Source organism: Nocardia sp. NPDC046763 (assembly GCF_040645495.1).
Classification (GTDB): Bacteria; Actinomycetota; Actinomycetes; order Mycobacteriales; family Mycobacteriaceae; genus Nocardia.
Window position 1 is genome coordinate 55,934 of the sequence record NZ_JBEYYI010000030.1, and the last position, 55,453, is coordinate 111,386.

Consider the following 55,453-nt stretch of genomic DNA (forward strand, 5'->3'; position numbering starts at 1 on the left):
CGCTGCGATGGGGCTTGCGGGGAGGCCGCTCGCAAGCCCCGCCGAACGCCGGGGGAAACCGTGTCAGGGGTCTTGCCGCGACCGAACGGCTGGTGGGATTTCCCGTGAGACCCGAGCTGAAGCTGCTCTCGACCTCAGGCGCCGTATCTGCGGTGGCGGTCGGCGTAGTTGCGTAGCGCGCGCAGGAAATCGATCTCGCGGAAGGCGGGCCAATATGCTTCGCAGAAGTACAGTTCCGCGTAAGCGGTTTGCCACAGCAGGAAGTTGGATAGGCGTTGTTCGCCGCTGGTGCGGATGACCAGGTCCGGATCGGGTTGATCAGCGGTGTAGAGGTGTGCGGCGAGGTCGTCGACGGTCAGGTTGTCGGCAATCTCGCCGGTCGTCTTGCCGTGGTTGACACCTTCGTAGAGCAGATCGCGGAACGCGTCGATGATTTCCTGACGGCCGCCGTAACCGATCGCGAGTGTGACGTGCGCGCCGGTGTCGCAGGCGCGGGTGATCTCGACCGCCTGTTTCAGCGCTGCGGCGGTGGTATCGGGCAGCAGGTCGAGCGATCCGGCAATGTGCAGTCGCCACTGGGAATCCGGACGTCCGAGCCGGTCGGTGACCAGGTCCTCGACCACACGCATGAGGAATTCGATCTCATCGTTGCGTCGGTTCTGCAGATTCTCGGTGGAGCACAGGAAGACGGTGACGTGGCGGATGTCGAGGCTTTCGCACCAGCGCAGCACGTTTTCGGCGTGCTCGGCGCCATAGCGGTGCCCCAGCCGGGTATCGGGCAGCCCTTGTTTGCGGGCCCAGCGGCGGTTGCCGTCCATGATCAGCCCGATGTGGCGCGGCAACGATGCGCCATCGAGTCGGCGGCGCAGCCGGCGGGTGTAGAGCGCATAGACGGGATCGGCGAGTCGCATCCTGAGCTTTCTGTTCGGTTGCGGGAAGCGGGATTTCGTGTGCGTCAGGGCTCTGGGTTAGTCGTCTGCGAGAGATGGGAGCTCGCAGAGCGCTGCGGTTCCCGCGCCCCCGAACACCAGCGTGAGTGCGCCGCAGATGGCTGCGAACGGATCGAATCGGGCACCGGAGAAAGAGAAGATCAGCAAGACCGCGCCGGTGATCACGGCGACCGCGGCCAGGACCACGCCGCCGGCACCGGCTCGCCGACGACTCGGCGCGATGACGGTGTCCGGGCCGAGGTTGGCCAGGACTCGCGAACCGGCGCCGACGGCCAGCAGCCAACCGATCCACCACAACGACACAACAGCCAGCCGGATCGGCACCGGCGGAATCCGGGGCAGCACACTGCCATGCACGGTGACCACCACGGTCGCGACCAGGACCACCGGAACAGCGAAATATCGCGTGGACCGCCGTACCACCGCAACCAGCGCGGTCCGGTTCGGGTGTGGCAACGGTGTCACCAGCCCGCACCCCACCAGCAGGGCCGCCGCGCAGCCCCGCAGCACCTGCCTGAGACCGGGGTCGGCATCCGCGTCCTCGGTAAGGAGATTCGCGATGAACCATCCGCAGCCCGCGACCGCGAGGACCATCGCGGACGCGCGGGCGGTGCGCTGCCCGCGGTGACGAGGCGGCCAGATCGCCGGTTGCAGCCAGATTGCGACCGCGCTCGCCACCAGATTCGGCCAGGATCGCCACCCTTCGGAACGCGCGGCGTCGTACAGGTCCTCACCCCACCGGTCGAGGTAGGGCCGCGGATACAGCAACCGCACAAGGATTTGCGTACAGCTGGTCACGCCGGGCTCACCCCCAGACGCCGCAATCCGGTCCTCGACACCTCGGCCATGGCACGCAGTTCCCGTTCCAGCAACGCGGCGCCCTGCGGGGTCAGGCGAACCGGGCGCTGCCGCCCGACACCATCCACCGCTTCGATCAACCCCTTGGCTTCGAGCCGTGCCAGCGCCCCGTACAGGCTGCCGGCCGCCAGCCGCTCACCGACCAACTGCTCGATCGCGGCATTGATCGCGTAGCCGTGCAACGGCCCCTCGGCAAGCGCGCACAACACCAGTACCTGTGCGTCGTTGGCGAGCATCAGGACCTCCTCGTTCGACTTCTTCCCGGCAGACTAGTACACATTACGTAGCTCGCGCCACGTAGTACGCAGTGCGTACTATGCACGGGGTTGATCAGCTTGGCCTGCAGGAAGGAGCGGTAGCGGTGGCGGATGAACAGGTGGTATCGGTCGGCAGACAGGTCCGGGGTGTCACGGGTGCGGCGCTGACAGCCTCGTTCGTGACGGGGGCCGGGTTCGTCGCCTTCGCATGGACCACGACGCAGGCCAAGACCGTGCGGGCGGCGAGCCCGTGGCAAGACGACCCGTACGACGTGGTGGTGTCGTTCACCGAATTCGTGGTACCAGCAGTGCTGTTGCTGATGGCACTGCGAATGCTGTTGTGGCGCAACGATCAACCACAACCAGCCTTCCGTGTCGCACAGCTTGTACGGACCGCCGCCGCGAGTACGGGGCTCGTGGCGGTGACTGCGGCGACGGACTGGGTCGCGGTCGCGGTCGAGGCCGATCGCACCGAGTGGATCGCGCCGACCACGCCGGTGCTGATCACCGCACTCACAGTCCTCACGGCCGTCACCGCTGCCGGGCTGATGCTGCAGCGAAAAGCGTTGCGGCTGTTAGCATCCGAGCGAGTGCATGATGGTGATTGGGTCGACGACATCGAACCTCTGGCCGCATTGCTCACCGGTGGCCGGGCCATTGTCCGTCCTTCCCACCACAGGTCGGTCACGGCGTTCACCCGCCGTCACGACATCGCCGTTCTAGCAGCGGCGGCCGTGTCCGCAGGGGCAGCGGTCACAGCCGCGCAAGCCATCGGCGAGAGGTGGACCGACCCGCTGCTGGTCGTCCTCGCAATGGTCATCGCCACCAGCGGATTCTTCGGGATGGCAATGCTCGGCAACCATGTCCTCGTTTTCATAGCCCCGGTCCCGCGGCCGAACCGGATACATCGCGCAGTCCGCGCCGCCGCCACGGCCGCCGCACTAGGAATACCGGCCACGGTGGCCCTGCGCGCCGCGATCTGGTCCCTGCTCGGCGCTGTCGCCGGACACTCGCCCCTGGGGCTGCTCCTCCTGGCGACCGGCGGCGCAATCATCGTCGGAAGCGTGACCTTCACCGTCGTCGTGACGCGCATCCACTCATATCTGCTTCTGCCCCGGCTACCAATGGCGTTACGGTCCAAGGACGTTCAGAGCAATGTGTCACGGACGCGCAGGGGCCGGTAGCCGGTCGGTCCGAGGTGGGCGAGTTCGGCGTCGATGTCGACTTCGATGGCGCCGAAGAAGTTGGTGTTCTCGCTGTGCGCCGGGCTGATGTGCGCCAGCACATCGTCGTCGATCCGGCGCCCGGCCCGGCGCAGCTGCTCGACGGTGTGCTGCCGCCCGGGACAGCTTGCCGACCGGACAGCACCGCCTCGAGCTCACCGACCGCCTCGTGCAGCTCGATTCTCGGCCAGTGCAACGGCGACCCCGCGAAGGGCCCCTGCTGTGATGCAGGGGCCCTTCGGGTTTCGGCAGAGCGGGCAATCAGGCCGGCCGGTCAGGGCAGCCGTACGAGCAGCCAGTCGCCCTCCTCCTCGTTGACCAGCGCGTTTTCCGAGGCCGGGCTGGATGCGTACAGGGCCTCGTCGAACTGGGAGCCGGCCTGATCGTCGCGGGGGCCGAGGCCTTCGACGTCGCGGGTCCCCGCGCTGGTGATCTTCTCCAGCCGCGGCATCTGGGGCATGGCTCCGACAGCGTTGAGCGCGTCCTGCTCAGCCGCGGTCGGTGTCGTGCTGTCGAGGCTGAAGAAGGCGGCCACCTGATGATTCATCCGCATGTTCTCGAGATGGGCCAGGGCGTAGCGGGTGAGCAGCGCGGCCCGTCCGGCACCGACGACGGCCATGGGCTTGCTGCCAGAGCGCACCGCCTGCGTGCGCAGCGCAGCCTCTTCGATCACCTGCTCGGCGGTGTCCCAGTCGCAATTATCGTTGTAGCCCACCAGGATCACGTCCTTGCCGTGTTGGCCCAGTTTCGTCCGCAGCGGGTAGTCAGGGCCGTCCACCCGGCTCGCGAACGCGTCGAGGTCGGTGGGTCCCTGACCGGGGTCGGCGACCACGATCACCGGATCGACGACCTGCGCCGCACCGTTGGCCGGGTATACCCAGGCGGTGCCTCCGCGGAGTTTCCACTGCTGTGACGGTTTGTTGTTGCCAGCCACGATCGAACTCCTCTCACGTCGGAAACGAAGAAGGAATCTGCATCACGCACCCCTGACGGTGTGCAACATCTACTGGTCACCGACCACTGAGCCGGCAGTCACCAGGTGATCTTGATTCTAGAAGGGGCCGCACCACCGCGAGACTCTTTGCCCGAGTCGACGGTGCGGCTACCGCTCCCGACGGCGGTCGGACCCGAGCTCAGGGCACTGAAGTCGGGGGCCACGATGTGGTCTGTGTCGCCGGGGCGACCGAGGCGCCAGCGGAGCCGAGGCGGCCATCCGCTGTAAGCGTTGGATGTATTCGCTGTCGGCTGGGCCGGGCCGTCCGCCGGGGATCTCGATCGGGCCGGGGTTGACGGCGTTGACGCGGATTCCGCGGGGTGCGAGTTCGGCAGCGACGCTGCGGGCCATAGCCGAAATTGGTTGCGCGGCTTGAACGATCGAACTTCATTGGATTTTCGGCGAGTCCTACCGGGACCCCTCGTCCCCGCTCGCGACCACGGCGGTGGCCGGCCAGGTCTCGGTGCCTACCTCGACCGTCCCGGCCGGGTTTGCCACTTCGTACAGTCCCTGACGCGCAACGTCGGTCATGGTCCGCATCAACTGCGTTGCCGCCGTGGGTATTCCGCTCCCGGCAGTGAATCCGCCTCAGTGCTGCAACCGCCATTCCGCATCCGGTTTCGGAAGCGGCCAGGTCCACCCGTTCTTCAAGCGCAGTTCCAATAGCTGCTGTCGGCGACCACACGACTGCTCGGTGTCACCGTCGCCCTCGACGCAGTTGCGGTGGATCCACATCATGGCTTCCACCGTGCCCGAGAGGCGCATGGCGTCATGCTCGGGCATACGATGATGCGTGAGCACCGACGGCGTGTCCGACATGGCCCAATCATCCCTCAGCCCGGCCGTGCTGTCGTGCAGTCCGCGCGTCTTCGCCTCTTATGGGAGGAGTTGGTCATGTGCCGCCTGTTCGGACTCTCGGCCGCGCCGCAGCGGGTGCGCGCCACCTTCTGGTTGCTGGAGGCGCCCGACAGCCTGTCCCGGCAAAGTCACCGCGAACCCGATGGCGTCGGCCTGGGCACCTTCACGGCCGCGGGCGCGCCGCTGGTGGAGAAGCAGCCGATCGCCGCCTACGAGGATCGGCTCTTCGCGCAGGAGGCCCGCGAATGCGAATCCGAAACCTTCGTCGCGCATGTCCGTTTCGCCTCCACGGGCGGGCTGAACATGCGCAATACCCATCCGTTCGAGCAGCACGGACGCCTGTTCGCGCACAACGGGGTGCTGGAGGGGCTCGACGAGCTGGAGCACGAACTCGGCGACTATCGCCGACTCGTGCACGGCGACACCGACTCCGAGCGCTTCTTCGCCCTGATCACGGCCCGGATCGACCATCATGCGGGCGATGTCACCGCGGGCATCACCGACGCGGTCGGCTGGATCGCCGACCGGCTGCCGCTCTACGCGCTCAACCTGATTCTCACCACCGCGACCGAACTGTGGGCCCTGCGCTATCCCGACACCCACGACCTGTATGTCCTCGAGCGTGCCGCCGGTGGCGCACAGGGCGATCAGCGGCTCGACCACGTGGGTCATAGGGGCATTCGCACCAGCAGTGGCGTGCTGACCGACTATCCCGCTGTCGTCATCGCCACCGAACGCATGGACAACGACCCCGGATGGCGGCTCCTCGCCTCCGGTGAACTGCTCCACGCCACCGGGGATCTGGACGTGCGGTCCAGCATTATTCGGGATTCCCCGCCCCGCCACCTGCTTTCGCTCGCCGACCTGAACGAGACCGCCGCCGCCTCCCAGACCGCACACTGACGATCACGCTGCGGCATGGTCCGGTCGGTCACTCCGGTCGCGAGGCCCGGGCCAGATCGACAGTGGCCGTACGCAAGTCGGCGATGCTGTCGATGGGCGTGAGATAGCCGATGCGGGTGACCGCGATGCCGCGCGGGGTGGTGACCCGCAGATCGAGGCCGAAGCGGTCGGCGCGTTCACAGACCGCGGCGGTCGCGTCCGGATAGCCGCCCCGGACGTGGGCCATGTCCAGCAACGCGTCCGCGTGATCGTCATTGAGGTGGGCGATGGCGCGGGCCGCGCCGGGGATGATCGGATCGGCCTGGGCGGCCGCGTATTCGTCGGCGGTCGCGGAATCCATGCGGCCGTACCCGCCGACCCAGCGGGCCCGCTGCACCCGCAGCACCCACACCGTGAAATCGCTGAAGTCGATGTAGGTCTTGGCGGCCGGGACCGCGGCCAGGTGGGCCGCGCGGGCCGCCACCGCCTCCTCGCCCTGTGGGCGTTCCGCGACACCGGCGAGCGTCAATCGGGTTCCCGCCAGCGGATCCTCCGGCAACTCCGGGGTCACGATGGACAGGCTGGCTCGCGGATCGGCGGCCAGATTGCGGCCGTGCTCAGCCATCCGGGACACGCACAGGACCGGTTGTCCCGCAAGCAATCCGTAAGTGACGAAACTGGCCCAGGGGCCGCCGTCGGCCGACAGGGTGGCCAGGGTGGCCGTATTCGTTGCCGCGGCAACGGTTCTGGCCTCATCCGCCGCGGACGGCCGGGTGGTGATCGCGATGGGGGTCAGCGGCGGGGGAGTCGAGGGCGCGTCGCCCGGGTCGCCGTGGTCGAGAGCCATGCGTCACAGGCTACCCGCGCGGCCGAACAGGACCGATCAGTCGGGAAGGATTGGCACCGAGAGCCCTTCGCCCTTCCGCAGCAGGGCCGCGCGCGTGACGGTGCCCGCGCCGAAGCGATCCCGCAGTGCGTCCAGGGTCGAATCGAGGGTGGATTCCGCTCGCGGCTCGAACGGCAGCGACAGCTGCATGGTGTCGGCGTCGTCCAGGTTGGTGAGGGACAGGCCGATGAGAGTGAGGCCGCCGCGCTCCCGGATCAGCGGCATGGTCGCGGCGAGCAGGGTGCATGCGGCCCGCAGGACGGCCTCGCCGCTGTCGGTCGCCTCGGCCAGCGTGTGCGAGCGGGTGGCGCGGGTGAAATCGTCGAAACGCATGCGCAGCACCACCGTTCGGCACACTCGCCGGGCTTTGCGCAGCCGGTGCCCGAGCCGGTCGGCCAGGCCGTGCAGGTAGGCCTCGAGCTCCTCGTCGCTGCGATGGCGGCGGCTCAGCGCCCGCTGTGCGCCGATGGAGCGCCGGCGCCGCCCGGTGTCCACCCGGCGCGGGTCCCGCGCCCACGACAGGGCGTGCAGATGCCTGCCCGTGGCCGGGCCGAGCACCGCCGCGAGCGGCCCCTCACCCAGGTCCGCGAGCTGGCCGACCTTGGTGATGCCGCGTTCACGCAGCTCCCGCGCGGTCACCTCACCCACGCCCCACAGGCGTTCCACCGGCAGTGGATGCAGGAATTCCAGCTCCCTGTCGGGTGGAACCTCCAGCAGCCCATCGGGTTTGGAGACCGCGCTGGCCACCTTGGCCAGGAATTTCGTGCGCGCCACCCCGACCGAGATGGGCAGCCCGACCTCCGCGCGTACCCGCGCCCGCAGCCCGCGCGCGATATCGACGGGGGTGCCGGCGATCCGCCACAGTCCGGCCACATCGAGAAACGCCTCGTCGATGGAGATGCCCTCCACCTCGGGCGTGGTGTCGCGGAAGATCTCGAAGACCGCCTTGCTGGCCTCCGAATACGCCGACATCCGCGGCGGCACCACGATCGCATCGGGGCACAGGCTCAGTGCCCGACGCACATTCATGGGCGTCCGCACCCCGAACGCCTTCGCCTCGTAACTGGCGGCCAGCACGACCCCGCCGCCGACGAGCACCGGCCGCCCGCGCAGCCGCGGACTGTCGCGCTGCTCCACCGACGCATAGAAGGAGTCCAGGTCGGCATGCAGAATCGCCGCCCGCTCGGGGCGCTCGCTCATCCTCGTCGGCGAACCGGACACGAACATATGTTCGCATACCCGTCGGTCTGTTGTCCCGCAGTCCCGTCCACCCGACCGATTCGGACCACACGGGTGAGGCGTAGCTTCAAGGCGCGGCAACACTTCGGGCAATACGGATCGAAGAATGGAGTCGACTTGTGCAGCCAGCCAAAACCTGCGACCCCGGGCACCGCTCGCGTGAATCGTGAAGCGGCCGCACGCTACGACCTGGCGAACGTGCAGGACTTCTCGGATGTGCGACGCGGCCTGATCGCCGAACTGCCGGGCAATGTCATCGCCGGTGACGGTTCGGTCATCTTCGACCCGCACGCCCTGGACTGGATCGAAGAGGGTGCGCCCGCGCCCGACACGGTCGATCCGAGCCTGTGGCGGCAGAGCCAGCTCATCAAACTGGGCGGCCTGTATCAGGTGTCCGATCGGATCTACCAGGTCCGCAACAACGACATGGCCAACCTGACCGTCATCGAGGGCGACGACGGATTGATCGTGGTCGACTGCATGTTCGGGGTGGAGTCGGCGCAGCAGGGCATGGACCTGATCCGCACGCACGTCTCCGACAAACCGGTCGCGGCCGTCATCTACACCCACACGCACATCGACCACTACGGCGGCGTGAAAGGCGTGGTCGATCCCGCGGACGTGGCGTCGGGGAAGGTTCCGATCATCGCCCCGGGCACGATCAAGTCGTTCGACAAGTTCGCCATCGGTGAGAACGTCATCACCGGAAATGCCATGGCGCGCCGCAGTTTCTACGCCTTCGGTGGTCTGCTGGACTTGAACGCCACCGGGCACATCACCTGTGGCATCGGCATCGTCTCCACCAAAGGCGCGACCGTCTCCTACATTTCGCCCACCGACTCGATCACCGAGACCGGCACGCGGCGCGAGATCGCCGGACTGGAATTCGAATTCCTCTACGCCCCCGACACCGAGGCGCCCGAGGAATTGCACATCTGGATTCCGGAGCTGAAGGCGCTGACCTGCGCGGAGAACGCGAACCATGCACTGCACAACATTCAGACCCTGCGCGGCGCACGCACCCGCGACGCCCGCAATTTCGCCCGCTACCTCGACGAGACGCTGGAACGGTGGGGCGACGAGGCCGAGGTGCACTACGGCCCGCACACCTGGCCGGTGTGGGGCAACGACCAGGTGAGCACGCTGCTGGAATCACAGCGCGACACCTACAAGTACATCCACGACCAAGCGCTGCGGCTGGCCAACAAGGGATCCACTCCGTTGGAGGCGGCCGAGATCATCGAACTGCCCGACGAATTGGGCCGCAACTGGGCCAATCGCGGCTACCACGGCACCGTCCATCACAATGTGCGTGCGGTGTTCACCAAGGAACTCGGCATGTGGGACGGCGATCCGGTGTCGCTGCACCCGCACACGCCGGTCGACTCGGCCACCCGCTTCGTCGAATTCGCCGGAGCCGACGCGATTCTCGCCGAGGGCCGGCGCGCTTTCGAGGCCGGCGACTATCGGTGGGCGACCGAGATTCTGCACAAACTGGTCTTCGCCGATCCGGGCAATACCGCGGCGCGGGAATTGCAGGCCGACGCCTACGAGCAGATGGGGTATCAGGCCGAGGGGCCGCAGTGGCGAGGCGTCTTCCTCAGCGCCGCAAAGGAATTGCGTGAGGGTGTGCAACCACCGCCCTATGTGACGGCCAGCCCGGACTCGATTCTGGCCATGCCGATCGACATCCTCTTCGACTTCGTCGCGGTCCACGTCATCGGCGAGAAGGCCAGCGGCGTGAACATCAGCATCAATCTCGATTTCACCGATTCGGGACAGCAGTGGACGATGTGGGTGCGCCGCGGTGTTCTCAACGCCCGCCAGGGGCGCGCCGACGGTGCCCGGGTGACGGTGTCGGGTCCGAAGGCGGCACTCGTCAAGGTGCTGCTGACCCCGGGCTGTGCCGGGGAACTCGCGGGCTCGGGCGCCATCACCCTCGACGGTGAGGTGACCGCACTCGGCGAACTCGCCGCGCTGCTGGACGACTTCGAGCCCACATTCCCGATCGTCACCCCCTGATCGGGCGGTTCTCGGCTACCGGCGATCCGGGCGGACCGTCCCCGCGAGGATGGCGGTGAGGCCGTCGGTGAATCTGCGGTCGCGTTCGCCGGTCATGATGGAGATGGTGGTGTCGCCGGCCGGGTTCGGGTGGGGGGCGTCGGCGGTGAGGGCCGAGACCAGCGGCTGCCATTCGCCGGAGCGCTCGAGTTCCAGGTAGGCCTGCTCTTCGATGACGAAACCGGTTGTGTAGGAACGCAGGACGGATTGCAGGTCGCCCGGTTCGAAGGGCGGTACGACGATGCCGTGCAGCAGTGTCATGAGGGTGCCCGACAGTTTCACCGTGGCCGCGAAGGGGGAGTAGGAGCCCGCGACGATGCGGCCGCCGTCGCGGAATCGGAGCATCGCCGCGCGCATGCGCTCGCAGCAGGCGATGACCTGGGCGAGTGTCGGGGCGTCGAGGTCGATATCGGTGAGGTCGATGGTGGCGTAGACGGCATCGGACATGGCGCGCTGGAGATCTCGGCGATCCTTCAGATGCTTGTACAGCGCGCCGGGAGTCACCTCGGCGGCCGCCGCCAGTCGCCGCATGGTGAGCGCGTCCAATCCGTTCGCCGACACGTACTCGTGGGCGATTTCTACCAGCCGATCCCGGCTCAATCCACGTTTGACCATCGGTCCAGAGCCTAGCGCCGGCCTTGGTAGCCGGGTTCGCGTGGTTGACGACACGGATCAGCTCCTTTAGCCTTCGTCTGGTGAACAATGTTTACCAGAACGATGTGGTCATCGCCGGAGCCGGACCGACCGGGCTGATGCTCGCCTGCGAATTGCGGCTCGCGGGAATCGAAGTGGTCCTGCTCGACGCCCTCACCGCGCGCACCGGACAGTCGCGAGCGGGCGGTATCAATGCCCGGACGATGGAGATCCTCGATCAGCGCGGGCTGATGGAGCGAGTGCTGCCGCACGGGTATGTGTTCCGGGGCCGCGGTCCGGGGCATTTCGCCGGGCTGCCCATCGAGTTCAGAGATCTGGCCACCCGGTATCCGACCGGACTGGTCATCACCCAGGCCGACATCGAGACCCAACTCGATCGGTACGCAACCGAATTGGGTGCACCCGTGCAGTGGGACTCACCGGTTGCAGACCTCGAGCAGGACTCCGATGGTGTCGAGATCCGGGTCGGTGGTGCGCACGGCCGCCGCATCCGGGCCGCATACCTCGTCGGCTGCGACGGAGGCCGCAGTACGGTCCGCAAACTGGCTGGGATCGAGTTCGCCGGGACCGACGCGACCATGGTCGGCACGATCGCCGATGCCGAACTGGCGGACCCGCCGCCCGGCTGGATCCTGACCGAACGTCGCGGACCGGGTGATTTCTCGGTACTTCCGTTGCAGCCCGGCTGGTTCCGGCTCATGGTCAACCGGCACGACCGCGTCATCGACCACGCGGCCCAACCCTCCTTCGAGGACTTCCGGGCATCCTTCCGCGAGGTGGCCGGCACCGACTACGGGATGCACAGCCCCCGCTGGGTCTCACAGTTCGGCGACGCGGCCCGCCTCGCCGAACGCTACCGTTCCAATCGCGTACTGCTGGCGGGCGACGCCGCGCACATCCACTTCCCCGCCGGCGGCCAGGGATTGAACACCGGCGTGCAGGATGCCGCCAATCTGGGCTGGAAGCTCGCCGCCGTTCTGCACGGCGGCGCGCCCGAAGCCTTGCTCGACACCTACGAATCCGAACGCCGCCCGGTCGCCGCGCGCGTCCTGCAGAACACCCGCGCCCAGACCGCGCTCATGCGCCCCGGCCCCCATACCGAGGCCCTGCGCGACACGCTCGCCGGACTCTTCGACATAGACGAGGTCCGAAACCGCCTCGGCGGCATGCTCTTCGCCCTCGACGTCCGCTACGACGTCGGCGACGGCCACCCGCTGTCCGGCTATCGCGTCCCCGACGTCGACCTCACAGTCCCCGCCGGCGGCACGCGCGTCCACGAACTGCTCCGCGGCGGCCGCCCGGTCCTGCTGTCCCTGAACGGAACCCGCCCGCGGATCGGCGACTGGCAGGGCCGCATCGACGTCGTCGAGGCGCGGTGCGACGCGAGCCGATGGTCCGTACCCGGCCTCGGCGACATTCCCGCGCCGTCAGCAGTCCTGGTCCGGCCGGACGGCCATGTGGCATGGGCCGCGGACGGACCCTGCGACACAGGTCTTCTCGAAGCGCTCAGCGCCTGGGTCGGTCCGAGTACTGCTGCGCACCGGGCCCGACAGTAGCGGCGCGAGTTCACGGGATTCTCCATAGCCGGCCCGGAAAAGACCTCGGCGGCGTCCCCGGATCGACGGGACTCGGTGGGCCGAGCCGGAATCCGGGGACGCCGCCGCAAGGGTCAGTGCGGCTGCACCGTCAGGTCGTAGACCGCCATGTAACCGAAGTGCTGGGTGGCCGTGTAGTGGGCGGTTACCCAGTCGAGGATCTCCTTGTTGCCCGTCGGACGCCAGATGCCTTGCTTCGCACCCGATTGCGCGGGCGCGGCGGTGTCACCGGGCTTCGGATCCACCCGCCAGGAGTCGGGCAGTGGGACCTCGGGGGACAGGTAGTAGGTGATCTCGTGGTTACGGACCATGTCCTCGAACTGCGGCAGCGTCGGCACCGGGTCGGCGGAGGTGAAGCCGCCGATGGCGAGGACCGAGGTGCGGCTGGCCAATTCGAGCCCGGACGCGGGCGACGAACGGTCGATGGCGGCCGACCATTTGGTATTGGTCTGCTGCAGCAGCGCGACCAGTTGCGGATCGGCCTGACCGCCGAACAGCGTCTCGAGCTGCTTGCGGAACTGATCGGCCGGTCCGGTCTTCTTGGGCTGGGCCGGGCCCACGGTCGGGCCGCCGCCGGTGTGCGACTGCGGCAGGGTCGCGGCCGCATACGCCGTGGAGCCGGTCAGGCCCGCGATCACACCGGCCACGAGCAGCAGCGTGGTCACGCGGCCGCGCAGCCGGTCCCAGCGGGCCGCGGGCGGCAGCGCCAGCACGAGCAATCCCAGCGCCGTGATCACCGTGACCGCCAGCACCGCCCAGCGCAGCCACGGCTGCCAGTCGGAATTGCGTTGCAGCAGCACGAAACCCCAGATCCCCGCCGAGAGGATCAGCGCGGCGCCACCCACGCGGCCGAACGCCTCGGCCCGTCGCCGCCACACCTCGTACGCGCCGATGGCGAAGCAGCCCGCGATCGCCGGGGCGACGGCGAGGGTGTAATAGGCGTGCATGCCCGATTTCATCGCCGAGAACAGCACCCCGTCGATGATCAGCCACAGACCGAACACCAGCGCCGCGCCGCGGATCAGATCGGTGCGCGGCCGGCGTCCCCGGGACACCAGCACCAGCACGAAGGCGAGCAGCGCCGCCGGCAGCAGCCACGAGATCTCGAAACCGATCTCGCCGGTGAACATCCGGTCGGGACCGTTGCCGAACCCGCCGCCGAATCCGCCGCCCTCGAGCGCCTTCGGAATCTGGTAGCCCTCGGGCAGTTCGAAGGGGTTCTTGGCGTTGCCGCCCATGTGGTTCTTGCCCAGGTAGCGTGCGAAACCGTTGTAGCCCAGCACCAGATCCATGAACGTGTTGTCCTTGGATCCCGCCAGGTACGGGCGCGAATCGGCGGGCCAGAGGATGGTGAGCAGCACGTACCAGCCGGAGGAGACGATCAGCGCGCCCAGCGCGGCCAGCGAGTGCAGCAGCCGGTTGCGCAGCGTGGTCGGGGCGACGATCGCATAGGCCAGCCCGAGCGCGGGCAGCACCATGAGACCCTCGAGCATCTTGGCCAGGAACGCGAATCCCAGTGCGACACCGGCCAGCACGATCCACTTCAGGCTCGCCCGCGGCAGTGCGCGCACAGTGCAGTAGGCCGCGGCGGTCATGAGCAGCACCATGGCGGCGTCCGGATTGTTGAACCGGAACATCAACGCCACCACGGGCGTCACCGCGAGCACCAGACCCGCCAGCAGCCCTGCGCCGCGACTGAGGGTGACCCGGGTGACCGCGCCATACATGAGCGCGACCGCGCCCACCGCCATGATCGCCTGCGGCGCCAGCATGCTCGCGCTGCTGAACCCGAACAGCTGCCCGGACAGGCCCATGACCCACTGCGAGACCGGCGGCTTGTCGACGGTGATGAAGTTGCCCGGATCCAGCGACCCGAACAGCAGCGCCTTCCAGTTCTGCGATCCGGACCAGGCGGCCGCCGCATAGAAGCCGTTGCCCATCTGGTTGACCGTGATGTTCCACAGGTATGCGACGGCGGTGCCGATGAGTAGCAGCGCCAGCGCCGGCCGCTCCCAGCGGCGGGCGGGGGAGAGGCCTTCCGATGACGTCTCGGTTGGCGGGGCGGTCGGTTCGGACGGGGCCAGCTCGGCAGTGGTCACGCTCACCGCGGGAGTGTGTCGCGCCAGCCGGTGAAGACCCTGACTCCTTGCTGGGAGCTTCCTGTGAACCGGCATCTCCCTATGCTGGTCGGATGAGCCCAGGTATAACAGCGCTGGTGCGGATCGACCCGGACCTCGACGCGGTGACCACCCTCGGACCCGAAGCCGACCCCGCCGACGCTGGACTCGCGCCCCGCGACATCGAGGCGATCTGGCGGTCCGTGCAGGACTGGTATCGCATGGGGACCACACCAGCTATCCAGGTGTGCCTGCGCCGCCACGGCCACATCGTGCTGAACCGGGCAATCGGCCACGGCTGGGGCAATGCGCCCAAGGATTCCCCCGACGCCGACAAGCGCCCGGTGACCCCCCACTCACCGTTCTGCGGATTCTCCACGGCCAAGGGCGTATCCGCCGCCCTGATGTTCATGCTCATCGAACAGGGCGCCTTCGCGCTGACCGACCCTGTGTGCGACTACATCCCCGAATTCGCCGGCCACGGCAAGGACCGCATCACCATCGGCGACGTCCTCTCGCATTCCGCGGGCGTCCCGTTCATCACCCCGCCCCACCGCGGCTCCGACCTGGTCCTCAACGAGGAGCTCGCCGTTCAGGGCCTGGCCGACCTGGTTCCGAGCTGGCCGCCCAACCGGTTCCGCGTGTATCACGCACTGACGGGCGGACTCATCCAGCGCCTCCTGGTTCAGCGCGCCACCGGCAAGGCCATGCGCGACCATCTGCGCGAACAGGTCCTCGAACCACTCGGCTTCCGCTGGACCAATTTCGGCGTCCGGCCCGAGGACGTCGACCAGGTGGTGCCCAGCGTCAAGGTCGGCCCCGGACCCTCCAAACTCTGGCGCCACGTGGCAGGCCGAGCCCTCGGTGGGGGCCTCTCCGGCCCGACCGATCCGGCCGCCGCCCGCGCCTTCCTCACCGCCGAACTCCCGTCCGGCAACCTGGTGACCACCGCGGCCGAACTCTCCCGCTTCTATGAAATCCTCACTCGCGGAGGGGAACTCGACGGCGTTCGCATCATGCGCCCCGAAACCCTCGCCGCCGCAATCCGTCCCGCCCCCTGGCTGCCCGGTATGGCGGGTCGCGTCTCCGTGGCGGGCTACGAACTGGGCGCCCGCCGCTCGAAGTTCGGCCGCGACACCCGATCCCACTTCGGCCGCAGCGGCCTCACCACCCAATATGGCTGGTCCGATCGTGCCCGCAACCTGTCCGGCGCAATCCTCACCAGCGGCAAGGCCCGGGCCGACGCCGACCGCCCCTGGCGGCTGGTCGCCCAGATATCCGCGGCCATGAATCCCCTCACCGATCGCGGATGACGGTTCGGCCACCGTGAGAAGACCGGACTTCGCAGGACGAGCGCCGGTGCGTGCTATCGCCCGTACGGCTCGAGCATGGGGACCAGGAATCGGCGGGCGATCGCGGCGAGTTGTTCGTCGTCGTCGAGGTCGACGACCTGGCTCGGAATGGCCAGGAACGAGGCGCAGATTCGGACCATCAACTCGGCGACCAGCTCGACCTGCAGGTCCGGGGAGATGGTGCCGGCCCGCTGTTCCTGGCGGAGTTGACGGGCGACGAATTCTCGGACCATGGCGACGGCCCGTCCGCCGTCGCCCACAAGAGAGCTGACGAAGTGGTCGGGTTCCGCGGTGATCAGCGCACCGATGAGCGGGTTGCCGCGCAGTGCGCGCAGGGAGCTCACGAATCCGAGGACGACACGGTCGCCGACATTCGTCGCCGCCGCGATATCGACGAGGAATGTGTCGAAGTACCGGCGGAATTCACGCAGGATGACGCGTTCGACCAATTCTTCTTTGGTGGCGAAGCGGCGGTAGACGGTGATCCGTGAGATCCCCGCGGTGCGCGCGACGTCCTCCATGGTGGAGCGCTGGATACCCCACCGCCGGAATTGTTCCTCGGCCGCGTCGAGGATGCGGGTGCGCATCGGGTCGGTGTCGTCGACCTGTTCGACGGCCTGCAGGTAGGCGCGTTCGAGCAAGGACTTCCCGGCGGGGAGCTCATTCGCGGGCGGCGCAGATTCCACGGTGTCCTCCTGAAACATCTTGTCCTGCGTCAGTTCTCGGGCTGCGCCGCGATCGCGCTGCGCCTGATGTTCGCGTTGCACACACTCCACATCGTTGTTGATACGCGGGTACGTTAGCTGTTTCATTGAATCCAGTGGGGTATCACGCGCCGGGCCGAGCGTCGTCCGTACCCGTGCGTCCCTGGACGGGAACGGCGAATCAGCGGTTGGTCAGCGGGATTTCGATGCTCAGGGGCATCCGCAGTTCGGCCACGTACCACAGGGCGAACTGGCGCAGGAACTCGTCGAACATCCAGTAGGGGGCGTCCACCACCGGCGCCACCGACAACACGCCTTCCCGAACGGCGACGAACGGGCCCCACGCCACCTCGAGCAGCGGGCTCCAGACCGGTTCTCGAGGAATGGTAAGCCAGTCAGCGACCTTGTCGCCCATGATGAATCGGGTGAACGCGCCCAGAATGCCGCGGCTGAGCAGCGTCAGGTCGAGATCGGCGCCGAGGTCGAGCAGCTGGTCGGCCAGGTCATTGCCCTCCGCGGTCGGTGCGAGGATCGGGTCGAGCTGCTGGCTCGCCTGCGCGTTGGCCTGCTCCCAAGTCGCGGGGATGTACTCCTCGCGAATGCCGAGCAGATGGGCGGCCAGCTGCCAACTGTGCAGGTAGCCATCGGATTCGGCGGCCGGGATGGGTACTTTCCACGCGGTGAGGGTCCGCATGATGGTGGTGGCCAGGCTGTGCCAGGTGACCATCATGTCGTCCTGGCTGATCGGCATGACGCCTGCGGGCCAGTGCGGCGACTGCGGCAGCAGATGCCGCACGGACGCGTGGATGATCCTGGTCTTCACACAGGTCACGATCATCTCGCCGCCGTCCCCGTAGGCATTGACCGTGCCGATGTCGTATCCGAATTTCGCGGTCTTGGCGATGCGTTCCTTCAGGTGCGACCCGCCGCGTGAGTAGTACACCGCGAGGGCCTCGTGCGGGATGACCGTGGACATCATGCCGCTGGCGAAGGCATACAGCACGCCGAGATACAGACCGCGCTTCTTGTTGAACTCGAAGGAACTGGCCAGCTTGCCCTGGTCGGTCCACGAGGGTAGCTGACGAGCGGATTCGATGAAGTCGGCCAAGCCTTTCGGCAGGCCGGCGGGCAAGGGCTGGTCGTTGTAGACCCAGGTCGCCAGCAGCCTGTTGACCTCGGGCACATCGGCATGGTCGATCACATCGGCCAGTACCGAGTCGGCGTCGGGGTCGTACACGGTCAGCGGGTCGGCGCCGCCACCGGCGCCGACCACCGAATCGGCGGGCGACCACCTCCACGGCTCCGCCCTCGCGGTGCGCGCGGTCAGTGCCATCGCACCGACGACGCCCAACAAACCGCCACCTGTCCTCAATGCGTCGCGCCTGCTGAGTCGGTGTGCATCCATGCCGATTTCCTGTTCGTGAGTCTGATACACAGACACATTGAATGTATCTGTGTATCTTGATGAGAGCACACCGTGACGGCTGTCACAACCAGTTGGCACGAATTTCCAGATGAAGGACCGGTCGATGAATCCGTATGTCGCAATCCAGATCCTCCTCAACCACCTGGACCTGGGGTCGGCCGGAAGCAGTGGCCCGGTCGCGCCGGTACCGCTCTCGGCAATCGCCAATTAGGTTCGGACACAACCGCTCTGAGTCGGGCTGTTCCGGTGGGATTCAGCGGTCGGCTGGGGTTCGATCGAAGATCCGGCGGAAGGCATCGTCGGCGTGGCTGGTGGCTTCCGGCGGGGCCGGCATGAAGGTGAAGGTACGGGTGCCGTCCGGGTGGTGGCCGGCACGGAGGAAGAGATCGGTCGGGTGGGTGAAGACGCCGTCGCGCACGTCGGCTTCGAATGTATCTGCGACAACGTACATTCCGGCCTGCATCATCAGGGGCGGTGACAACGCCCTATCGCGGTCCAGTGGGCCTGCCCCGGGTGCGCCAGGCTCTCGGGCTGCAGCCGTGGCGTTTCGTGAACCAGCGGGAGAAGTTGCTGGGGGAGGAGAACGCCAGCATGTCGGCTATCTCGGTCAGGGAGTGGCGGCGATTCGCGACCAGGTGCTGGGCCAGTTCGGCGCGGGTGGAATCCAGTAGGGCAGTGAAGGTTTCGCCCTCGGCGGCGAGATGTCGATGGATGGTGCGGCGGTCGACGCCGAGGCTGCGAGCGATCTGTTCGACCGAACAGCGGCCGGTGGGCAGCAGGAGTTCGATCAGTTCCCGGACGCGGTCGACCGTAGTGGCGGTGCGTGTGATGTCGGTGGAGTCGAGGAACTGCTTGGCGTAGGTGCGCAGCAGCGGGTCCGACATGGCGTTGCGCGCATCGAGATCGGTTGTGTAGATGATGATTCCGTTGAAGTCCTGCGCGAAGGTGACATTCGGCCCGAGCATGCGGTGATGGGTGCTGCGGTCGGTGGGTGCGGCGTGGGTGAATCGAGTCTCCACCGGCTGCCAGCCGCTGCCGAGGAATCCGCGCAGCAGGCCGTGTAGCACTCCGACAGCGAGTTCTATGGACTGGCGGGTTTCGCCGGACTGCCCGATATCGAGCCCGAGCCGGATAGTGGCGAGCCCGTTGCGTTCGGTGAGCCGGGTATGTAGCGCCTCGTTGTACATGTTCGCGTGCCGGGACATGACCCGCAGCGCGCTGCGCACATCCGGCTCCTCGCGGATGACCAGGCTCAATGGGCCGAGGTTCGCGAAGCGCCGCCGCTCGGCCAGGCGCAGCCCGAAGTCCTCGCAGTGCGCGGCGGCGGCGGAGCGTTCGAGCAGATCGGCGATGATGGCGGCCGGTACCCAGCGGTCCTGCAGGGTCAGGCTCGCTGGGTCGAGTCCGGATTCGCGCACCAGGCGGACCGGATCGAGGCCGACGGATCGGCCCAGCTCCACGTAGTTGCTCAACGCGGCATAGCGAGCGAGCGGCTTCACCGGGCATCCTCCCTTGTCCCGAAGTGAATGGATTCCTGTCCCGACAGGATAAGCAAACGAATGTGATCCGCCTTACTCTGGGTTCATCACAACGAGTTGACCAGCGGAAAGGCAGGACATCGCGGTCGGTGAGCGCACCCGGCCCGGATTCTGCGGCAGGCCTCTCGTTTTCGATAGCCCGGGCCTCCGAGCGCCCCCGTAGCCGCGGACACGCGTCGGGTCGCTGCCGGGTACCCCTGTCGGACCCATAACGCCGACCGTCGCCCCGGCGCGGTCGCGTCGAAAAGGAGATGCACTGTGGCACAGGCTGTTCGCTTCTACGAGACCGGCGGACCGGAGGTATTACGTTGGGAGACAGCCGAAGTCGGCGAGCCCGGACCGGGTGAGGTTCGGATTCGGCACGAAGCGGTCGGCTTGAACTTCGCCGACACCTACTTCCGCACCGGCCTCTACCCGGCGGCGCTGCCGGCCGGCATGGGCGTGGAGGCGGCGGGCGTGATCGAGGCGGTCGGCCCGGGCCTGATCGGCTTCCGGCCGGGCGACCGCGTGACCTATACCGGCAGCCCGCTGGGCGCCTACAGCACCGAACGCCTGATGCCCGCCGAGCACCTGATCCGGTTGCCGGAGGACATCCCGTTCGAGACCGCCGCCTCCATGACCATGCGCGGCCTGACCACCGCATACCTACTGCGGCGCATCCACCCGCTGCGGGCCGGGGACACCGTGCTGCTGCACGCGGCCGCCGGCGGCGTCGGCTCGCTGTTCACCCAGTGGGCGAAACTGTTGGGCGTCACTGTGATCGGGACGGTATCCAGCGAGGAGAAGGCCGAGATCGCCCGTGCGAACGGTTGCGATCACGTCGTGCTCTACACCCGCGAGGACGTCGCCGAACGGGTCCGGGAGATCACCGACGGCAAGGGTGTACCCGTGGTCTACGACAGCATCGGAAAGACCACCTATCAGTCGTCGCTGGATTCCCTGGCGCGGCGCGGCCTGCTCGTCTGCTTCGGTACCGCGTCGGGTCCGGTCCCGCCGATCGACGCCGTGCAGTTGGCGGTGAAGGGTTCGTTGTTCGTGACGCGCCCCGCGCTCGCCGACTACATCGCCGACCCCGCCGAACGAGCCGAACTCGCGGGTGAGCTCTTCTCCCACGTCACCGCGGGCCGCATTCGCGTCGACATCAATCAGCGCTACGTGCTGCCCGACGCGGAGCAGGCGCACCGTGATCTGGAGTCCGGTCGCAGTGTCGGCACCTCGGTCTTCGTGCTCTGAAATTCCGGCCGCCCCTTGCTGCGGCTCACACCCCTTTGGGAGGACTGTCATGACAACCACTGCTGCACTGGACGATTCGACCCTGCGTTGGTCGATCGGCGTGACACCGCTGACCTGCACCATCGGTGCCGAGCTGTCCGGCATCGACCTGGCCGCGGCCGCACACGACGACGACCTGTTCGCCGAGTTGCGTGCCCTGCTGCTCGAATACAAGGTGCTGTTCGTCCGCGATCAGGACATCACCCGCGCCGACCACGTCGCGCTCGCCCGTCGCTTCGGCGAGCTGGAGGACCATCCGGTCGCCGGCAGCGACCCGGACCACCCGGGTCTGGTCCGCATCTACAAGGATCTGGACAGCGCGCCGGAGCACTACGAGAACGCCTACCACTGCGATGCCACCTGGCGACACCATCCGCCGATGGGTTCGGTGCTGCGCTGCGTGGAGGCGCCGCCCGTCGGTGGCGACACCATCTGGGTGAATATGGCCGAGGCGTATCGGCGCCTGCCCGATGAGGTGAAGAACCGTATCCGGGGCCTGCGCGCCCGGCACAGCATCGAGGCCAGCTTCGGCGCCGCCATGCCGCTGGAGCAGCGTCACGAACTGGCGCAACGCTTTCCGGACGCCGAGCACCCGGTGGTGCGTACACATCCGGAGACCGGTGAGCAGATCCTGTTCGTCAACTCCTTCACCACGCATCTGGTCAACTACCACACCCCCGAGAACGTGCGCTTCGGCTTCGACTACGCGCCGGGCGCGGCGGAGCTGCTGCACTACCTGATGCGGCAGGCCGCGGTCCCCGAGTTCCAGGTGCGCTGGCGGTGGACACCCAACAGCTTCGCCATCTGGGACAACCGCTGCACCCAGCACTACGCGGTCCAGGACTACTGGCCCGCGGTCCGAAAGATGGAGCGCGCCGGGATCATCGGCGACCTCCCGTACTGACATCCCTTCCAGCCCACTCACATTGGAGTAAACCCATGCATTTTCACGACGATGCGCTGTTCCCGGAGGTCCAGGAGAAGCTGGTCATCACCGTGGCCCCCTACGGCCCCGAGTGGGAACCCGGCGATTTCAGCGAGGACCTGCCGCTGACCATGGACCAGCACGTCCAGCAGGCGGTCGACTGCTACGAAGCTGGCGCCACGGTCCTGCACATCCACGTGCGGGAACTCGACGGCAAGGGCTCCAAGCGGCTCTCGAAGTTCAACGAGCTGCTGGGCCGGCTGCGCGAGACGGTGCCGGACATGATCCTGCAGGTCGGCGGTTCCATCTCCTTCGCGCCGGAAGGTGATGGCGCGGACGCGAAATGGCTCTCCGATGACGCGCGCCACATGCTCGCGGCGCTCGATCCCAAGCCGGATCAGGTCACCATCGCCATCAACACCAACCAGATGAACATCGTCGAGCTGATGACCGACGACGACATCGCCGGCACGTCGTTCATGCGGCCGGAGGTGTACGAGGCCTACCGCGAGATGCACGTCCCGGCGGGACCCGGCTGGGTGGAGGAACATCTGAAGCGGTTGCAGGCGGCCGGAATTCAACCGCACTTCCAGCTCGCGAACATCGCACAGCTCGAGACGGTGGAACGGCTGATCCGCCGCGGCGTCTACACCGGCCCGCTCATGGTGACCTGGGTCGGCATCGGCGGCGGCTTCGACGGACCCAACCCCTACAACATGATGGAGTTCATCCGCCGGGTCCCCGACGGCGCGGTGCTGACCCTCGAGACGCTCATGCGCAGTGTGCTGCCGGTCAACACCATGGCCATCGCAATGGGTCTGCACGCGCGCTGCGGCAACGAGGACACGCTCTGGGGTCGCAAGGGCCAGAAGATGACCTCGGTGCAGCAGGTCGCGCAGCTGGTGCGTATCGCCGGTGAGCTGGGTCGCGAGGTCGCCACCGGCAAGGAGGCGCGCGAGATCTACCGGCTCGGCGAACGCTACTCCGACGCGGACGAGACTCTCGCCAAGCTCGGATTCGCACCTAACCGCAAGCCGGGCCAGGTCGGCTTCACCCACCACGCCTGAGCCGCCCGCACCTGGCTGTATCTCGGGTCGCTGATCAGGCAGAGCCCTACTTCCGGGGCACCCGGCCGACGGTCGTGTGCCCCGGTTTCCTCTCTAGCTCCGGTGTGCGCCACCGTCTCGCACACCGGATACGTAGGAGCACCAATGGAGTTGCACACTACCGCCGCCGGGACGGATGGCCAGCCGGCCGCCGCCCCGGCCACGGCGGTCGCACGGACCCGCCGGGCGTATCCGTGGCTCATCTTCGCGCTGGCCTTCGGTCTGCTACTGGCCGACTACATGTCACGCCAAGTCCTCAGCGCGGTCTTTCCATTCCTGAAAACCGCATGGGGACTGTCGGATTCGCGGTTGGCCTCACTCAGCAGCGTCGTCGCCCTGATGGTCGGTCTGCTGACCTTGCCGCTCTCGCTGCTGGCCGACCGCTGGGGGCGCGTGCGCAGCCTGGTCCTGATGGCGGTGCTGTGGAGCGCGGCCACCCTGCTGTGCGCGGTGGCCACCGACTACCCACAGATGCTCGGCGCACGTTTCCTCGTCGGCGTCGGCGAAGCGGCCTACGGCAGTGTCGGAATCGCCGTGGTACTCAGCGTGTTCGCGCCCCGCAGGCATTCCGCGCTGAGCGGGGCGTTCATGGCGGGCGGATCGTTCGGCTCGGTGCTGGGCGTGGCGTCCGGCGGGGTGATCGCCGTGCACTTCGGATGGCGCTGGTCCTTCGCCCTCATGGCGGTATTCGGGCTGGTCCTGGCGGCTCTGTTCCGGGCGGCCGTCAGCGAGGAGAAGCTCGCCCGGTATGCCGCCGACGCGGCACCGCGACCGGAAAGTGAAGCGGGCCTGCGGGTTCCGGTCTTGACACTGTTCACCAACCCGGCGGTCCTGTGCGCGTACGTGGGCAGTGCACTGCAGATCTTCACCGCTGCGGTGCTGCTGTCGTGGATGCCGAGCTTCTTCGGTCGCTACTACGACCTGGCTCCGGACCGGGCCGGCGCGGTCGCCTCGGTGTTCGTGCTACTCGTCGGCGCCGGAATGGTGGTCTGCGGGATGATCACCGACCGAATCAGCCGCACCGACATGTCCCGCAAATGGACCACGGCCATCGTGTTCTGCGCGATCGCCCTGGCCTGTCTCGCAATCGGTTTCGCCGCCGGCCACGGCCCGCTACAGCTGCTGCTGATCGGAGTCGGAGCGTTCTTCTCCGGCGGATCGTCGGGACCGGCCGCGGCCATGGTCGCCAACCTCACCCACCCCTCCGTGCGGGCCTCGGCCTTCGGCACCCTCACCCTCGCCAACAGTCTGCTCGGCCTCGCACTGGGCCCGTTCGTCGTCGGCGTCCTCGCGGATCACCTCGGATTGGCGAACGCGCTGCGGCTCGCGCCGCTGACCTATCTGCTCGCCATCGCCGCACTCGCGCTGGGCAAGCGGGCCTATCCCGCCGGGCTGCGCAGGCTTGCCGCGCTCGACTCCGGCTCATCGCATCGACCTTCGAAAGGACTTCTCGCACCTCATGAGTGAGACCATCACACCGACCGTTGTGATCGTGCCCGGGCTGCGCGACCACGTCCCCGACCACTGGCAGTCCCGGCTCGCCGACCAGCTGGACCGGGTCCGCACCGTGCCGCCCCTGGAGCGGGACAAGCTTTCCTGCACGGCCCGCGTCGCCGCCCTCGACGCGGTGCTCGCCGAGATCGACGGGCCCGTCGTGCTCGTCGCCCACAGCGCCGGTGTCATGATCACCGTGCGCTGGGCGCAGCAGTCCACCAGGCCCGTGCGCGGTGCACTGCTGGCCACGCCCCCGGATTTCGAGGCTCCGCTGCCGGACGGGTACCCCTCGCGAGCGGAATTGGACGACAACGGGTGGACGCCGATTCCCTGGCGGCGCTTGCCGTTTCCCAGCATCGTCGCCGCCTCCACCAACGATCCGCTGGCCACCTACCGGCGTGTCTCCGGTATGGCGGAGGCGTGGGGGAGTCGCCTGGTCGATCTCGGCGATGTCGGCCACCTCAATCCCGCCTCGGGGTACGGGGAATGGCCACGCGCAGCCGAACTGCTGCGTGAACTCCTGGCGGAGACGACGCCGTCCACCGCCGGATCGGGGACGACCCGATGACGAAGGTCGCCGCGTCGGCCCCGGCCGCCGTCGCCGACATCACCTCGGGCTCCTCGCTCACGGTGGGCGGATTCGGGCTGTGCGGTATCCCCGACGCACTCATCGACGCGCTCGCCGCCCGCGAAGTCACCGATCTCGAGGTGATATCCAACAATTGCGGCACCGATGGGCACGGACTCGGAATTCTGCTGGCGGACAAGCGTATCCGCCGCATCACCGCCTCCTATGTGGGCGAGAACAGCGAGTTCGCCCGCCAGTATCTGGCCGGCGAACTGGAGGTCGAGCTGACCCCGCAGGGCACCCTCGCGGAGAAGCTGCGGGCCGGCGGCGCGGGCATTCCGGCGTTCTTCACGCCGGCGGGGGTCGGCAGCCCGGTCGCCGATGGCGGGCTGCCGTGGCTGTATGCCGCGGACGGATCGGTCGCGGTGGCCTCGCCTGCCAAGGAAGTACGCACGTTCGGCGGCGCCTGGGGTGAGCGGCGCTATGTGCTCGAAGAATCGCTCACCGCCGACTTCGCGCTGGTACACGCCCGCATCGGCGACACCGAGGGAAACCTCGTGTTCGAGAAGTCGGCCCGCAACTTCAACCCGCTGGCCGCCATGGCCGGACGCTTCTGCATCGCGCAGGTCGAGTATCTGGTTCCCGCAGGCGATCTCGATCCGGCGCGCGTCCACCTGCCCGGCGTCTTCGTGGACCGTGTGGTGCACACCGGACCGCAGCGCAAACACATCGAGAAACGAACCGTCGCCCAGGAGCAGTCGACATGACTACGGCCACCACGAATCTGGGCTGGTCCCGTGCTGAGATGGCCGCCCGCGCCGCACGCGAACTCCGCCCGGGCGAGTACGTCAATCTCGGCATCGGACTGCCGACCCTGATCCCGAACCACCTGCCCGGCGATTTCCGCGTCACCCTGCACTCCGAGAACGGAATCCTCGGCACCGGACCCTATCCGGCCGAAGCGGATGTCGATGCCGATCTGATCAACGCGGGCAAGGAGACCGTCACCACGCTGGCGGGAGCGTCGTTCTTCGACTCGGCCACCAGCTTCGGCATGATCCGCGGCGGACACATCGACACCGCGGTACTGGGCGGGATGCAGGTCTCGGCCGCCGGCGATCTGGCGAACTGGATGGTCCCCGGCCACATGGTCAAAGGTATGGGCGGGGCCATGGATCTGGTGCACGGCGCCCGTCGTGTCCTGGTGCTCATGGAACACACCGACAAGATCGGAGCACCGAAGATCGTGTCCCGCTGCACTCTTCCGCTGACCGGCGAACGCGTCGTGCACCGCATCATCACCAACCTCGCCGTCATCGACGTCACCCAGGCCGGGCTGGTACTCCGCGAATGCGCCCCCGGCATCACTGCGGCACAGGTGCAGGCCGCCACCGCTGCACCGCTGGCCGTCGCGTCCTGACCGGCCGACTCCCGGTCGAATCGAAACACTCGGCACCGCAGTTTGTTTCGCTGATCCTGCGAAGCGGCACAGCCTCCGGCGCCTGACCGCCGGATACGGGGGCGCTATGCCCCTGCCCACCACGGGCGAGGACCGCAGGGCCGCGCCCGATTCCATCAATGATGATGAGGTACCCATGAACATGAGGAAATCCGCGGTGGTCGCGGCACTCGCCGCGACGGCAGTGGTCATTCCCGCCGCAACGGCCTACGCGGACCCGAGCGCAAGCAACGAATCCGCGTCGGTGGCCTACGAAGTCACGCGGCAGGGCGACTCCGCCGTGATTACCGTCAGTAATGGCACGCTGCGCCGGCTCGACGAGCAGCTGGTGCTCTTCGACCGCCACGACCGACCCGTCGCCGCGCTCCCGTTGACCTACCGAATCGACGACACCGCCTATCCTGTCACCGCCCGACTCGACGGGTCGACCGCGACCCTCACACCGTCGAAGGCCAACCCGCAGCCGATCACCCGCGTCGACGCCCGCGAGCTCGTGACCGTCGACCAGGCGGCCACCCAAGTGGCCGAATCCTTTACGCCACGTGACGCACAAGCCCTGGGTGCATTCGCGCAACGCGTCGCGGTCGGCGCGGCTGTCAGCGCGGTGCTCGGTGCCGTCCTCGGCGCCGGTGTCGGCTGTCTGGTCGGCGGTGCCGCCGGCGCCGTCATCTCCAGCCCGGTCATCGCCCTACTGGTGCCATTCGTCGGCGCCACCATCGCCGGATGTGTGCTCGGCATGGCAACCCTCGGCGCGGTGGGTTCCATGGCCGGCGTCGTGCTCGCCGGTGGACCCATCACCCTCTTCTCCGCCATCCAGTACTTCTCCACCATCCTCACCCCCTGCGCACCCGAGCTCCCGTACTGCAAGGATCCGGCGCAGCCTGCGTCACCGGCGAAGTAGTCGATTGCTTATCCGTTCGCGCCGGAACTGCGGGCATCCAGTTCGGCGCGGGCGGTCGCAAACCACGCCTGAGTGCCGACCAGACCGGCTTCGATGTCCTTCCGGGCGCCCTTGAAGCCGTACAGATCTCCAGCGAATCGGGTCAGCACCGACCCCTCGTGCTCGTCGAGTTCCTCCAGCAGGTCGCCTTCCTGTAGCAGGTAGGCGACGCCGGCGACCTCGCCGCTGGTCCACATGGACCGGTAGTCGTCCCACCCGTTCTGCCTGACCGCAAGTGCCCGTTCGACAAGGTCTGCTCGCAGTGCGTCTCGCTCGGCGTCGGTCGGCTGCCGAGTCTTCAGGTGGTCCCAGTTGATCCGTTCTGCGTCGGACACGTCGGATCCCGTCCTTCCGGGTCGATTACGGGCGGTCGGTACTGCGCAAATGTATTCCGCAGCAGTGATCTTGTCGCTGCTCGGGTTACGAGTCGCCACATCTCGGGAAAAATGGTACGGGCGTACATGCGGGCCTAGTTTCCAAGTGGTTTCGTTGTACTTACGTAGCGTTCGCGCCAACCAAACGTAAACGAAACAGAATCAAGCATTTTCAGGGGAAGTGATGATCCTGACCACCGATAACGTTCACTTATCGGAGGTCAGGATGCCTTGGTTTGATTTGGGGCACTTCGGATTTCGTTTCGTGTTGTTCCGTTGGATTTGATGAAACCAACGCTACGATTTGCGTTGTGTCGAGCATCTGCAACTATCCCGGCTGCACCAAACCGATTACGCGTGCCGGAGGGCCGGGGCGTCCGTCGGAATACTGTGATCACCCGGAGCACACCCGCTGGCGGGCCTGGCGAGAGCGGCAGCGGCAGCAGCAACAGGCCGAGGGGGAGACACTCGGGGTGAATGTCACTGTGACGCAACGTGGGCCGGTGACTGTGGCCCGGCTGCGGGCCGATGAGCTGCTCGGACAGTTTCGTGCGATCGCCGAACAGCTTGGGACGACGCTCAATACGGCCGTGGCGGAGTTGTCCACGCTGGCCGATCCCGCCGTCGCGGAAGCGCAGGTCCAGGCCGTGCAGGCCGATGCGGCACGGCGGATTGCGGAGGCGGAGATGGCGACCGTGGCGGCCGAGCAGGCGCGGCGGGAGGCCGAAGAGTCCCGGGCGGCAGCCGAATCGGCGGCCGAGGACGCTGCGCTGGCCGCAGAGGAGGCCGAGGGCCGGATCGCGGAGGCACTCACCGCGCGAGACGACGCCCTGAAGGAAGTCGAGGGGGTCACGAAGCAGGCGGCCGACGATGTGTTCGCCGCGCGGGCGGAGGCCGAGGCCGAGATCCGCACCGTCCGGCGAGAATCCGCCGAGGACACCGAGCGGGCGCGGCAGCAGGCCGACGAGGACATAAAGCTCGCCCGCTCGAAGGCGGCCGCCGAGGTCGAGCAGGTGCGCCGGGACGCCGGCCAGCGGATCACTGCCGCGGGTGCGGAACGCGATCTCGCCGTGCAGCGTGCCGCCGATGCCGAGCGCACCATCGAACGAGCCGAAGCCGCTGTGGCCGAACGCAATCAGGTGGTCGCCGACACCCGCGACGAACTGAAGGGGGCCCGTGCCGAGCTCGATCGGTTGCGGACGGAACTCACCGAGGTGCGCCGGCAGGCGGCCGCCGACCTGGCCGCGGTGCGCACGGAATCGGCGGCCGCCGTCGACAAGACGCGGCAGGAGGCCGCCGAACGGCTTGCCGCCCTGGATGATGCCCGCACCCAGACCCTGGCCCGCGCCGAACGCGCCGAAAAACAGCTGGATGCCCTGCTCGCGCAACGTGATCCGGCCTCGGTGGCGAAGCCCTGAGCGCAGCGTCTGGTCCAGGCACGGAAACGGGGAGGAGGACACAGCCGGACACCTCAGGAACTCATCGACTGTTGATTACCCGTGCTGGAGTCTTGGACGACGCCCAAGGATTCCGTGGTTCGGGGCGCGGCCTGTGGTGCTGTGGCTGCGGGCAACCGCATTTGGTCACTCGCGATGGCTGGTTTCTCCCCGTGCCGGTCACGGACGGCAGCCATTCGTCCGGCTTGGTCTTCGGTGCGGTTCGTGAAACCAGCAGCGGAAACGTTGGGGGCGAGCTCGAGCGCCCGTGGCCGCACGCGCTGTGGGTGAGCCGCCCCGATCCGCACCGCCCGGGCGGCCCGTACCGCAGGCCGGCGATCCTTACCGGACCGCCTTGGAGAGAGGGCAGGACGACCGCATACGGGCGGTCGTGAGAACGAACGTACGGGAGCTGGTCAGGCGGCGTGGCCGGGCCGATGCGACAGCCGCGCCAGCGCTTCGTCGACGGCGCTGGTTGCAATCTCTCGGACCTGGTCCAGCGGCACCATTTCTGGCTCGTCGCTGTATGCGTTCTTCAGATCCTTCTCGGCCAGCCAACGGAAGTAAGCGCTCTTGGACATGCCAAGTTCAACAGCGCGGACCCCGACACGGTCATCGAGGTCCTTGGGCATCTTCACCGACCGCGCCTTCATGCCAGTGCCTGTCTCGGTCTCGGGCTCCGGTTCCGAGGGCACGCTGCCACGCTGCAGACGCGCAAGGATCTGCGCCATCTCCTCCGGGGCGACGTCATCGGTGTGGGTGGTGTTGTCAATCATTGTGGGCCTCCCACTGGGTGAACTCTGCGGTTTCGTCGGCGGTCAACGGTCGGACATCGATGATGTAGAAGTCCGGCGGGGCGATCCGGCCGGTGATCTGGACGGCCTGTCCTTCGTCGGTACGCATCCACAGCTGATGCATCAGCCAGCCGGTCGCGGGGTCATAGGCGGGCTCGCCCCAGGCCCTACGCTGCCCGGCCAACCAGCGTCGGACCAGTTGGGCGACTTGGTCGAGCGTGAGGTCGCCGCCGACAGACGCCATCATCTGGGCCAACGCGTAATAGAGCTTTACGGGCACCCGGTCGAGACTACCCCTGGACACTTCGAGACTACCACCGGAACTGGGCATGCGACACGCCGAATAATGCGGAACCGCCGTATGTAGTCCGCGGCGGCATCGCCCAACCCGTCGGCCACCCTGGTCGCGCTGACCGACGGCGACGGCGACCGTTTGACCCTCTATACCTGCAGATCCGGGATCATCGGCACCGCTGAGCAGGCAGCACTGTTGCTGAGCGCTGGGCTGGCTGCCCAGCAGGTGATCCTCACCAGCGTCACCGCGCACGCCACCGCACACGCTGCCCGCGCTCGTGGAGTCGAACCCGATGTGGTGCCGGTGGGGTTCAAGCATGTGGCCGCCGCTCGCCAGGGCCACAGGGTTCTCGGTGTGGAGCCCAACGGTGCGCTGGCCTGGGCGGAGTCAGGTCGCGACTGGTTCGACCGCGACGCGCTGATCGCCCTCACTCTGGTCCTGGAAACCTTCGGCAGTCTCGACGACCTGGACACGGCGGTGGCCGAACACCGCACCCGGTATCCGTTTCCCCAGCAAATCCTGTCCACCCCGGTGACAGAGGACAAGGTCTCGGGAGGCTTGTCGACGACCAGCGCCGCGAGCATTAGGCCTTCTTGACCTTTTCCCCGCCCGGGGCTTGGGGTGCCGGTAACAATCGCGCCACAAGAGGCAATCGGGGGCGACGGTAACGAACGCCCGCGAGACGCTCTGGGCCGCAGGACGTTTCCGCAGTTCGGCGCTGTACGCAGCCAGCGTCACGCCGACGGGTGCTACTGAACTACGTTGATAGCGCCGACTCGATTCAAGATCACAGAATGGCCGCGTTACCTGGGCTTTCTCTCGCCGTATGTCCCGGGTGACGCCCTCCTTGACGGCACCCCTAGTTGTCCATGACGGCTGCAATAGCCGTGGTAGCTGTTGCGGTTGCAGAACTTCGTAAGAAACCGGGAAGCCCCGCGTCGGAACCTTTCTCTCGTCAACCACGACACCCGAGGAGAAAGGGTCGAACCCATGTCAACCAACCGCACCAAACTCGTTGCCCGTGCCCCGGCCGTTGCCGCCGACGTCGGTCTGTCCGCACTCGAGGACCAGCCCTCACCAAGAAGGTCCGACATCAGGAACGCTCGTCCACGATGGACCCGCATCGGAATGCGCTTGTCGATCGGAGCCGCAGCCCTGGTAATGCCGCCCTTCAGCGCTGGTGTCGCTTCCGCGGCGGGTTTGACCGCGGCGGGTTTCGACCCGGGACCGAGCGGCGGATACAGCGTCAGGAAGTGCCTGCGCGTGCGGCGGTCGTGGCCAGGGTGGTGTAGTCCATCGTGAAGGATCCGCCCAGAGAGTCGATGGCGTTGCCGACCGCATCCAGTATCTCGGCCAGCTGATCGGGACTGAGTGCGGTGAGGCCGCCTGTGGTGGGGAGCAACTCCAGCCATTGGTCGCGCGTATAGGACTGCTGCCAGTCGAATCGCCACTGTTCGGGCTCGCTGAATTGTTCGGTCTCGCGGATCTGGTCGGCGATTTTCGCGTATCCCGCTTGGTAGAGCTCGAGGGGACGTCGAGCCGGTTGGCCGCTGAGCGGGGAGTCCGACGCCACCCGCTGGTACGCGGCCGCGAACGGTTCTGCCACCTCGGCGGGTGGCTCGTACACGTGACCGAAGATCGCCAGCCGTCCCCCTGGACGCAGCACGCCGGCCGCCTTCGTGGCGCCGGCAACCGGATCCACCCAATGCCACGACTGACCGGCGATGACCGCATCGAACATCCGGTTGCCCGGCTGCCATGCCTCGAAGGTTGCCACCTCGACCCGCAGGCCGCGGGCTCGCGCGAAGTCGGCCATCCGCACATCGGGTTCGACGCCGAGCACCGTGCACCCTGCGGCCTGGAACTGGCGGGCCGCGATGCCGGTACCGCAGCCCACGTCGAGTACGTGCGCCACGGGGGTCTCGGCGAGGATCCGCGTCAGCAAGGCGTCGGGGTAGCCGGGTCGGGCCTGGTCGTAGCGCCGTGCGTCCACGCCGAACGACACGGCCATCGACTGGAACCGCCCCGGCTGCGCTGGGGAGGGTTCTGGTTGCTCTCGCGATATTATGGGCATGCGCCCACTTTAGTGGGCACATGCCCACTAGGCAATAATGCCGTTGGATCGACGCACGAAAGGATCTGGGAGTGCCGACTGGGGTGCATCTTCGCGACGCGCGGCAGCAACTGTTCGATGCTGCCGACCGTGTGCTGCTACGTGACGGGCCGAACGGGCTGACCAGCCGGGCTGTCACCGACGAGGCGGGCTGCGCCAAAGGCGTTCTGCACCGGCACTTCACCGACTTCGACGCCTTCCTCACCGACCTTGTGCTCGACCGGGCCGCGCAGCTCCAAGCGCAGGCGAGTGCGCTGCGCGCCTCCGCCGGCGCCGGAACGGTGGCCGCCAATCTGACCAGCGCTCTGACCATTCTGTTCGGACCGGTGCCGGTGGCGATCATCCCGCTCATCACCTTCCGTGACGAGCTGCGCGCACGACTTCGGCAAGCCAGGCCCGGCGGCGGGATGGCGATCCTCGCCGAGGCGACGACCGCGATCTCCACTTATCTGACCGCCGAGCGTGAACTGGGCCGCATCGCAGCCGACGCAGACATCGATTCACTCACCCTCTCCCTGGTCGGTGGCGGGCACCTGTTGTTCGCAGACCGCGACCCCGGTCCACCGACTACATCAGCAGTCGAAAAGTTCGTGGCAGCGGTCATCTCCGACGCTGTGCAACGACGACCCGCCTGAGCCCTACCAGCGTCCAGAACAGCTGCCAGCACGCTGACAGCTTCAGGAGCCGTTATCGGTGACGTCTCAGCCAGGTTGGAAGAATGCGAGCATTCTCCGGCTGGCGTCCGGCGACATCAGGATTTCCTGCATGCGTGCGGACATCCGGGCGGCAGCGCTGGTGCGTTCGAACATCTCGCGTTCGTATTCTTTGACAGCGGTGGGCAAGTCGTCCGGGTGCGCGGCCAGCGCGAGACCGAGCCGGGCGCCGTCGAGCAGCGCCATGTTTGCGCCTTCGCCCACCGGCGGCATCAGGTGCGCGGCATCGCCGACCAGCGTGACGCCTGGCGTCGACGGCCAGGTCAGGCCGACCGGGAGCGTGGTGATCGACCGCGGCACGACCGTGTCGTCGCAGGCCGCGATCAGTGCGGTGAACCGTGAGTCCCAGCCGGGGAGCAGGTCGATCAGCCGCGCTCGGGCGGCGGCCGGGTCGTCGAACGGGATCCCGCTGGTAGCGAACCAATCCTCGGCGGTGTTGTAGAAGCTGAGGCCGATGCGAACGCGGCCGTCGCCGTTACGCTGCGCCGCCAGGGATAGTCCGTTGCCGATCACCCAGTAGTTGCCGCGCCCGACCATCGCCGCGAGGTCGGGGTGCGTGCGGTCGATGTCGGGAATGCCGACCTCGACGACGTGCTGGCCGATATGCGCCGGGCGGGCGTCGGTGAGCAGCGCGCGGACCCGGGACTGCGCGCCGTCCGCACCGACCAGCAGGTCATACGTCGCACAGCTGCCGTCGGCGAAGTGCAGCAGGCCGTTGTCGGCGGATTCGAACGCGTGCCCCCAGCGCACCATGTCTTCGGGGAGGGAATCCAGCAGCAGGTTGCGCAGGTCGGCGCGGTCGACCTCGGGTCGCTCGAGCGGGGCGTCGTCGGGCGTGTCCTCTTGGAGCAGCAAGGTGCCGTCCGGCTCCCAAAGACGCATGTCCTGTCCTTCGCTGCGGGCGATCGCGTGGAACCGGTTGATAAGGCCGGCCTCACGCAGCGCTTGCTGCCCGGAATGTATGTCGAGCATTCCGCCCTGACCACGCGCGGCGCGCGACGGTTCACGTTCGTACACCACGGCGTCGATGCCGTTCACGTGCAACACCCTGGCGAGGGTCAGGCCGCCCAGTCCGGCTCCGACGATGGTGATGATCATGATTGCCCTTCGATACACTACATTGTCCAATACACTGTATCGAATCATGCGATGTATCGTCAGCGACATGTTGGTATGGGAGAGGCCGGAGCCGCCGGATCGACCGGTGCCGGCCCCGCTGAGCCGGGAGCGGATCGTACGAGCGGCGATCGAGCTGGCGGACGCGGACGGGCTGGCGGCGGTGTCGCTACGTAAGGTTGCCGCCGCACTGGACGTCGGGCCGATGCGGCTGTACGGCTACATCGCCACCAAGGAGGAATTGCTCGACCTGATGGTCGATTCGGTCTACGCCGAGATACGGCCGGCTGGAGACGGTTGGCGAGAGGTGCTGCGGTCCCTTGCCGAAACCACCCGTCAGGCCGCTCACCAGCACGAATGGCTTGCCGACCTGATCGGTGGGCGGCCCCAGCTCGGCCCGCACGCGCTGGCCAGAGGAGAGGCTGTGGTGGCCGCGATGGACGGCGTCGACGTGGACACCGTCATACCGGTGGTCGATGCGGTCAATGCGTACGTGATCGGCGCGGTGCGCAGGGAGATCACCGAGCAGCGCGCCGAGCGGGCCTCCGGGATGGACAAGAGACAGTGGCAGGCCGCCTTCGGGCCCTATCTGGAGCGGACCTTCGCAACTGGCCGATTCCCCGCGTTGTCCACGGTCATACGCGACGGCGCTCACCTGGACGCCGACCAAACCTTCCGCACCGGCCTCGACTTCCTCCTCGACGGCATCCAAGCCCGCATCTCGAGCTGACACGCAGCCGAGGGACCAGACGAGCGCCGCCGTGACACCAAGTGGTTACTACCGGGACTCCCAGCGTCGAGAAGAGCTGTCAATGAGCCCTCCGACCACACCACCGGTTGAACCGCCCAGTGGCCACCCATCCCGCGATGCGCCGGCACCTCCTCATCGGAGGGGTCGTAGCGCAGGTTCGCGTCCACATACTCCGAGATCAGCTCGACGGCGTCGAACACCGGGCAGTGCATGGCGTTCTTGCTGCGAACCCCAGCCGAGTCGAACCGCGCTTGCCGCCGGTCAGCTCGGGCTCATCCTCGACAAGCGTCCAATGGTCGATCAGCTCGTCCGGGTCCAGCTCACGCGCCACGGACGCGCCAACCACACCGAGACAGCCACTGCCACAGGCAGTCTGGGGTTCCGGTAGTAGTCGCGCGAAATATGACGACAATGGCTTGACCAGCAATGTCGATGGGTTGCCGGTTCCGGATGCGGGCAGGTGCGGTTGGCCATTGCCCCTATCTGGCGCATTCGGGTCGAGCCCGTAAGGTTTTGCTGGACAATGGGTTACCGCACATCTGCCCGATTTCGGTGAACATTTCCACCATCGCTTCTGGTCAAGCCATCGTCGTTGTCTTTCGCGCCGTTTCTGCCGGGCCCCTATTGCGACCTCGCGGACCGGCTGGGTGTGGGGGTGTTTTGTCCCGACCCCGTCGCCGCGAATCACCAGGTCGAAACCGGGCAAAACCGGAAGAGAACGAACTGTGGATTCGTTGCCGAAGTACCGTCGCCGGAGGGTTAATGGATATGTAGCGGTTGTCGCAGCAAGATCGGCATCCGTTGCAAGGTAACCCTTTTCATTCTACTTCGGCTTGGAGTTGGATCATGGCACCTGTTCTCACCTCACTGACACCCTCTTCCGGCCCTGGGGCGGCTTTCACCTCTGTGGTGATCGCCGGCTCCGGGTTCAGTAATGTCGGCCCTTTGACCGTGCGGTTCGGTACCAAGGCAACCACATTCACCATCGACTCCGACACCCAGATCACGGCCATCTCGCCGACTGGGACAGGCACGGTGAACGTCACCGTCACCGTGGAGTTGGACGGCACCAGCAACGCACTGCCCTACACCTATGTCTGACGACGGGTGTGGCTGGGCCGTCGGTGGGCATTGCCTGCCGACGGCCCAATCGCGTTGCGGTCGCAGGTACGGGGGCCGCCTGTCGATATTCGAAGTCGACTAGAAACAGTGTGGAGAGCAAGGGATTTGATGTAATCCGTTTACAGGGGGCTACTTCTCGTGTTCGGGGAGAAACAGCAGACAGACCGCTGCCGGTCGAGCACGATCAGAGGCCGAGGTCGCGCTGCCGACGCCAGGCATCATCAGCGATCCCGCGGAAGGTCTCCGCGGCTCCTGCAGCCTCGAACAACGCCGACTCTCCGCGGAATCCCGCAGCGCGAAGACCGTCGCCTGAACATGGTGGACCGCAACACCTTTCGCGGGTCGCCGACACCGGTGTCCGGCACACGCGAAGGGATCCACCGCAACCGGCGACTTACCGGCGACACGGGCACCGCCCCCGATACAAGGGTCAGTAACCGGGGCGTCACTGCGTTCTTGTATTCCTCGAAGATTTCGAGAACCGCTTCCCGTTCCAGCGCCCCGTCGTGTTCTCTCGGGATGGATGAGTAAAGCCGGTCCGATCAGAACCCGTCAACCGCCTCCAACGGCTCGATCGACGCTGGGTGTAGCGCCTTGACGAATGCCCGGTACTCCGCCGCAAGGACTTCCGAATCAGCCATGGGCACATGGTATTTCGCAGCAGGAGACCACTCCGTCGCTTTCGGCAGCAGCTCAGGAGGTGCCCCGGCGGAACTTCGTTGGATTCTCGGCGAGTTCTTCCGGGACCCAAAGTTCGTTTGTCCATCGACGTGCTGTCCGCAGTTTCACCAGTGGTCTCAGATATCGCTGGAGATACTGCTCGTGGCGAGCAGGAGGGGCAGGAAGATCTGGTCGACGATGTCGTCGATCGTCTGCGGGGACGGTGGGACCAGGGCAGCGGTGAAAGTCTTGGTATTGCTGGCGATCCGGACATGTCCATCGATCGGCGGCGTCGCAGTCCCGCCCAGCTCGGCCACTCCGGCGCTACCGACCCACTCACCGCGCTCATCGCGCACCCGCACCGACACCCCGACGAAACCGGAATCGACGATCTCCTCGATCGCCTTCCGCAACTCCGGGCGATCCTGCGCGGCAGCAACCGCCGACACAGCCCCACTGACCGCAGTGGCCGCTCCGGCGGCGTCGAGGGCGGCGGTGATCTTGCGGGCCATCTCCGCCGTGGTGGAACCGGGCCGACCCACATGGGCCTGAGCGGCTTCGATGGCCAGCTGGAGCCGCTCGCGCTGTCGGGCACCGTGGTGCCCGATGGCTCGGAGGTCCCTGAGCCGCACGCCCACGCCTACTACCGGTACGAAGACAGGCTCCGCGCCGCCGGCGTCCGTATTCCCAGACCGGACACCCATTGATGCGCCACACTCCGGTCCTTCGGCCCGACGACCAGCCGGGGCCCGCCGGGTCACCACTCGAGTACCTGCGCGGCGGCTGATCTCAGTAGGTGATCACGGCGCGGGACCGCACAGCGCCGCTGGCCACGCGTTCGTAGGCGTCGGCCGCGTTCGCCAGCGGGTAGGTCTCGACCATCGGTGTCACCGTGCCGGTGGCGACGAATTCGAGTGCCTGCGTGAGGTATTCGAAGCCGCCATGGGTCGCGCTCGAACAGGGCCTCGTGGCGTTGAGGGGGCGATTGGACGACAGCACTTGAAATCCGGAGCACAATCACTGCGGTCTGATCACGGCGGGAGGTCGCGCCAGCGTTCCGCCGACGCCAGAGCGTCCAGGCTGATCCGCTCCAGGAACGCACCGCCCCTGGCCAGGCGGCGTCCCACGGGCGTGTCGAGCCCGAGCGTCTGCCCCGCCGCCTTCGTGACCTCCGCCGCCTCGAGCGTCTGCCGCGAGCTGATCACCGTCGAGTGGTACCAGGCGTCGTCGTCGACCACGTAGATGTCGCGACGCCGCCGCGGATCACGTTCGCGCCTGATCAGCCCCTGCCGGGTCAGGTAGCCCACTGCCATGGAGATCGAGGCGGGACTGACTTTCAGCCCACGCGACAGCTCGGCCGCAGTGAGCCTGCCGTCCTCGCTCAGCCACAGGCCGATGAGCACGCGTGCCATCATTTTCGGCAGGCCCATCCCGATCGCCATCTCGACGGCTCCCTCTTCCACCTCGAGGACCTTGCGGTCCTGAGGCTCGGCCTCGGGCGAACGTGCCGGGGTGCCGCGCCGCGCCCGCCGCGCTGTCGCCTGGTGCGCCCGCTCGGGGCGGTAGTCACTGGGGCCGCCGTTGCGGCCGACCTCACGGCTGATCGTCGAGGTCGGCCGGTCAAGCCGCCTGGCGATCTCGGCGTAGGAGCGGCCTTCGGCGAGGCCGGTCGCGATGCGCTGGCGGTCCTGCAGGGTCAACCTTCCTTCTGACATGACACCACTATTGCGTTCGGCACCACACAATGCAATGTTTCATTGCATTCAGTTTCATCGTCAACGCATCAATCTATCGGCTTTAACCTGCACTTATGCGAATCGGTTGATTGACATATTTTTTGAAAGCAACGTAGCTTTCAATTATGGACGAACACCTACTATCGCATCGCCCGGGTCAGTTATCTGTGGGCACGCAGGCTCTACAACCGGTGAGGGGTGGCATGTTCAAACGCACTCTTCCAGCGCTTGGCCTGCTGGTTCTCGCGCCGCTGGTCGGCGAGTATCTGCTTGGCAACATCGCCATCGACGCCCTACCGATGATCGTCGGGATCATTCCGCTCTATGGCGGTGGCGCGCTGCTGATCCGTGAGGTCGCCCGGCGGTGGCGGCTGGGGTGGCCAGGGATCATCCTGCTCGGGCTCGCCTATGCCGTGATCGAGGAGGGCCTGCTCACCCGGTCACTGTTCAATCCCGACTATGTCGGGTTGCGGTTGCTCGACTATGGGTTCATTCCGGCACTGGGCATCGGCGCCTACTGGACCGTGTTCGTTCTGGCCATCCATGGGGTGTGGAGCATCGCGGTGCCGATCTCGATTGTGGAGGCGGGCTCACGCCGACCGGACACGCCCTGGCTCGGCAAGGTCGGCCTCACCGTGTCAGCCGTCCTGTTCCTGCTAGGCGGCGCGGTGCCCGCCCTGGCAAGTCCGGCCATCTACCCATTGTCGGCTGCTCAGATCACCTGGACGCTGATCACGGTCGTCGCCCTGATCATCGCCGCGTTCCTGTCCGTTCGATTCCGCCGCCCCCTCCTCCCGGCCACACCGGCCGGCCCGTGGACGGTCTTCGCGATCACCATCGCGGCCGGGCTGGCGTTCTGGCTCCCCAGCTTGCTCGCCCTGGTGGGGATCGAGCTGGAGTCCATCGTGCCCGCGTGGATCACGGTCGGCTTCTACCTCGCGCTCTACGCCACGATGGCGCTGCTCATCCTGCGCTGGTCCCGGTGCACGGGCTGGGGACCCTGGCACAGGTTCGCCCTGGGTACTGCCGGCGTGGTCACCTACGCCTGGCACGGCTTCTTCCAGCCGCCGAGTTTCCCAGCGCACGCGAATGTGGACCACATGGGCAACGCAGTCTTCGCGCTGGCCGCCCTCGGGTTGCTCGCCTTTGTAGCGGTACGGCTCCGCCGCTTCAACCTTCGCGCTTGCGAGACCGCTCCAGATTTCTTGTGAACAAGCTCAGCTTGGCCTTGCCGCTGTAGTAGGGGGTAGTGGCGCGACCGGCCGAAATCCGGCGCTACGTAGTGATGGTCCCCGGGCCTCAGACCCAGGGCATCGCGAAAATGGTTGTGGCTGTTGCTATTTCTTGCCAGACCCGCTGGCGTTGGTCGCGCCCGCGGACTGGGCTCGGCTGGCGAACCCTGTTGCGGCTGTGCGGCTGCCCGGGTTGCGGGCTCCGGCGCTTCGGCGCAGCTTCTCATCACGGGATTGGCGCTCGGGCTTGGAGATCAGGTCGTTGACCATCACCTGGTCGAACAACTCGAGCACGTCATCGACGGCGCGGGCCCGCAGGGTGAACACCGTCGCGACCAGCACCGCCAGCAGATGCTCGCGCGGCATCGGCCCACAGAACTGGGGGCACCGAACATGATGGCGTCCGGTTGCTGGAGCCCCTAGTGTCGAGCGGGGGTGTCGATACCCCTGGATTCACAGTGGCCGGTTCGGTTCCGGATCGGCGAAAGACGTTCGTGCAGCGGATGGGTCGGGGCTGGGGCTGCACCCTCAGGAGGAATCGATGTCCGCTCTGGCGGAATGGCGTGGCCGGTCGCGCCTGCAAACGACCACGCGTATCGCGGCGCTGATGATGACGCCGGTGGTCGCGCTGGTGGCGGGTTGCTCGAGCGACTCGGGGAAATCGACCGCGAACGCCACGACCGTGAAGCCGTCGGCCGGCGTGACGAGCACGGTGGCGGCCTCGACGAGTCCCGTTGCGCCGGTGCCGAATTCGCCCGGCGGACAGCCGGGAGCCGCCAACCCGGGATCGCAGGCTCCGCAGGGCGGGGGCGCACAGACACCCGGTGGCGATCCCGCACCGAATCCGCCCACCGGCGATCCGATTCGGGATCCGGGCACCGTAGCCCCCGGCCCGTCGGTCAAATGCACCGATCAGATCAACTACGCCGGAGACCCACGCTCCAACGCCGAGATCAACATCATCGGTGAGCAGACCGGGCATTGCCCGGACCCGATCGCTGCCGGCACCACCACGACCAGCGTGCCGCCGACCACGACAACGGATCCGGGAACCACCGCACCGGTCACCACGACGGCAACCGCACCCCAGACGACCACGACCCAGACGACCACTCCCCAAACAACCACTCCCGCACCGACAACCACCGCCGCGGCGCCGACGACCGTGGCTGCCGCGGGCGCTACGCAATAGGCACGATCCGTCCCTCGGGGCGACTGGCGGTGTTTGCGTGGTTGGCGCAGGATTTCCTGGTGGATAACGGTATCGTCGGTGAGGAAAGAGGGGTGTGACACTTGAACATCAACGCCATGCGAGCACGGCAATCCCGGCCGAGCGTGGCACGCGTATACAGCTACGTGCTCGGCGGGCGCGACAACTACGGTGTCGACAAGGATGTCGGTGACTACTTCATCGAGGACCTACCCGGATCCGAGCTGTTGGCCATCACCAATCGGGACGCTGTGCTGCGGGCCGTGAAGGCCATGGCGGCGGCCGGAATTCGCCAGATCATCGATATGGGTTGCGGCCTGCCTGCCAGCGTCAATGTGCACGAGGTGGTGCGGCAGGTGCATCCGGACGCCCGCGTCGTGTACGTGGACGACGACCCGTTCGTGGCTTCCCACGGGCGAGCCCTGCTCGCCGTGGATGACGGAATCGTGGTGCTGGAAGCGGATATTCGTGATCCGGATCGCATTCAGAAGCATGCCGACGTACAGCGTGTGATCAACTTCGACGAGCCGGTGGGCATCTTGTTCGGGATCACCCTGAGCTTCGTCAATGACGAAGAGGATCCGGCCGGTGTGGTTCGGTACTGGTCCGATTGCTTCCCTTCCGGTAGCCGGGTCTATATTTCACACTTCCGTTCGGGCGTCACCCGCGAGGCCGTGGCGACCGCGAACAAGATTGTGGAAGCGTTCGGTCGCGGCCGTTTCCGCAGCGAGCCGGAAATCGAGTTCCTCTTCGGTGCACTCACGCTGGAGGAGGACGGCCTGCGCCCATGCGCTCAGTGGCGTCGCGATCCATCGGAGCCCGATGCCGACAATCCGAAGCTGACGGTCTGGGAACAGCTGGTGGTCGGAGGCATGGCCCGCAAACCGTAACCCTGTCACGCAAATGCGGTGTTGCCAGCCGAATCCCGGTCGGCAACACCGCATTTGCGTGTCAGCGCGGAGCGCGCCACATCGGCCACAGCGGTGGACCGCCGCGGGTTGCATCGAGGGTGCCGGTGGCGTCGAAGCCGAAGCGTTCGTAATAGGGGACATTGTCGGGTCTGCTGGACTCGAGATAGGCGGGCAGGCCCTCGGCGTCGCAGCGATCGAGGCGGGAATTCAGCAGGGCCCGGCCGTAACCCTGGCTTCGGACCCCGGGCAGGGTGCCGATGACGGCCAGGTACCAATGCGGTTCACAGGGATGCGCGGTCATCATCTTGTCCGCCATGGCGGCGGCGATGAAGAGGCGATGGCGGAAGGCGACTGTCAGGGCCGGGAGCTGACGTAGCATGGCGGAATCGGAGACGTGCCAATGTCCTGGTGGCGCCCAGAGTGCCGCGCCCACTATGGAATTCGCGTCATTGCAGGCGACCTCGGCGCCGCCCAGCGGAACGAAATGGTGACTTGCCTGGGCGGCGAAGAGAGCGGATGCCCGACGTGCACGTGTCGCGTCGTCCCGGATCAACCAGGAGATGACCGGATCATCCAGGAACGCGATGCTCAGCACTCGTGCCAACTCGGGAATATCGGATAAGTACGCCGTACGCACGGTGATCCCCATGCGTTCACGGTAGCGGCTCGGCGACCTCCCCACGGGGCGTGGCGAGTTGCCGTGCCGCATCGTGATCATGGGTCGGGATGACCGGGATCAGGCGCTGGGCCAGGTGCAGCCGGTGCAGGGTCCGGAACGCCAGGTCGCGGTTCTCGTCGACGAAAAGCCCTGGGAAGCCCGGCTTCTGACGTACCCGTTCGATCTGCATCGCATGCCAGGCGGCATCGCCTGCCAGCAGGATCCAGCCGCGCGCGGTGTGCGCGAGCACGCCGACACTGCCGGGCGTGTGCCCGGCGAGATCCACCAGGACCACGCTGCCGTCCCCGAACAGATCGTGGCTGCGGGCGAAGGTGAGCACCGGCGGGCCGTCCAGCTCGTATTCGAGCACGGGACGATCCACCAGCGCGTCACGCACGCCACCAACGGGCGCCACCGGACCGGTCATGGCCCAGGCCCGCTCGGTGCTGTGCAGATGAACCGGCAGGTCCGGGAAGTCGAGGAGTCCGCAGACATGATCCCAGTGGGCGTGGGTCGGCAGCGCGAAATCGAGTGCGGGCAGCGTGGATTCGGCTTGCAGCGCGGTGATGGTCGGGATGGTCTCGACGGGCGGCCGGACGAATGGGCGGATGACGCCCTGCAGTTGCGCGATGGCTCGGTGTTCGGCGTCGAGGCAGTAGCTGGGGTCGACGATGAACGTGGCCTCGGGATGCTGGACGACGAAGGAGGTCAGCGAACTGGCGATGCGGCGCGGGTTGAACACGCCCTCCACGACCGCGCCGGTGGGCGCCGACCGTGGAAACTGCGCGAGCGGCGTGACGGTGACGGTGCGTTGGGTGGTGGGCAGTCCGGCGTCGGTGAGCGAGTGCAGGAACCGCTCGTCGACGGGCCGCGGCCGGACGGCGCCGTGAATGGAACTCACTGCGGCGGTGCAGCATTGCCAGAGGGTGGTCTTGCGTACTGGATCGGACATGCTCGAACGCTAATACTTAAGGTCGACATGAAGTAAAGGGGTGAACATGACCACAACCCAGGACATGCGAATCGGTGACGCCGCCGCCGCGCTCGGCGTCGAGACCCATGTGCTGCGGCACTGGGAGTCGGTCGGCCTGCTCGCGCCGCCGCGCAGCCCGTCCGGTCACCGCAGCTACAACGAGCACATCCTCGACTACGCCCGCATGATCCAGACGCTGCAGCGAACCGGACTGTCACTGGACCAGATCCGGCAGCTCGGACTGAGCGGGTGTGATGGCCGGCGGGACATGATCGCCGACCGCCGCGCCGAGGTGCGCGAGCGCATCGAACTGCTGGAGGCGACGGACCGGTTCCTCGAGCACCTGCTCGAATGCACCCACCCGATCATCAGCGAATGCCCCGAGTGCTCTGGGTTCGTGGCGCGGGCGCACGCGCGGCGTGCCGCGGAGTTCCCGGACCGCCCCTAGGTTGGGGCGGTGGGTCGAGCGCTCACACTCGCGCGGCGTGAGCCGATACAGGGTGTGGGGATGCGGGGGTGCGCCCGCTGATGTTCCCGGACCGGGAGGAGTTGGGAAATGCGCTATCGCACAGGGATTCTCGTCGCATTGGCGGTCATCGCACTCGGCCTGACAGGCTGTTCGTCGAGTACGTCCACCACGTCGCCACCGGCGACATCGCCGGGCGTCACGGGCGGGGCCACGGTCGCGGGAGGCACCGCGGCTCCTGCCACCCCGCCGACTTCCGAGGACGTACAGCCCACTGCCCCGGCGCGGCAGGCGGCCTGCGGCGCAGGCCAGGTCGACGTGACCGCAGCTGTCATGTCCCCGGCCACCGGGCACCGCGGGGTGGCACTCACCTTCAGCCTCACCGCGGGCGCGGCCCCCTGCACGCTGACCGGCTATCCGGGCGTCGACACCGGCACGGGTGGCCCACTGCTACATGCCGATCGGACCCCTCGCGGGTATATGGGCGGTCTGCCGCAGGGCAGTGACGAACCGCCCACCGTGACACTGGAATCCGGACATCCGGGCACCGCGGTCGTCGAGGGCGTCGCCGTCGACGCCTCCGGCAATCACTGCCCGCTGTACACGAATCTGCAGGTCACGCCGCCGAATTCGACCGACACCCGCACTGTCACAGTGACGATCGACAGCTGTGCCCTGCACGTGCACCCGGTCACCCGGTGAGGCCCCGGTAGCTACACCCGAACCGTGTGGTCGGTGGTGACCACCACGCGCGCGCCGTGTGCCGGAACGTGGGTGATGTTGCGCATCCGCGACGGTTCGCTGCCCGCCCCGTCGGGCAGCGAAAGCTGGTAGCGGGTCAGGATTTCCCGCAGCACCGCCGTGCCCTCCATGAGCGAGAACCCCGCGCCGATGCAGCGCCGCACCCCGCCGCCGAACGGCAGCCAGGTGTTGGCGGCGACCGAACCGTCCAGGAACCGCTCGGGCCGGAAGGTCAGGGCGTCCGGGAAGGCTTCCACGCGCCGATGCGCCAGCAGGATCGAGGTCGCCACCACGGTCCCCTTCGGCAGCTCATAGCCTCCGAGTGTCATGTCGCGGGTGAGTCGCCGCCCGGTCCCGCCGATGACAGTGTGCAGGCGCATGGCCTCCTTCAGGACCGCCTCGAGGTACTTCTCGTCCCCGTCGTGCGCGGCCCGGCGCGCCAGGTCCTGAACATCCGGATTGGCGGCCAGCTCGTGACAGGTCCAGGACAGCGCCGACGCGGTGGTCTCGTGCCCGGCCAGCAGCAGTGTCACCAGTTGGTCGCGCAGTTCCTCGTCGGACAGCGGTGCGTCGGTGGAGTTCTCGCCGGATCCGACCGCCAGCAGCCGCGACAGCACATCGGTGCGCGCCTCCAGGTCCGGATGCGCGCGCCGCTCCACGATCTCGCTGTAGAGCAGCTCGTCGATGGCGTTCTGGTTGTCGCGGAAGCGTTTCCACGGCCCGCGGCGCTCCAGGAACGGATATTTCCAGCCGAAGAAGATGATCGGATCGATATTGACGATTCGGCGCAGCCGCGGCGCCAGCTGGGCGCGACGGCGTTCGTCGGTCATGCCGAACACCACCTGCATGATGACATCGAGTGTCAGATCGTTCATCGCGTCGAGCGTGAGCACCGTCGACCCGGACACCCACCGGTCGACATGCGTCGCGGCGATGGTGTCGACCAGTCGGCGATACGAACGCAGCGACGAGCCGACGAACGCCGGCATGAGCAGCCGCCGCGCCCGCGCGTGCTCGTCCTCATCGGTGAGCAGCAGTGAATGTTCGCCCATGATGTGCACGAGCAGTCGATTGCCCTCGCCGGCATGCAGATCCGCGGGGTCGGCGGCGAAGATCTCGCGGATGTGCTCCGGCCGCGAGAACACCACCAGGTTCTCGGCGTAGGGCGCGACCAGATGGAGCGTGAAGACGTCGCCGTAGCGGCGCGCGGACCGGCGCAGCAGGGTCCCGCGCCATTTGGCATAGACGGCGGTCTGCACCGCGCGTGGCAATGGCGGTCCCGGTGGAAAAGCGGTGCCCACGATGCTGATCCCTTCACCCGGCCGCCTCACTGCGGCTGAAACGCTTGTCCAACAGCCTAGAACCTAGGCGGAACCGAGCGGAATCCGCTGACGGTCTAGGACAGCATCTGACCTAGTTGATTCCTACCGTGGACGCATGACGATTTTCGAGCCCTTCCGAATCGACATCCCGGCCCCCGACATCGAGGACCTGCGGACCCGCCTGGCCCGCACCCGCTGGCCCGCGGACCTGCCCGGAGTGGGCTGGACCTACGGCATACCGACCGCCTACGTGCGGGAGTTGTGCGAGTACTGGGGGAGCGGCTACGACTGGCGCCTCCACGAGGCCGAGCGCAATCGCCACCCGCAGTTCCTGACCGAAATCGATGGTCAGCGCATGCATTTCGTGCACGCCCGCTCGCCGGAGCCGCACGCGCTGCCGCTGGTGCTGGTGCACGGCTGGCCCTTCGAGGACTTCACCGGCATGATCGGCCCGCTCACCGACCCGCGTGCCCACGGCGGCGATCCCGCCGACGCCTTCCACGTGGTCATCCCGACCCTGCCGGGCTTCGGCTTCTCCGGTCCCACCCACCGGCCGGGGGACGCCTCGACCGAGCGCAGCGCGGCACTGATCACGAAGCTCATGACCGCGCTGGGTTACGAGCGATACGGGGCGCACGGGGGTGACGCCGGGTCCTTCATCGCACCGCAGATGGGCCGGATCGCACCGCAGCACCTGGCCGGTGTCCACCTCAACGACCCGATCACGATCCCGGCCGGGGACATCGACCCGGCCGACCTCAGCGCCCGAGACCGGGAGAAGCTGGCTCGGTACCAGGACTGGAACCAGTTGGAGACATCCGGCTACGCGGGCATACACTCCACGCGCCCACAGACCCTCGCACCGGCGATGGCCGATTCGCCGGCCGGGATGCTGGCGTGGGTACTGGATGTGGTCGAAACCTATACAGATCCGGCGAAACCGACACCCGATGCGGCGATCGACCGCGACCTGCTCCTCACCGATCTGTCGATGCTGTGGTTCACCGATACCGCCGGCTCCTCCATGCGGCTCTACAAGGAATCCCGGCAATGGGGTGCCGCACCGGCCAATTCCGGCGTCCCCACCGGTGTCGCGGTCTTCCCGGGCAGCAGCAGCATCCGCGGTGTCGCTGAGCGCCGGAATACGATCGTGCACTGGTCGGAATTCGATCGCGGCGGCCACTTCGCCTCGATGGAAGCCCCCGATCTGCTGACCACCGATCTGCGTGACTTTTTCCGAAAATTGCGCGGACCGAACGAATAACGCACCGCCGCAAGCAGTTCCGCCGCTATCCCGCCGATCTCTGGCAGGATGGCGGCATGGCCGAGATCCACAGGACGACCATGGCGCCCACCAAACTGGAGCTGCTGGCTCGGTGGCTGCCCACCCGGCACTGGTACTCCGGCGCCCAGTCGCCGGTCCTGTCCAAGTCCGGCGGCTTCCGCCTCGACGATCCGGCCGGCGAGGTGGGCATCGAGCTCATGGTCGTCACCGACGCCTCGGGCGCGGAGCCGGTGGCGTATCTGATTCCCATGACCTATCGCGGCGCGCGGGCCGAGGACCTCGACCACGCGTTGATCGGCACGTCCGAACACGGTGTACTGGGCCTGCGCTGGCTCTACGACGCCACGCACGACACTGTCTTCATCGAGCAGGCCGCTCTGCTGCTGACCGGCAAGGCCACCGCCCAGGACCAGAGCACGAGCGACACCCCCGACCTATCCGTGCACGTGGTCCCCGGCGACATCCTCTGGCCCGCACCCGGATTCCGTCCGACGGTCATCGACACCGACACCCACACCGATATCGCCTTCGATTCCGACCGCTCTACCAACGCGGGCGCTGAGCTGATCCGCGTCCACCGCCGCCTCACCACCGGACCGGCGCTCCAGCGCGACCGCAGCCACGTCGACGCGCTGTGGTCGGCCGCGGACGGCACCTCGTCACGCGGCGTCTTTCTCAGCGCTCCGTAGACGCGTACCGGCCGGTAACGCCCGGTACGTCACCGGTGAACCCGGACGTGGCTCAGTGGCGTTCGAGATCGTCCTTGATCTCGCTGAGGGCATCGACCGGAATGAGGCAGACCGTCGCCGCAGCCGGCGCGACACCGCGGGGTCGTTCGATTCCAGGCGCGCCTGCTCATTCCACGCGAGGACAACCGGGCCGAGGAGCTCTGTATCTCGGTCAATACCGCACGCACCCACCTGCGCCAGGTGTTCGCCAAGACCGGCACCTGCCGGCAGGCCGAGCTCGTCCGCCTGCTGTCGCGCGTGCTCTCGGGTGCCGGGCAATTCGCCGACGGGCGACGCACCGGCGCCGGGTGAGCATGCGAACCTTCAGTTACCCGAGTGAATCGGCCATATCATTTATGCATGCCCGCCAATCGGATCGAGGGGCGAACCGATGCATTCGCCGACTGGGCTTGGCAGTCGCTGGTCGTGACCGGCGGCTGCTCGGTGGTGCTCGGGGTGGTGATGGCGGTGTGGCCGGACAAGTCGGAGACGGTGGCGGGGATTCTGTACGGGCTCACGCTGATGGCGTCGGCGGCGGTGCAGCTGGTCGTCGCGTTCGGGGCGCGGATCGCCACCGCGCTGAAGGCACTGGAGGTCGTGAGCGCGATCATCGCGCTGGTGCTGGCCGCCTGGGCGTTCACCAGTGGTGAGTGGGTTGCGTTGCTGTCTTTGTGGATTGGGATGGCCTGGGTGGCGCGGGGCATCGTGCAAGCCATTGTGGGCGTGTGGTCGGAGCAGTTCGCGGGGGCGGGCCGGCTGGAGGTGGTCGGGCTGCTGACGCTGGCCGCGGGCGTGGTGGTCGCGGTCGTTCAATTCGAATCGCTGACATCGCTGTCGATCGTGGTGGGTCTGTTGACCATTGCCCTGGGCGTCTCGGAAATCCTGCTCGGCGTCCGGATGGAACGCGAGGCCGTCGAAACCGCCTGACACGTGACCGAAAACCGGATTGCTCTCGCGTAACTTACCAGCCTGAAATTCGTCAATTCCCCGGAATTTGCCAGTAGGTTCGGGGTGTTCGTGTGCTCGGGTAATCGATCGCGCGACGGGTGCCGCCGCGACACGGTGAGAGGCAGGGGTAGATGGCGCGAGACCACGGCAGCGGTGTGGTGGACAGGGAGGCTCGCAGCCATGCGCAGCTACATGCGCGACGTGAACCTCGGCCGCGAGACCCGCCCGGAGATCGCCACCGAGGTCGGCATGACCGAGGAGGAGATCTACGAGATGTACCGGCTGCTGGCCGTCGCCAAATACGCCGAGCGCTACGTGATTCCGGCGGCCCACGCCGAACAGGCACACGGGCTCGAAGAACTGGCCACCGAGTGCGTCCTCGACTGCGACGGAGGTCCGGGTATGGGCGGCTGGGGTCCGTTCGGTGAGCGGTCCGGGCAGTTGACGCCGGTCACGGTCGAGAACTTCCGGATGCTGCAGGAGCGGCAGACCGCCGACGGGTCGGTGTCGGTCGCCGGATCCACCCGGGTCAACCTGCTCAACTGGGACGGTCGCGGCACGCCCGAAGGGCTCATGCCGAAACAGCCGGGGAGGCATCGCAAATGAGGCGAAAGACCGCGCAACCCGAGACCGGTGACGCCCAGCGGACCGCAGCCTGGCAGGTGCAGTCGCTGCTGCTCGGCTATCCCGATGAGGCGCTGCTCGACTCGCTGCCCATACTGGCCCGGGCCGTTTCGGCGCTGCCCGAGGCAGTGGGTGCACCTTTGCATCCAGTGTTGTCCTATCTCGACACCACCCAACCGCTCACCGCGGCAACCGAATACGTCGATACCTTCGATCATCGCAAGTGTTTCAGCCCGTACCTGACCTGGGTCTTGTACGGCGACACCCGTAAGCGCGGGATGGCGTTGCTGCGGTTCAAGCAGGTCTACCGCAGCGCCGGTCTGGTGCTCGGCGACGACGAGCTCGACCACCTGGCCGTGGTGCTCGAATTCGCATCGGCACATCCGGTTCCCGGGCAGCGGCTGCTCGAGGAGCACCGCGCGGGCATCGAGGTCATGCGCCTGGCGCTGCGGGAGGCCGGCTCGCCCTGGACGGGAGTGCTGGATTCGCTCTCCGCGACCCTGCCCGCCCTCCAGGGCACCGAACGTGAGGCCATTGCCGCGCTCGTCGCCGCCGGGTCGCCGGATGAGGACGTCGGTCTGGAACCGTTCGCACCGCCCACCTCCATGCCGGATTTCATCCGGGGTCGGTAGGGTTCGGCGCGTGGCGAGGATTGCGTTTTTGGGTGTGGGCCGGATGGGTGCGGGTATGGCGGCGCGGATGCTGGGTGCCGGGCACGAGGTGTCGGTGTTCAACCGTACGCCGGAGAAGGCGGCCGGATTGGTCACGGCGGGAGCGACTCTCGCGGCGACACCACGCGAGGCCGCGCACGGGGCCGAGGCCATTTTCGCCATGGTGGCCGACGACGACGCCTCGCGCGCCGCCTGGCTGGGTGTGGACGGGGCGCTGGCGGGGGAGTACGTGCCGGACGCATTCGCGGTGGAGTTCTCCACCATCTCCCGGCGCTGGGTGCTGGAACTGGCGAAACACGCAGCGGCACACGGGCTTCGGTATCTCGACTCGCCGGTGACCGGGCTGCCGGACGCGGCGGCCGCTGGGCAGCTGACCCTGTTCATCGGTGCGGAACCCGCCCACCTCGACACGGCCCGGCCGCTGTTGGCGCCGCTGTGCACCGACATCGTGCACTTCGGTGCGGTGGGCGCGGGCACGAGTTACAAGCTCATTCAGAACCTGCTCGGTTCCATCCAGATCGCCGCCACCGCGGAGGCGCTGCGCACCGCCGAACTCGCCGGGCTCGACCTGGCGGTCGTCACGGACACCCTGTCCCGGGGCGGAGCCGCCAGCCCGACCGTCGTCCGCATGTGCAGGGAGATGACGGGCGGCGTCCACGATCGCGATATCGCCTTCACGGCCGCACTCCGCTTGAAGGACACCCGAATCGGCGTCGAACTGGCCGACGCGGTCGGCACGCCCGCGGCCCTCGGCCACACCGCCGAGCAGATCTTTCAGCGCCTCGTCGCAGGTGGCCATGGCGACCTCTCCGAAACGAAACTCATCGACCTGCTCCGCGGCCCGGCCGTGGGATGACCGGTGGCAGAGAACGTCACGCCTCGACGTACTCGGCAGCGACATCGAGGATCCAGGTGATCCCGAAGCGATCGCGCAGCATCCCGAAGGCCGGTGCCCACTGTGCGGGCCCGAATGCCTCGATGACCGCCGCACCGTCGCGGAGGCGATCCCACAGCGCGCCCACCTCCGCGACGGTCTCGCCGCGGACGGAGAGGAAGAACGCCTCCCGGGTGAGGGTGGTGCCGTTCTCGCGCCGCGTGGTGGGCGTGCCCTGAGCAACCGGCGCATCGTCGCCGGGCACGTCGTAGGCCATGACCCGGAAGCCGTTGTCGGCGATGAGCTGCCCGAAGATGACCCTGGTGGCGTCGGGTAGCGCGGCCGGCATCCCGAAGTCACCGTAGGTGGCGATGGTGGTCTGCCCGCCGAATACCAACTGGTAGAACTCCAGGGCTGCCCGAGCCTGGCCGTGGAAATTCAGGTGCGCAACAGTGTTGACCGACATGGGGATCCGTTCCCTTCGAGGTGGGTTTGCCGCCGGAGGACTCCGGCGACGACAGCCACCCTGTCACCGGTACCGGTCAGAGAACGTCCGCTACTCATGGCAGCCTGGACACCATGCCGACCGCCTCCTCGACGTCGACCACGCACCGCTTGCTCGCGTTGCTGTCGTTGCTGCAGGTCCGCCGCGATTGGCCCGGAGTTCTGCTCGCCCGGCGGCTCGGCGTCAGTGAACGCACGGTGCGACGCGATGTCGATCGCCTGCGCGAGCTCGGCTATCCCGTCCGAGCGGTCAAGGGACCCGACGGCGGTTATCGGCTCGAAGCCGGCAGCGAACTCCCGCCGCTGCTGTTCGACGAGGAGCAGGCGGTCGCGCTCGCCGTGGCATTGCGGATCGCGGTCGGAACCGGAGCGGGCATCGAGGAGGGCGCCGCGCGAGCCCTGGCGACCGTGCGGCAGGTCCTGCCCGCTCGTTTGCGGCAGCGCGTCGATGCCCTCGAGATCACAGCCGTCGAATCGGCCGGGCGCGGGGCCGATCCCCGAGTCGATACCCATGTCCTGCTGGCCGTGAGCGCGGCCATCCGATGCGGAGAGGAACTGCGATTCGATTACCGGTCGCCGACCCGGCCGGATGCCACCGATCCGCGCCCGCCTCGGCGGGTGCAGCCCCACCACCTCGTGGTTCGCAGCGGTCGCTGGTACCTCGTCGGGTAGGTTCCCGAACGGGCGGACTGGCGGATCTACCGCGCGGACCGCATGACGCTTCGCGTCCCCAACGGACCACGCTTCACCCCTCGGCAAGAGCCCGGCGGCGACATCGCCACCTTCCTGTCCGCGCGATTCAAAGGCTCCCGCAGTGAAAACGCCTGGCCGTGCCGCGGCGAGGTGATCCTGGACCTCCCCGCCGCGGAGGTGAGTCCGTTCGCCGGCGACGGCATCGTCGAAGAACTCGGACCCACCCGGACCAGACTGCTGCTCGGTTCCTGGTCGTGGGCTGCGCTCGCGGCGACGCTGGCGCGTTTCGACACCGAGATCGAGGTCATCGGACCACAGTCACTGCGTGAGGCGTTCGCCGATCTGTCCCGTCGCGCGAGCCGAGCCGCACGGCTCCCCTGACAGCTACATGACCGACCTGTGCCGTTCAAACCTCTATTCCGCCAACCGGATTCGGCTACGCTGCCCGCCGCGCCCGTCACCAGACTCATGTCACGCGCCTCGTGAGCCGGCCGGGTACCGCCACGGCGGTTCAGGCTGACACGAAAAGCATACGGGCGCAATGCATCCGATGAGCAATCAGGGCAGATCGTAGGCGGTGGCGTGGCGGGGCTGATACAGCCCGATCTCCCCGGCGCCGGGCACCTTCAGCATGGTGAGCATGCCCCAGCCCGCATTGGTGACCTCCGAGGTGAATTCGACGCCCTTCGAGTGCAGGTCGTCCATGGCGGCGGCCAGGTCGTCGCACATGAGGTACAGCTCCGCGCGGCCGCTGTCCGGGGCGGCCGCGGGATGGACCGCGAGTTCGGCGGGTGGTGACTTGAAGATCAGCCATCCGTCGTGCGCGTCCACATGGGCCAGGCCGAGGACGTCACGGAAGAAGGCCCGCGCCGCCTCGGCGTCCTCGGCATACAGGATGGTGTGTGCGCCGGTGATCATGCGCTGACGCTAACAGCGGCCGGCGCTTTCGGCCCGTAGGCGGGCGGTCATGGTGTCGGCCAGTTGCGCGGCGAATTCGGGTGCTTCGGTGCGCATTCCATTGTGGGCGCCGGGGAATTCGGTGACCTCGCGGCCGATCCGGCGGGCGATCTCCTTGGCGGGGCGGTACGGCAGGCAACCCCGCGTCTCGCGCCCGACCGCCAGGACCACCCGGTCTGCCACCGGGGCCAGCGCCTCGTAATCGGGCAGGTACGCAGTGAATTCCCGCAGTTCGTACTCCAGCATGAGCGGGCCGTTGGCCGCCAGCCGCGCCCACATCTCGGCGGCGCGTGGTGGTAGCTCGGCCGGCACGGGAGACGGCTTCATCGCATTGCCGATCCCGGCCAGGAAGCGCGCACCCGCCGCGGCCGGGCTCTCGGTGCGGAGCAGCGTGTAGACCTCCTCGATCATGGCGCGCTGCTCGGCGGCATCGGGAAGCACTGCGAAGCAGGGCGGTTCGTGCGCTATCAGGAGGCGCACCCGATCCGGATGCCGCGCCAGTAGATCCAGGCCGACGATCGCGCCCGCACTGGTGCCGACGACGAACGCGGGCTCGTCGGTGAGATGGTCGAGCAGCCGGAACGCGTCATCACTCTGCACCTCGACCCGCTGTGTCTGCTGCGGCCCGTCCAGCACGCTGCGCGAATATCCGCGCGGATCCAGCGACACCACCGTGAACCGGTCCTCGAGCACCTCGGCGATCGGATCGGCCGAGGCCGCGTCACCCCCGCCGCCGGGCACGAACAACACCAGCGGCCCGCTGCCGCGCACCTCGTAGTAGAGGGTCGCGCCGGGAACGCGCAACGTCTCGGATCTCATTGCGGTGTCTCCTCTTTCGAACTCGGACTGCATGGCAACCGCGGGACAGCAGCTAACCTAAGCGCAGTAGGATACTACCTAACATACATAGGTTTAGAGAGTTCGCCAAACGGGATTCCAGGATCCGGCCCGTGAGGGCCAGTGGCGACAAAAGTCGCGCTCAGCGTTCGTCCAGCCCGCAGACCAGGCGTTTTGGTTCTTCTGATTCCGTGGAACTGCGAGCGGTGTTGAGCCGCTGGTGGTTTCATGTGCGGCTGTGCGTGATGAGGGCGCTACGGAGTACGGGCGGTTCCCGGTGCTGTCGCGGGTGGATTTGGAGCGGTTCTTCCACCTCGACGATGAGGACCGGCACGTGAGGTCCAAACGGCCGAAATCCGGCGGTAGTCGGATCTCGGTATACCGATTCCGGGGCGTGTATCTCTCACCTATGCCACCGGAACCCCTTGTCCCGCCGTCGATTGTCAGTGTGGCGCAGCGCACCGACACGTGGGTCGATCTCCGTGGCCCTCGACGACAGGTTCGGGCGCTGTGTCGGTCCGGGCGTCCCCCCGAACTCGCGGACCAGACCTGTCATCGACGAGGCGGCTGTGTCCGGGGCCCCCGCCGGCGCGCTGCCGGCGGCGTGTTCGTCTTCCGCTGCGACAGGGCTGCTGGGGCGGGCTGGTCGCGGCTCTGCAGAAGGTGGTGATCCGGTGTCTGCGATGCCGTGGTGTCTGCAACGTCGGTGTCGACAAAGACTTGCGGAAGAGCCGCCCGACTCGGGCGGCCTTTCCGTTACTTCAGCTCTGCTTCGGTCTGCTTTTCGATGGCGTCGAGCAGTGTGCGCAGCGTCTCGCGTCCATGGCTCTCGAGTGGCAGCAGTGGCGGTCGAGGATCCCCGACCGGCATTCGGCGCAAGCCGAGACCTGCTTTCACGGTCGCCGGCAGCCCACCGGCGACGATGAATTCCAGCAGCGGCTTCAGGCGCTGGTACAACTCCCGTGCGCGGTCGGATTCACCTTGGCGTACAGCCGAATACAACTCCAGACACGGCGCTGCGGCCAGACAGGGTGCGGCGGTGCACCAGCCTGCGGCACCATGGGTCAGGGCGTCGAGCACCAGCGGATTACTGCCGTTGTAGTAGGGCAACTGTCCGCCGCTGAGCTCGGCCAGCGCCTTCATCCGGTTCAGATCGCCGGTCGATTCCTTCACCATGGTGAGGTTGTCGATGGTTTCGAACATCGACACCAGAAGTTCCGGCGTCATGTCGACGCCGCTGGTCGCCGGATTGTTGTACGCCATGATCGGAAGACCTATAGCCTCGGCTACTCGGGTGAAGTGCGCGATGATCTCGCGTTCGCTCAGTTTCCAATATGACACTGGCAGCACC

The 55,453-nt window shown here is 67.4% G+C and carries 58 protein-coding genes and 3 pseudogenes (1 of these 61 only partly in view); 30 read left to right on the top strand and 31 right to left on the bottom strand.

What is annotated here, in order from left to right; all coding sequences use genetic code 11:
• Positions 1-134 precede the first annotated feature (134 nt).
• From uppS to ABZ909_RS35420, 3 genes are read right to left on the bottom strand one after another with little or no spacing between them, the layout of a single operon-like run.
• The gene (uppS, locus tag ABZ909_RS35410) at positions 135-911 is read right to left on the bottom strand and encodes a polyprenyl diphosphate synthase (protein ID WP_357008754.1); all 777 of its coding nucleotides are present in this window, start codon (positions 909-911) and stop codon (positions 135-137) included.
• A gap of 57 nt (positions 912-968) precedes the next feature.
• Positions 969-1,748 carry a hypothetical protein gene (locus ABZ909_RS35415; RefSeq protein ID WP_357008757.1) on the bottom strand — a complete coding sequence of 260 codons (780 nt, stop codon included), beginning with the start codon at positions 1,746-1,748 and terminating at the stop codon, positions 969-971.
• Positions 1,745-2,044 carry a helix-turn-helix transcriptional regulator gene (locus tag ABZ909_RS35420; RefSeq protein ID WP_357008760.1) on the bottom strand — a complete coding sequence of 100 codons (300 nt, stop codon included), beginning with the start codon at positions 2,042-2,044 and terminating at the stop codon, positions 1,745-1,747. Before ABZ909_RS35420 ends, ABZ909_RS35415 begins: the two co-directional genes overlap by 4 nt.
• A 125-nt stretch (positions 2,045-2,169) precedes the next feature.
• On the opposite strand from ABZ909_RS35420, the gene ABZ909_RS35425 reads away from it, so the two are divergent.
• Entirely contained in the window at positions 2,170-3,249 is a 1,080-nt protein-coding gene (locus tag ABZ909_RS35425) for a hypothetical protein (RefSeq protein WP_357008762.1), read from the top strand.
• On the opposite strand, the pseudogene ABZ909_RS35430 reads toward ABZ909_RS35425, so the two are convergent.
• From ABZ909_RS35430 to ABZ909_RS35445, 4 genes and pseudogenes are all read right to left on the bottom strand, one after another.
• Positions 3,213-3,392 (bottom strand): annotated as a pseudogene (locus ABZ909_RS35430) (hypothetical protein); the annotation flags it as partial. The gene ABZ909_RS35425 and the pseudogene ABZ909_RS35430 sit on opposite strands and share 37 nt — an antisense overlap.
• A gap of 170 nt (positions 3,393-3,562) precedes the next feature.
• Positions 3,563-4,222: a hypothetical protein gene (locus ABZ909_RS35435; protein ID WP_357008765.1), complete on the bottom strand. Its 660-nt coding sequence runs from the start codon at positions 4,220-4,222 to the stop codon at positions 3,563-3,565.
• Positions 4,223-4,390: 168 nt separating this feature from the next.
• A complete protein-coding gene (locus ABZ909_RS35440; RefSeq protein ID WP_357008768.1) occupies positions 4,391-4,633 on the bottom strand; it encodes an SDR family oxidoreductase in 243 nt (80 codons plus the stop codon).
• A 237-nt stretch (positions 4,634-4,870) separates the two neighbouring features.
• Positions 4,871-5,101 carry a hypothetical protein gene (locus ABZ909_RS35445; RefSeq protein WP_357008770.1) on the bottom strand — a complete coding sequence of 77 codons (231 nt, stop codon included), beginning with the start codon at positions 5,099-5,101 and terminating at the stop codon, positions 4,871-4,873.
• Positions 5,102-5,176: 75 nt separating this feature from the next.
• On the opposite strand from ABZ909_RS35445, the gene ABZ909_RS35450 reads away from it, so the two are divergent.
• Positions 5,177-6,043 carry a class II glutamine amidotransferase gene (locus tag ABZ909_RS35450; protein WP_357008773.1) on the top strand — a complete coding sequence of 289 codons (867 nt, stop codon included), beginning with the start codon at positions 5,177-5,179 and terminating at the stop codon, positions 6,041-6,043.
• 28 nt (positions 6,044-6,071) lie between these two features.
• Here the strand turns inward: ABZ909_RS35450 and ABZ909_RS35455 are convergent, their stop codons facing one another.
• Together ABZ909_RS35455 and dinB are read right to left on the bottom strand one after the other, a co-directional pair.
• Complete coding sequence (locus ABZ909_RS35455; RefSeq protein ID WP_357008776.1) at positions 6,072-6,869, bottom strand: DUF2470 domain-containing protein; 798 nt, start codon at positions 6,867-6,869, stop codon at positions 6,072-6,074.
• A 36-nt stretch (positions 6,870-6,905) separates the two neighbouring features.
• Complete coding sequence (dinB, locus tag ABZ909_RS35460) at positions 6,906-8,108, bottom strand: DNA polymerase IV (protein WP_357008778.1); 1,203 nt, start codon at positions 8,106-8,108, stop codon at positions 6,906-6,908.
• A 198-nt stretch (positions 8,109-8,306) separates the two neighbouring features.
• On the opposite strand from dinB, the gene ABZ909_RS35465 reads away from it, so the two are divergent.
• The gene (locus ABZ909_RS35465) at positions 8,307-10,169 is read left to right on the top strand and encodes an alkyl sulfatase dimerization domain-containing protein (RefSeq protein ID WP_357008781.1); all 1,863 of its coding nucleotides are present in this window, start codon (positions 8,307-8,309) and stop codon (positions 10,167-10,169) included.
• A 15-nt stretch (positions 10,170-10,184) separates the two neighbouring features.
• Here ABZ909_RS35465 and ABZ909_RS35470 read toward each other — a convergent pair whose 3' ends face one another.
• Complete coding sequence (locus tag ABZ909_RS35470; RefSeq protein WP_357008784.1) at positions 10,185-10,823, bottom strand: TetR/AcrR family transcriptional regulator; 639 nt, start codon at positions 10,821-10,823, stop codon at positions 10,185-10,187.
• 80 nt (positions 10,824-10,903) lie between these two features.
• Between ABZ909_RS35470 and ABZ909_RS35475 the strand changes: the two genes are divergently transcribed.
• The gene (locus tag ABZ909_RS35475; protein ID WP_357008787.1) at positions 10,904-12,418 is read left to right on the top strand and encodes an FAD-dependent monooxygenase; all 1,515 of its coding nucleotides are present in this window, start codon (positions 10,904-10,906) and stop codon (positions 12,416-12,418) included.
• 113 nt (positions 12,419-12,531) lie between these two features.
• On the opposite strand, the gene ABZ909_RS35480 is transcribed toward ABZ909_RS35475, so the two are convergent.
• Entirely contained in the window at positions 12,532-14,562 is a 2,031-nt protein-coding gene (locus tag ABZ909_RS35480; RefSeq protein WP_357008789.1) for a glycosyltransferase family 39 protein, read from the bottom strand.
• An 86-nt stretch (positions 14,563-14,648) separates the two neighbouring features.
• Between ABZ909_RS35480 and ABZ909_RS35485 the strand changes: the two genes are divergently transcribed.
• Positions 14,649-15,887, top strand: a complete 1,239-nt coding sequence (locus ABZ909_RS35485; protein WP_357008791.1) for a serine hydrolase — start codon at positions 14,649-14,651, stop codon at positions 15,885-15,887.
• A gap of 53 nt (positions 15,888-15,940) precedes the next feature.
• Here the strand turns inward: ABZ909_RS35485 and ABZ909_RS35490 are convergent, their stop codons facing one another.
• From ABZ909_RS35490 to ABZ909_RS35505, 4 genes are all read right to left on the bottom strand, one after another.
• Complete coding sequence (locus ABZ909_RS35490) at positions 15,941-16,630, bottom strand: TetR family transcriptional regulator (protein WP_357008948.1); 690 nt, start codon at positions 16,628-16,630, stop codon at positions 15,941-15,943.
• Positions 16,631-16,811: 181 nt separating this feature from the next.
• Positions 16,812-18,035, bottom strand: coding sequence for an oxygenase MpaB family protein (locus ABZ909_RS35495; protein WP_357008793.1), 1,224 nt, complete (start codon positions 18,033-18,035; stop codon positions 16,812-16,814).
• Between the two features lie 274 nt (positions 18,036-18,309).
• Positions 18,310-18,507: a hypothetical protein gene (locus ABZ909_RS35500; RefSeq protein WP_357008796.1), complete on the bottom strand. Its 198-nt coding sequence runs from the start codon at positions 18,505-18,507 to the stop codon at positions 18,310-18,312.
• 34 nt (positions 18,508-18,541) lie between these two features.
• The gene (locus tag ABZ909_RS35505; protein ID WP_357008799.1) at positions 18,542-19,555 is read right to left on the bottom strand and encodes an AraC family transcriptional regulator; all 1,014 of its coding nucleotides are present in this window, start codon (positions 19,553-19,555) and stop codon (positions 18,542-18,544) included.
• A 297-nt stretch (positions 19,556-19,852) separates the two neighbouring features.
• Here ABZ909_RS35505 and ABZ909_RS35510 point away from each other — a divergent pair, with 297 nt between their 5' ends.
• The 8 genes from ABZ909_RS35510 to ABZ909_RS35545 all read left to right on the top strand — a co-directional run bounded on the left by ABZ909_RS35510 (position 19,853) and on the right by ABZ909_RS35545 (position 27,319).
• Positions 19,853-20,827 (top strand): quinone oxidoreductase, encoded by a 975-nt coding sequence (locus tag ABZ909_RS35510; RefSeq protein WP_357008801.1) that lies wholly within the window; start codon positions 19,853-19,855, stop codon positions 20,825-20,827.
• Between the two features lie 49 nt (positions 20,828-20,876).
• Positions 20,877-21,770 carry a TauD/TfdA family dioxygenase gene (locus ABZ909_RS35515; RefSeq protein ID WP_357008804.1) on the top strand — a complete coding sequence of 298 codons (894 nt, stop codon included), beginning with the start codon at positions 20,877-20,879 and terminating at the stop codon, positions 21,768-21,770.
• A 35-nt stretch (positions 21,771-21,805) separates the two neighbouring features.
• Positions 21,806-22,858, top strand: coding sequence for a 3-keto-5-aminohexanoate cleavage protein (locus ABZ909_RS35520; RefSeq protein ID WP_357008807.1), 1,053 nt, complete (start codon positions 21,806-21,808; stop codon positions 22,856-22,858).
• Between the two features lie 144 nt (positions 22,859-23,002).
• Positions 23,003-24,364, top strand: a complete 1,362-nt coding sequence (locus ABZ909_RS35525; protein WP_357008810.1) for an MFS transporter — start codon at positions 23,003-23,005, stop codon at positions 24,362-24,364.
• Entirely contained in the window at positions 24,357-24,959 is a 603-nt protein-coding gene (locus ABZ909_RS35530; protein WP_357008813.1) for an alpha/beta fold hydrolase, read from the top strand. Before ABZ909_RS35525 ends, ABZ909_RS35530 begins: the two co-directional genes overlap by 8 nt.
• Entirely contained in the window at positions 24,956-25,726 is a 771-nt protein-coding gene (locus ABZ909_RS35535) for a CoA transferase subunit A (RefSeq protein WP_357008816.1), read from the top strand. The genes ABZ909_RS35530 and ABZ909_RS35535 overlap by 4 nt, the downstream gene beginning before the upstream one ends.
• Positions 25,723-26,379, top strand: coding sequence for a 3-oxoacid CoA-transferase subunit B (locus ABZ909_RS35540; RefSeq protein ID WP_357008819.1), 657 nt, complete (start codon positions 25,723-25,725; stop codon positions 26,377-26,379). Before ABZ909_RS35535 ends, ABZ909_RS35540 begins: the two co-directional genes overlap by 4 nt.
• Positions 26,380-26,554: 175 nt before the next feature.
• Positions 26,555-27,319 carry a hypothetical protein gene (locus ABZ909_RS35545; protein ID WP_357008822.1) on the top strand — a complete coding sequence of 255 codons (765 nt, stop codon included), beginning with the start codon at positions 26,555-26,557 and terminating at the stop codon, positions 27,317-27,319.
• Between the two features lie 8 nt (positions 27,320-27,327).
• Here the strand turns inward: ABZ909_RS35545 and ABZ909_RS35550 are convergent, their stop codons facing one another.
• Entirely contained in the window at positions 27,328-27,693 is a 366-nt protein-coding gene (locus tag ABZ909_RS35550; protein ID WP_357008824.1) for a hypothetical protein, read from the bottom strand.
• 542 nt (positions 27,694-28,235) lie between these two features.
• On the opposite strand from ABZ909_RS35550, the gene ABZ909_RS35555 reads away from it, so the two are divergent.
• On the top strand, positions 28,236-29,150 hold the full coding sequence (locus ABZ909_RS35555; RefSeq protein WP_357008826.1) for a hypothetical protein: 915 nt from the start codon (positions 28,236-28,238) through the stop codon (positions 29,148-29,150).
• A gap of 434 nt (positions 29,151-29,584) precedes the next feature.
• Here the strand turns inward: ABZ909_RS35555 and ABZ909_RS35560 are convergent, their stop codons facing one another.
• Entirely contained in the window at positions 29,585-29,944 is a 360-nt protein-coding gene (locus tag ABZ909_RS35560; protein ID WP_357008828.1) for a hypothetical protein, read from the bottom strand.
• Complete coding sequence (locus ABZ909_RS35565) at positions 29,937-30,242, bottom strand: hypothetical protein (RefSeq protein ID WP_357008831.1); 306 nt, start codon at positions 30,240-30,242, stop codon at positions 29,937-29,939. The genes ABZ909_RS35560 and ABZ909_RS35565 overlap by 8 nt, the downstream gene beginning before the upstream one ends.
• 153 nt (positions 30,243-30,395) lie before the next feature.
• Between ABZ909_RS35565 and ABZ909_RS35570 the strand changes: the two genes are divergently transcribed.
• The gene (locus ABZ909_RS35570; RefSeq protein ID WP_357008833.1) at positions 30,396-30,854 is read left to right on the top strand and encodes a hypothetical protein; all 459 of its coding nucleotides are present in this window, start codon (positions 30,396-30,398) and stop codon (positions 30,852-30,854) included.
• A gap of 649 nt (positions 30,855-31,503) precedes the next feature.
• Here ABZ909_RS35570 and ABZ909_RS35575 read toward each other — a convergent pair.
• Entirely contained in the window at positions 31,504-32,268 is a 765-nt protein-coding gene (locus ABZ909_RS35575) for a class I SAM-dependent methyltransferase (RefSeq protein ID WP_357008835.1), read from the bottom strand.
• Between the two features lie 134 nt (positions 32,269-32,402).
• On the opposite strand from ABZ909_RS35575, the gene ABZ909_RS35580 reads away from it, so the two are divergent.
• Complete coding sequence (locus tag ABZ909_RS35580; RefSeq protein ID WP_357008838.1) at positions 32,403-33,005, top strand: TetR family transcriptional regulator; 603 nt, start codon at positions 32,403-32,405, stop codon at positions 33,003-33,005.
• 66 nt (positions 33,006-33,071) lie between these two features.
• On the opposite strand, the gene ABZ909_RS35585 is transcribed toward ABZ909_RS35580, so the two are convergent.
• Complete coding sequence (locus ABZ909_RS35585; RefSeq protein ID WP_357008841.1) at positions 33,072-34,181, bottom strand: NAD(P)/FAD-dependent oxidoreductase; 1,110 nt, start codon at positions 34,179-34,181, stop codon at positions 33,072-33,074.
• 67 nt (positions 34,182-34,248) lie between these two features.
• On the opposite strand from ABZ909_RS35585, the gene ABZ909_RS35590 reads away from it, so the two are divergent.
• Both ABZ909_RS35590 and ABZ909_RS35595 read left to right on the top strand, forming a co-directional pair.
• On the top strand, positions 34,249-34,929 hold the full coding sequence (locus tag ABZ909_RS35590) for a TetR/AcrR family transcriptional regulator (protein WP_357008843.1): 681 nt from the start codon (positions 34,249-34,251) through the stop codon (positions 34,927-34,929).
• A gap of 867 nt (positions 34,930-35,796) precedes the next feature.
• Positions 35,797-36,051 (top strand): IPT/TIG domain-containing protein, encoded by a 255-nt coding sequence (locus ABZ909_RS35595; RefSeq protein ID WP_357008846.1) that lies wholly within the window; start codon positions 35,797-35,799, stop codon positions 36,049-36,051.
• Between the two features lie 818 nt (positions 36,052-36,869).
• Here the strand turns inward: ABZ909_RS35595 and ABZ909_RS35600 are convergent.
• From ABZ909_RS35600 to ABZ909_RS35610, 3 genes are all read right to left on the bottom strand, one after another.
• Positions 36,870-37,364: a hypothetical protein gene (locus ABZ909_RS35600; protein ID WP_357008849.1), complete on the bottom strand. Its 495-nt coding sequence runs from the start codon at positions 37,362-37,364 to the stop codon at positions 36,870-36,872.
• 157 nt (positions 37,365-37,521) lie between these two features.
• Positions 37,522-37,731: a zinc-binding dehydrogenase gene (locus ABZ909_RS35605; protein ID WP_357008852.1), complete on the bottom strand. Its 210-nt coding sequence runs from the start codon at positions 37,729-37,731 to the stop codon at positions 37,522-37,524.
• A 32-nt stretch (positions 37,732-37,763) separates the two neighbouring features.
• Positions 37,764-38,432, bottom strand: coding sequence for a helix-turn-helix domain-containing protein (locus tag ABZ909_RS35610; protein ID WP_357008855.1), 669 nt, complete (start codon positions 38,430-38,432; stop codon positions 37,764-37,766).
• Positions 38,433-38,671: 239 nt separating this feature from the next.
• On the opposite strand from ABZ909_RS35610, the gene ABZ909_RS35615 reads away from it, so the two are divergent.
• Positions 38,672-39,679, top strand: coding sequence for a hypothetical protein (locus ABZ909_RS35615; protein ID WP_357008858.1), 1,008 nt, complete (start codon positions 38,672-38,674; stop codon positions 39,677-39,679).
• A 126-nt stretch (positions 39,680-39,805) separates the two neighbouring features.
• Here the strand turns inward: ABZ909_RS35615 and ABZ909_RS35620 are convergent, their stop codons facing one another.
• Entirely contained in the window at positions 39,806-40,066 is a 261-nt protein-coding gene (locus tag ABZ909_RS35620; RefSeq protein ID WP_357008861.1) for a hypothetical protein, read from the bottom strand.
• A gap of 175 nt (positions 40,067-40,241) precedes the next feature.
• Here ABZ909_RS35620 and ABZ909_RS35625 point away from each other — a divergent pair, with 175 nt between their 5' ends.
• Both ABZ909_RS35625 and ABZ909_RS35630 read left to right on the top strand, forming a co-directional pair.
• A complete protein-coding gene (locus ABZ909_RS35625; RefSeq protein ID WP_357008864.1) occupies positions 40,242-40,892 on the top strand; it encodes a hypothetical protein in 651 nt (216 codons plus the stop codon).
• A 116-nt stretch (positions 40,893-41,008) separates the two neighbouring features.
• On the top strand, positions 41,009-41,800 hold the full coding sequence (locus tag ABZ909_RS35630) for an SAM-dependent methyltransferase (protein ID WP_357008866.1): 792 nt from the start codon (positions 41,009-41,011) through the stop codon (positions 41,798-41,800).
• A 61-nt stretch (positions 41,801-41,861) separates the two neighbouring features.
• On the opposite strand, the gene ABZ909_RS35635 is transcribed toward ABZ909_RS35630, so the two are convergent.
• Together ABZ909_RS35635 and ABZ909_RS35640 are read right to left on the bottom strand one after the other, a co-directional pair.
• Positions 41,862-42,470, bottom strand: a complete 609-nt coding sequence (locus ABZ909_RS35635; RefSeq protein ID WP_357008869.1) for a GNAT family N-acetyltransferase — start codon at positions 42,468-42,470, stop codon at positions 41,862-41,864.
• Between the two features lie 4 nt (positions 42,471-42,474).
• Positions 42,475-43,431 carry an MBL fold metallo-hydrolase gene (locus ABZ909_RS35640; protein ID WP_357008872.1) on the bottom strand — a complete coding sequence of 319 codons (957 nt, stop codon included), beginning with the start codon at positions 43,429-43,431 and terminating at the stop codon, positions 42,475-42,477.
• Between the two features lie 46 nt (positions 43,432-43,477).
• Here ABZ909_RS35640 and ABZ909_RS35645 point away from each other — a divergent pair, with 46 nt between their 5' ends.
• Both ABZ909_RS35645 and ABZ909_RS35650 read left to right on the top strand, forming a co-directional pair.
• The gene (locus ABZ909_RS35645) at positions 43,478-43,900 is read left to right on the top strand and encodes a MerR family transcriptional regulator (RefSeq protein ID WP_357008874.1); all 423 of its coding nucleotides are present in this window, start codon (positions 43,478-43,480) and stop codon (positions 43,898-43,900) included.
• 108 nt (positions 43,901-44,008) lie between these two features.
• Positions 44,009-44,620, top strand: a complete 612-nt coding sequence (locus ABZ909_RS35650; RefSeq protein ID WP_357008876.1) for a DUF4232 domain-containing protein — start codon at positions 44,009-44,011, stop codon at positions 44,618-44,620.
• Positions 44,621-44,631: 11 nt separating this feature from the next.
• Here ABZ909_RS35650 and ABZ909_RS35655 read toward each other — a convergent pair whose 3' ends face one another.
• Positions 44,632-45,960 carry a cytochrome P450 gene (locus tag ABZ909_RS35655; RefSeq protein ID WP_357008878.1) on the bottom strand — a complete coding sequence of 443 codons (1,329 nt, stop codon included), beginning with the start codon at positions 45,958-45,960 and terminating at the stop codon, positions 44,632-44,634.
• A 136-nt stretch (positions 45,961-46,096) separates the two neighbouring features.
• Here ABZ909_RS35655 and ABZ909_RS35660 point away from each other — a divergent pair, with 136 nt between their 5' ends.
• From ABZ909_RS35660 to ABZ909_RS35685, 6 genes and pseudogenes are all read left to right on the top strand, one after another.
• Positions 46,097-47,245, top strand: coding sequence for an epoxide hydrolase (locus tag ABZ909_RS35660; RefSeq protein WP_357008881.1), 1,149 nt, complete (start codon positions 46,097-46,099; stop codon positions 47,243-47,245).
• 56 nt (positions 47,246-47,301) lie between these two features.
• Positions 47,302-47,955, top strand: a complete 654-nt coding sequence (locus ABZ909_RS35665) for a 1,4-alpha-glucan branching protein (protein ID WP_357008883.1) — start codon at positions 47,302-47,304, stop codon at positions 47,953-47,955.
• Positions 47,956-48,354: 399 nt separating this feature from the next.
• Positions 48,355-48,921, top strand: a complete 567-nt coding sequence (locus ABZ909_RS35670; protein ID WP_357008885.1) for a DUF308 domain-containing protein — start codon at positions 48,355-48,357, stop codon at positions 48,919-48,921.
• 189 nt (positions 48,922-49,110) lie between these two features.
• Positions 49,111-49,548, top strand: a pseudogene (gene narY, locus ABZ909_RS35675) (nitrate reductase subunit beta); the annotation flags it as partial.
• Positions 49,545-50,198: a nitrate reductase molybdenum cofactor assembly chaperone gene (narJ, locus tag ABZ909_RS35680; RefSeq protein ID WP_357008887.1), complete on the top strand. Its 654-nt coding sequence runs from the start codon at positions 49,545-49,547 to the stop codon at positions 50,196-50,198. The pseudogene narY and the gene narJ, both read left to right, overlap by 4 nt.
• A gap of 10 nt (positions 50,199-50,208) precedes the next feature.
• Positions 50,209-51,093, top strand: a complete 885-nt coding sequence (locus tag ABZ909_RS35685) for an NAD(P)-dependent oxidoreductase (RefSeq protein WP_357008889.1) — start codon at positions 50,209-50,211, stop codon at positions 51,091-51,093.
• Positions 51,094-51,109: 16 nt separating this feature from the next.
• Here ABZ909_RS35685 and ABZ909_RS35690 read toward each other — a convergent pair whose 3' ends face one another.
• Positions 51,110-51,577 carry a VOC family protein gene (locus tag ABZ909_RS35690; RefSeq protein WP_357008891.1) on the bottom strand — a complete coding sequence of 156 codons (468 nt, stop codon included), beginning with the start codon at positions 51,575-51,577 and terminating at the stop codon, positions 51,110-51,112.
• Positions 51,578-51,690: 113 nt separating this feature from the next.
• Here ABZ909_RS35690 and ABZ909_RS35695 point away from each other — a divergent pair.
• Positions 51,691-52,689: pseudogene (locus ABZ909_RS35695) on the top strand (WYL domain-containing protein).
• A gap of 177 nt (positions 52,690-52,866) precedes the next feature.
• Here the strand turns inward: ABZ909_RS35695 and ABZ909_RS35700 are convergent.
• From ABZ909_RS35700 to ABZ909_RS35710, 3 genes are all read right to left on the bottom strand, one after another.
• On the bottom strand, positions 52,867-53,226 hold the full coding sequence (locus ABZ909_RS35700; RefSeq protein ID WP_357008894.1) for a VOC family protein: 360 nt from the start codon (positions 53,224-53,226) through the stop codon (positions 52,867-52,869).
• A 9-nt stretch (positions 53,227-53,235) separates the two neighbouring features.
• Positions 53,236-54,084 carry an alpha/beta hydrolase gene (locus ABZ909_RS35705; protein ID WP_357008896.1) on the bottom strand — a complete coding sequence of 283 codons (849 nt, stop codon included), beginning with the start codon at positions 54,082-54,084 and terminating at the stop codon, positions 53,236-53,238.
• A 774-nt stretch (positions 54,085-54,858) separates the two neighbouring features.
• On the bottom strand, positions 54,859-55,453 hold the 3' portion of the coding sequence (locus ABZ909_RS35710) for a dihydrodipicolinate synthase family protein (RefSeq protein ID WP_357008898.1). 308 nt of this gene lie beyond the right edge of the window; only the last 595 of its 903 coding nucleotides appear in the window; its start codon lies off the right edge, out of view; the stop codon is at positions 54,859-54,861.

Bases quoted from the DNA above. Each gene is read 5' to 3' on its own strand.
- uppS (WP_357008754.1), bottom strand. From the start codon at position 911: ATGCGACTCGCCGATCCCGTCTATGCGCTCTACACCCGCCGGCTGCGC.
- ABZ909_RS35420 (WP_357008760.1), bottom strand. From the start codon at position 2,044: ATGCTCGCCAACGACGCACAGGTACTGGTGTTGTGCGCGCTTGCCGAG.
- ABZ909_RS35440 (WP_357008768.1), bottom strand. From the start codon at position 4,633: ATGGCCCGCAGCGTCGCTGCCGAACTCGCACCCCGCGGAATCCGCGTC.
- ABZ909_RS35445 (WP_357008770.1), bottom strand. From the start codon at position 5,101: ATGTCGGACACGCCGTCGGTGCTCACGCATCATCGTATGCCCGAGCAT.
- ABZ909_RS35450 (WP_357008773.1), top strand. From the start codon at position 5,177: ATGTGCCGCCTGTTCGGACTCTCGGCCGCGCCGCAGCGGGTGCGCGCC.
- ABZ909_RS35455 (WP_357008776.1), bottom strand. From the start codon at position 6,869: ATGGCTCTCGACCACGGCGACCCGGGCGACGCGCCCTCGACTCCCCCG.
- dinB (WP_357008778.1), bottom strand. From the start codon at position 8,108: ATGAGCGAGCGCCCCGAGCGGGCGGCGATTCTGCATGCCGACCTGGAC.
- ABZ909_RS35470 (WP_357008784.1), bottom strand. From the start codon at position 10,823: ATGGTCAAACGTGGATTGAGCCGGGATCGGCTGGTAGAAATCGCCCAC.
- ABZ909_RS35485 (WP_357008791.1), top strand. From the start codon at position 14,649: ATGAGCCCAGGTATAACAGCGCTGGTGCGGATCGACCCGGACCTCGAC.
- ABZ909_RS35490 (WP_357008948.1), bottom strand. From the start codon at position 16,630: ATGTTTCAGGAGGACACCGTGGAATCTGCGCCGCCCGCGAATGAGCTC.
- ABZ909_RS35495 (WP_357008793.1), bottom strand. From the start codon at position 18,035: ATGGATGCACACCGACTCAGCAGGCGCGACGCATTGAGGACAGGTGGC.
- ABZ909_RS35500 (WP_357008796.1), bottom strand. From the start codon at position 18,507: ATGTACGTTGTCGCAGATACATTCGAAGCCGACGTGCGCGACGGCGTC.
- ABZ909_RS35515 (WP_357008804.1), top strand. From the start codon at position 20,877: ATGACAACCACTGCTGCACTGGACGATTCGACCCTGCGTTGGTCGATC.
- ABZ909_RS35520 (WP_357008807.1), top strand. From the start codon at position 21,806: ATGCATTTTCACGACGATGCGCTGTTCCCGGAGGTCCAGGAGAAGCTG.
- ABZ909_RS35525 (WP_357008810.1), top strand. From the start codon at position 23,003: ATGGAGTTGCACACTACCGCCGCCGGGACGGATGGCCAGCCGGCCGCC.
- ABZ909_RS35530 (WP_357008813.1), top strand. From the start codon at position 24,357: ATGAGTGAGACCATCACACCGACCGTTGTGATCGTGCCCGGGCTGCGC.
- ABZ909_RS35535 (WP_357008816.1), top strand. From the start codon at position 24,956: ATGACGAAGGTCGCCGCGTCGGCCCCGGCCGCCGTCGCCGACATCACC.
- ABZ909_RS35540 (WP_357008819.1), top strand. From the start codon at position 25,723: ATGACTACGGCCACCACGAATCTGGGCTGGTCCCGTGCTGAGATGGCC.
- ABZ909_RS35545 (WP_357008822.1), top strand. From the start codon at position 26,555: ATGAACATGAGGAAATCCGCGGTGGTCGCGGCACTCGCCGCGACGGCA.
- ABZ909_RS35560 (WP_357008828.1), bottom strand. From the start codon at position 29,944: ATGATTGACAACACCACCCACACCGATGACGTCGCCCCGGAGGAGATG.
- ABZ909_RS35575 (WP_357008835.1), bottom strand. From the start codon at position 32,268: ATGGCCGTGTCGTTCGGCGTGGACGCACGGCGCTACGACCAGGCCCGA.
- ABZ909_RS35585 (WP_357008841.1), bottom strand. From the start codon at position 34,181: ATGATCATCACCATCGTCGGAGCCGGACTGGGCGGCCTGACCCTCGCC.
- ABZ909_RS35590 (WP_357008843.1), top strand. From the start codon at position 34,249: ATGTTGGTATGGGAGAGGCCGGAGCCGCCGGATCGACCGGTGCCGGCC.
- ABZ909_RS35595 (WP_357008846.1), top strand. From the start codon at position 35,797: ATGGCACCTGTTCTCACCTCACTGACACCCTCTTCCGGCCCTGGGGCG.
- ABZ909_RS35615 (WP_357008858.1), top strand. From the start codon at position 38,672: ATGTTCAAACGCACTCTTCCAGCGCTTGGCCTGCTGGTTCTCGCGCCG.
- ABZ909_RS35620 (WP_357008861.1), bottom strand. From the start codon at position 40,066: ATGCCGCGCGAGCATCTGCTGGCGGTGCTGGTCGCGACGGTGTTCACC.
- ABZ909_RS35625 (WP_357008864.1), top strand. From the start codon at position 40,242: ATGTCCGCTCTGGCGGAATGGCGTGGCCGGTCGCGCCTGCAAACGACC.
- ABZ909_RS35630 (WP_357008866.1), top strand. From the start codon at position 41,009: ATGCGAGCACGGCAATCCCGGCCGAGCGTGGCACGCGTATACAGCTAC.
- ABZ909_RS35635 (WP_357008869.1), bottom strand. From the start codon at position 42,470: ATGGGGATCACCGTGCGTACGGCGTACTTATCCGATATTCCCGAGTTG.
- ABZ909_RS35640 (WP_357008872.1), bottom strand. From the start codon at position 43,431: ATGTCCGATCCAGTACGCAAGACCACCCTCTGGCAATGCTGCACCGCC.
- ABZ909_RS35645 (WP_357008874.1), top strand. From the start codon at position 43,478: ATGACCACAACCCAGGACATGCGAATCGGTGACGCCGCCGCCGCGCTC.
- ABZ909_RS35650 (WP_357008876.1), top strand. From the start codon at position 44,009: ATGCGCTATCGCACAGGGATTCTCGTCGCATTGGCGGTCATCGCACTC.
- ABZ909_RS35660 (WP_357008881.1), top strand. From the start codon at position 46,097: ATGACGATTTTCGAGCCCTTCCGAATCGACATCCCGGCCCCCGACATC.
- ABZ909_RS35665 (WP_357008883.1), top strand. From the start codon at position 47,302: ATGGCCGAGATCCACAGGACGACCATGGCGCCCACCAAACTGGAGCTG.
- ABZ909_RS35670 (WP_357008885.1), top strand. From the start codon at position 48,355: ATGCCCGCCAATCGGATCGAGGGGCGAACCGATGCATTCGCCGACTGG.
- narJ (WP_357008887.1), top strand. From the start codon at position 49,545: ATGAGGCGAAAGACCGCGCAACCCGAGACCGGTGACGCCCAGCGGACC.
- ABZ909_RS35690 (WP_357008891.1), bottom strand. From the start codon at position 51,577: ATGTCGGTCAACACTGTTGCGCACCTGAATTTCCACGGCCAGGCTCGG.
- ABZ909_RS35700 (WP_357008894.1), bottom strand. From the start codon at position 53,226: ATGATCACCGGCGCACACACCATCCTGTATGCCGAGGACGCCGAGGCG.
- ABZ909_RS35705 (WP_357008896.1), bottom strand. From the start codon at position 54,084: ATGAGATCCGAGACGTTGCGCGTTCCCGGCGCGACCCTCTACTACGAG.